Below are 56063 nucleotides of genomic sequence, written 5' to 3' on the forward strand. Positions count from 1 at the left end.
GCCACGCTCTCGCAGCCCCGAAGACCTACGACGAACTGAAGAAGATCGCCGAGTTCTTCCAGAAGCGCGAGATCGACGGCAAGACCGTCTACGGCGCCTCGATCTATACCGAGCGCGGCTCCGAAGGCATCACCATGGGCGTAACCAACGTCCTTTACGACTGGGGCTTCCAGTACGACAACCCGAAGAAGCCTTACGACATGGAGGGCTTCGTCAACTCGGCCGACGCGGTCAAGGGTCTCGAATTCTACAAGTCGCTCTATGATTGCTGCACTCCGCCCGGCAGCTCCAACGTCTATATGGTCGAATCCGCCGACGCCTTCAAATCCGGCCAAGTCGCGATGCAGATGAACTTCGCCTTCACCTGGCCCGGCCTCTACAAGGACGAGAAGGTCGGCGGCAACAGGATCGGCTTCTTCCCCAATCCTGCTGAAAAGGCGCATTTCGCCCAGCTCGGCGGCCAGGGCATTTCTGTGGTGTCCTACTCCGACAAGCGCGACGCCGCCCTGCAATACATCAAGTGGTTCGCACAGCCCGAAGTGCAGGCCAAATGGTGGGAGCTCGGCGGGTTCTCCTGCCTGAACTCCGTCGTCAACGCGCCGGATTTTACCAAGAGCCAGCCCTATGCCCAGGCCTTCCTGGACTCGATGGCGATCGTCAAGGACTTCTGGGCCGAGCCGAGCTACGCCTCGCTGCTACAGGCCATGCAGAAGCGCGTCCATAACTACGTGGTCGCCGGCAACGGCACCGCCAAGGAAGCGCTCGACGGCCTGGTGAAGGACTGGAGCGACGTCTTCAAGGACGACGGCAAGATCTAATGCCGGACGACGCGACAGTCGGCATCCTTCTGCGCGCCATCCTGACTAGGATGGCGCCCGGATCGGCAGACGAACGGGCCGCCAGATCTTCCATATCCCAATAGACCGGGTGAAAAATTGACCATTTCCCATTCCTCCATTGTCGAGAAGGCGGCCGATGCGACAGCAAGGGCAACGCCGGTCTCGGTCGCCAGGCGCGTTCGCGGCCTCTCAGACAGGGCGATCGCCTGGCTGTTCATTGCGCCGGCCATCACCTTGCTGTTGGCGATCAACATCTTCCCGCTGCTTTGGGCGGTCTATCTGTCCTTCACCAATTACCGCGCCAACCGGCCCAATGCGCCGGTCCAGGGCATCGGCCTTGGGAACTACGAACGCGTTCTCAACGATCCCGATATCTGGCAAGCGATGCAGACCACTGCGCATTTCGTCTTCTGGACGATCGTGCTGCAGACGGTGATCGGCTTTACACTCGCATATCTCATCGACCGCAAGTTCCGCGGCCATGCCTTCTGGACGACGATTATCCTAATCCCGATGATGCTGTCGCCCGCCGTGGTCGGCAACTTCTGGCGCTTTCTCTACGAGCCGCAGATCGGCCTCTTCGCCTATGCCGTCTCGCTGGTGTCGGGCATTCCCACATCCGATGTCCAGATGCTCGGCAATGTCTCTCTGGCGCCCTGGGCGATCATCATCGTCGATACCTGGATGTGGACGCCTTATGTGATGCTGATCTGCCTCGCCGGACTGCGCTCGATCCCCGACTATATCTACGAGGCGGCCGAGGTCGATCGTGCATCGCCCTGGCGTCAGTTCTGGTCGATCACCGTGCCGATGGCCCTGCCCTTCATCATGCTCGCGGTGCTTTTCCGCGGCATCGAGAATTTCAAGATGTTCGACATGGTGACGCTGCTGACCGGCGGCGGACCGGGCTCGGTCACCGAGGTCGCCTCGATTACGCTGAAACGCGCCGCCTTCGAAAGCTGGGCGACCGGCCGGGCCTCGGCCTTCGCCATCGTCCTCTTCGTCGCGGTGTTCGGCCTCGCCAACATCTACGTCAAGGCATTGAACAAGGTGAAGCAAAGATGAGCGCCGCCAACTCCGCCCATTCGGTCGTCGAGCCGAGCCTCACCAGCAAGCGCATCGCCGGCACGATCGTCGTCCTCTATGCGCTGATCACCCTCATCCCGCTCGTCTGGATCTTCCTGACCAGCATCAAGTCGCCGCCGGATTCGATCAGCTATCCCCCGAAGATCGTCTTCACGCCGTCTCTCGAAGGCTATTGCAACCTGTTCACGACGCGCACCCGGCAGACCCCTGACTATATCGCTTCGCTGCCGGCGCCGGTCGGCGCCTGCGATGAGGTGACGCGCAAGCGCAACATGGTGATCGCCGGTCCGTCGAATTTCTTGCCGCGCTTCGTCAATTCGCTGGTGATCGCTTTCGGCTCCACCTTCCTCGCAGTCTTCCTCGGCACGCTCGCCGCCTATGGCTTCTCCCGCTTCAAGATCCCGCTCGCCGACGACCTGCTGTTCTTCATCCTGTCGACTCGAATGATGCCGCCGATCGCCGTCGCCATCCCGATCTACCTGATGTATCGCGAACTCGGCCTGTCGGATACGGCCCTGGGCATGATCCTGCTCTACACTGCCGTCAACGTCTCGCTTGCCGTCTGGCTGCTCAAAGGCTTCATCGACGAGATCCCGCGCGAATACGAGGAAGCGGCGATGATCGACGGCTATACCAGGCTGCAAGCCTTCCGCAAGGTCGTGCTGCCGCAGGCGACCACCGGCATTGCCGCAACTGCGATCTTCTGCCTGATCTTCGCCTGGAACGAATATGCCTTCGCCGCCCTTCTGACCTCGGGCGGGGCCCAGACCGCGCCGCCCTTCATCCCGACGATCATCGGCGAAGGCGGACAGGACTGGCCGGCAGTCGCCGCCGGCACGACGATCTTCCTCATCCCGATCCTCGTCTTCACCATTCTCCTGCGCAAGCAGCTGCTGCGCGGCATCACCTTCGGAGCCGTTCGCAAATGAGCCACCTGATCGAAACACGCACCCGCACCCCTGCCCGCCCGAAACGGTCATTCTTTCTGCGCCGCCGCCCGATGGAAAACATCGCAACCGTGCTGATCGGGCTCGGTTTCCTGATGCTGTTCCAGCCCTTCCTGCTGGTGCTCTACACTTATTCGCTGGTGACCCTGCTCTTGGGTACCGTGATGTTCATCATCGTTTCGAAGTTCCCGGAGTGAACCATGGCGGACATCCGTATTGAAAATCTCCGCAAGGAATTCGGCAGCTTCGTCGCCGTTCAGGATTCGAGCTTCACCGTTCATGACGGCGAGTTCCTGGCGCTGCTCGGTCCTTCCGGCTGCGGCAAGACGACGACGCTTCGCATGATCGCCGGCCTCGAGTTGCCCTCGAGCGGCAAGATCCATCTCGACGGCGAGGACGTCACCTTCAACCGCGCCAGCGCCCGCGACATCGCCTTTGTCTTCCAGCTCTTTGCACTCTACCCGCATATGAATGTGCGCAAAAACATCGGCTTCCCGCTGTTGTCGCAAGGCATGTCGAAGGCCGAGATTCGCCAGCGCGTCGAGGAGACCGCCCGTCTGCTGCAGATCGATCATATTCTCAACCGCTCGGTCTCTGGCCTTGCCGGCGGCGACCGGCAGCGCGTGGCGCTTGGCCGCGCCATCGTCCGCCGCCCGAAATGCTTCCTGATGGACGAGCCGCTCGGCACGCTTGACGCCGAGTTCCGCGAGATCATGGTCCATGAGCTCCGCGAATTGCACAACCGCATCCATGCCACCACCGTCTACGTCACCCACGACCAGCACGAGGCGATGGCCATGGCCGACAAGATCGCCGTCATGAACCACGGCGTCATCGAGCAGTTCGGCACGCCGCAGGAGATCTACGCCAAGCCGGCGACCATGTATGTCGCCGATTTCATCGGCTCGCCGCCGATGAACTTCATGCGCTTCACCTCCGGCCTAAAGAGCGGCGACAGATCCATCCAGCTCGACGGTGTCAATGTTGCCGTTCCCGAGATTCATCAGGACATGGCCGAGAGCGAACTGGCGCTCGGTGTCAGGCCGGAGCACATCCGCTTCAGCGACGCCTCGCGCCTTCGCGGCGCCGTCTACGGCAGCGAATATCTCGGCACCAACCAGGTTGTAGCAGTGGAAACCCCGGGCGGCCTGATCAAGGCCCGCGTTCCCGCCAACCGCAGCTTCCGGATCGGCGAGACCGTCGGCCTCGAATTCAACCCGGCGAACCTCGCGCTCTTCGACTGCGTCTCGGGCCGCGCGGTGCCATCCCAGCTCTATCAGGAGACCCGGCATGGCTGATGTCGTCCTCAGAAATCTCAGCAAGCGCTTCGGCGACACCCAGGCTCTTGATGAGCTCGATCTTTTTATCCGCGACGGCGAATTCGTCGTGCTGCTCGGTCCCACCGGCGCCGGCAAGACCACGACGCTCAGGCTGATCGCCGGCCTCGAAAGGCCCGACAGCGGCCGCATCGAGATCGGCGGCCGCAATGTTGCGGCCGAAGCGCCGGCCGGGCGCGACGTCGCCTTCGTCTTCCAGCAATATTCGCTCTATCCGCACATGACAGTCTACCAGAATCTCGCCTTCCCGCTGAAGGCACCGGTGCGCATGCTGAGCGCGGAGGAGATCGACCGGCGCGTGCGCGAGGTCGCGCGCATGGTCCGGATCGACCACAAGCTGGAAAACCGTTCGACAAGGCTCTCCGGCGGTGAGATGCAGCGTGTCGCGATCGGCCGGGCGCTGGTGCGCCGGCCGGCAATCTATCTGATGGACGAGCCGCTCTCCTCGCTCGACGCCAAGCTGCGCGCCGAACTGCGCCTGGAGCTGAAGCGCATCCAGAAGGAGCTCGGCTCGACGCTACTCTACGTCACCCACGACCAGGTGGAAGCCATGACCATGGCCGACCGCATCGGCATCGTCGCCGAGGGCCGGCTGATGCAGGTGGGAACGCCCCGCGAGATCTACGGCAATCCCGCCAACCTGCATGTCGCCGCCCGCCTCGGCCAGCCGCACATCAACCTTCTGCCGGCGGACCTGCTGCCCGGCGGCCGTCCGCCCTCCGGCACCAGAACAGTCGGCGCGCGCACCGAACATCTCGATATCGTCGTCGGAAAGGATGCCAATGCCGAGGTCGATTGGATCGAGCATCTCGGCGACCAGAACCATCTGCATATCAGGGCGGGCAATCACAAGCTCGTCACACTTGCGGATCCATATCTGGCGATCGCCCCGGGCGACCGGATCAGCCTGACGCTGCGCGATCCGCTTTATTTCGATGCGGCTGGACAGCGCCTGTCCTGACCGGCAAAAAAGATGATGGCATGAAAAACAAACAGACGGGTCTCAATCGATGAAACACTTCTTCAACCGCAGGGAAACCATCGTCACAGAAGCTCTGGACGGTTTGCTTCTGACGACGAACAGCGGCCGTCTCGCCCGTCTCGACAGCTTTCCCGACATCAAGGTGGTCCTGCGCGCGGATTGGGACAAGTCCAAGGTGGCGATCATCTCCGGCGGCGGCGCCGGCCATGAACCATCCCATGCCGGCTTTGTTGGTAAGGGCATGCTGACGGCGGCCGTCTCCGGCGAAATCTTCGCTTCGCCGAGCGTCGATGCGGTGCTGACGGCGATCCGCGCCGTCACTGGTCCGAAAGGCGCCCTGCTGATCGTCAAGAACTATACCGGCGACCGCCTGAATTTCGGCCTTGCCGCCGAAAAGGCGCGCGCCGAGGGCTTCGACGTCGAGATGGTCATCGTCGCCGACGACATCGCCATCCCCGGCATCAGCCAGCCCCGCGGCGTCGCCGGCACGCTGTTCATCCACAAGATCGCGGGCTATCACGCCCAAAGGGGCGAGGACCTGACGACGGTCGCGGCGCATGCCGCGGCGGCTGCCGGCGACATCGTCTCCCTCGGCATGTCGCTCTCCACCTGCAGCGTGCCCGGACAGGTGCATGAGGATCGCCTCGGCGCTGATGAAGGTGAACTGGGCCTCGGCATCCATGGCGAACCCGGCGTCGAGCGCATCGCGCTGCAGCCGGTCGCCGATATCGTCGCCACCATGGCGGCGCGCCTGACTCCAGCCTTGCGCGAGGAGGCAAACCACGCCCTCCTCATCAATAATCTCGGCGCTGTGCCGCCGCTCGAAATGACCGTCATCGCCAAGACAGTGCTGGCCTCGCCGCTTGGCCGCCACATCAAGCTGATCGTCGGCCCGGCGCCGTTGATGACCGCGCTCAACATGAACGGCTTCTCGCTGTCGTTGATCCGGCTGGATGCCGCGCGCGAAGCGGCGCTGACGGCAGCGGTCGAGCCACATGCCTGGATGCCGGCCGTCGAACGCCATGAGATTAGGATCATCCCTGCGCCGAGGACCGCCGCCGGCCTGAACGGCGCGGACACGGCTGGCGAGAACAGCCGCAACCGACGTCTGATCACGGCACTCTGCGAGCATCTGATCGCACAGGAAAGCGAACTCAACCGGCTGGACGGCCGCGTCGGCGATGGCGATACCGGCTCGACGGTAGCCGCCGGCGCCCGCAGCGTGCTGGCCCGCCTCGATGCGCTGCCGCTCGACAAACCGGCGGCAACTCTTGCCTCGCTCGGCGATATCCTCGGCACCAGCATGGGCGGATCGAGTGGCGTGCTGCTGTCGATCTTCTTCACCGCCGCGGCAAAGGCGATGGCTGATAAAGCCGATATTTCAGCGGCTCTTCTTGCCGGGCTCGACAGGATGACGTTCTATGGAGGAGCAGGGGTCGGCGACCGGACGATGGTCGATGCGCTGTCGCCTGCCCTGCAGGCGCTCGCCTCAGGCGACATCGCTGCCGCCGCAAGGGCAGCGGCATCAGGCGCGGAGTCGACAAAGACAATGACGAAGGCGAGAGCCGGACGCGCCTCCTATGTCGGCGAAAGAGATCTGGCGGGTGTCGCCGATCCCGGCGCGGTCGCGGTTGCCGGCGCTTTCGGCGTGGCGGCAAGCCTCGCCTGACCGGGTAGAGTTCGAAGCCCCTAGCGGAGAGGGCGACAGGGAGGAAGGCAGTGCAGGCGGAACCGGTGCTTGTGGCGGGACTGATCGAAGTGTGCCGCGCGACGATCGCGGAAAACGCCGATCACCTCTGCGCACTCGATCGCGTCATCGGCGATGGCGATCACGGTACCAATATGCGGCGCGGCTGCGAGGCTGTCAGCGCCGAGGGCGAAAGCCTGTCCAGCCTGCCCTTCCCCGACGCGGTGGAAAAGATCGGCCTGATGCTGGTGATGAATGTCGGCGGAGCGGCCGGCCCGCTCTACGGCACGCTGCTGATGGAGATCGGCCGCGAGCTGCGCAAGAATGAGGAGAAGGCCGACTTTTCCCCGGTGCTGAAACAGGCGATTGACGCCGTGGCAAGGCGCGGGCGGTCGCACGCCGGCGACAAGACGCTGCTCGACGTACTCTATCCCGTCCATGAGGCGCTGGCGAAGCAGTCACCGCTCAGTGACGTCGCCCGCAAGGCCGAACGGTCCGCCGACAGGACCGCCGCCATGAAGGCGATGCGCGGACGCGCCGCCTTCCTAGGCGAGCGCTCAATCGGCCATGTCGATCCCGGTGCATCGAGTTGCGCGCTGCTGACCACGGCGATCTGCCGCTATCTCGGGGAGCACCGCCCCCAATGAATGAAAGGACCGGCATGAATGGACAGACCGCAAATGTGGGCATTGTGATCGTCTCCCACTCGCCGCTTGTGGCAAGGGGCATCGCCGACATGGTGCGGCAGATGGTCGGCGACTGCGTGCCGCTCGCCTGGTCGGGCGGCAACGTTCAAGGGGAACTCGGCACCGACGCCGGCGGTATACTGAAGGCGATCGAGACCGCCTGGTCCGATGCCGGGGTCGCCGTCTTCGTCGACCTCGGCGGCGCCGAGACCAACAGCGAGATGGCGATCGAAATGCTGGGCCTTCCCCGATCGGCCCGTGTCTCCATATGCAACGCGCCACTCGTCGAAGGCGCCGTTGTCGCCGCCGCCGAAGCCTCAGGGGGCGCGTCGCTCGCCAGGGTCGTCGCCACAGCCGAGGAACTGTCCCCCTGATGACGAATCGATTGCGTATTGAGAAACAGGAGCCTGATCCTTTGCACGTGAATTGTCAGACGGAGGTGGAAGTCAAGCACGGCGTCGGGCTGCATGCCCGCCCCTCCGTCACCTTCACACGACTTGCGAAGTCGTTCCCCTGTTCGATCGAGATCGCCGTCAACGGCACAGACGTCTGGCTGAACGGCAAGAGCATCATCAAGGTCATGGGTGCGAGAATCCGTAAGGGCTCGATTCTCAGGATACGGGCGGACGGCATTCTCGCCGAAGAGGCGATCCGCGCGCTCAAGGAACTCATCGAGCGCAATTTCGATGAGGAAAAGAAGCATGGCAGAACTGCTTAGGCTGAAAGCAAAGAGCGCATCCCCGGGCATCGCATCCGGCCCGGCCTTTCTCGCCGAGGAACCGAACGCTGCTTCCGCGCCGGGAACCGCCGGCGGCTACGGCGCGCTTGAGAAGGCGATCGATGTCTCTATCGGCGAACTCGAGCGCCTCGCCGAGGGCGCCGACGTCGAAAGCCGTGATATCATCGATTTTCAGATCGAGGTGCTGCGCGATCCAACGATCGCCGAAGCAACAGGCGCGCGCATGCAAGCCGACGAGAATGTCGTCTTCGCCTGGGTCGCCACGCTCGACGCCTATATCGCCGAACTCGAATCGGCCGACGAGGAACAGATGCGGGCGCGCGCCATCGACATTCTCGACATCAAGAACCGCGTGCTCGGCGCGCTCTCCGGCGCCCCGGTCGCCGATTTCCCGCCCGGCTCGGTCTTCGTCGGCAAGGACATGGAGCCGAGCCGCTTCCTCGCTCACGACTGGTCGAAGGGCGGCGGGATCGCGCTGTTTGCAGGCAGCGCCGCCGGCCACGTCGCTTTGCTCGCCCGGGCGAAATCTGTGCCGATGGTGGTTGGCACAGGCCGTTTTTCAGCAGCGGACGGCGATCCCGTCGGCGTCGATGGCGACGCCGGCGCTGTCATCCTCGAGGCGGGCGGCATGTTGATCCCGCCACTCGCACCGCTCGGCGACACCAAGACCGAAAGCGGAGAGTTGCGCACTGCGGACGGCGTACCGATCCTCATCTCCATCAATATCAACGATCCCGCCGAGATCGATGCGCTCGATCCCGCAACGGCGGGCGTCGGGCTGATGCGCTCGGAATTTTCAGTCACCTCTATCGCCGATGCCGCCAATGAGGAACGCCAGCTGGCGATCTATCGCCGCGTGCTGGAGCAGGCGGGCCAAAAGCCAGTAACTATAAGAATGCTGGATATTGGCGGTGACAAGCCGCTGGCCGGCCTCGAAGATCCGCCGGCTCTCGAGCCGGGCCTGCGCGGCATCCGGCTGCTGCTTGCCCGGCCGGAAATCGCCCGCGTCCAGGCCCGCGCCCTGCTGCGCACCGCCGTCTTCGGCAAGCTCTCGGTGATGCTGCCGATGGTGACCTTTCCCGAAGAGGTCGACAGGATGCGCCAACTGTTCCGCGAGGAAGCCGAAAAGCTCGGCCGCCGCGCCCTGCAGCACCGGATGCCGCCGATCGGCATGATGGTGGAAGTGCCGTCGGCCGCGTTGGTGATCGACACCTTCGCATCGGCGGCCTTCTTCTCATTCGGAACCAACGACCTCACGCAATATCTCGCCGCCTCCACCCGTGACGGCAACGAGGTCGATACCGGCAAGGCGGCCCCCGCCGTGCTCCGTCTGATCGAGCAAGCGATAAAACTTGCCGGCGGCAAGCCCGTCAGCATCTGCGGCGACATGGCCGGCGATCCCCGCTATCTCCCGGGGCTGCTTGCCGCCGGCCTCCGGCATTTTTCCGTGGCGCCGGCCCGCCGTCCCGCGATAAGATCGGCGATCATCGGGCTCAACGCCGATGGCACAAGGGCAGCCGGAGAGTAGGATGGCGCGCGAAGACACCGAAGACGCCATTATTGCCTACAAGTCCATTTTGGCGCAGATCATCGACAACAGGCCTTCGGGCACGCGCCAGCGCCTGGCAACGGCACTTGGAAAACACCGAAGCTTCGTCACCCAGATCACCAGCCCGACCTATGCGACGCCGCTGCCGGCGCGCCATCTCGCGACGATCGTCCGCGTCTGTCATTTCAGCGCCAGTGAGGAGGAACGCTTCCTCGAAGCCTATCAGGCCGCCCATCCTGGCAAGCTGCCGGATCTCGGCCACTCCGAGAAATTGCGGTACCTGTCGCTGATGGTGCCGGATTTCGGCGACGACAGGAAAAACCGCCTGCTGGAAGAGGCGATCTCCGATCTGGTACAGAAGATCGTCGCGATATCGGCGCGGAATGACGAGTGACATGCTTGACGTAACGTAATGCCCTTGGCCTTGGGAGGGGCTTGATGAAGAAGTTCATGAACACTGCGGAAACCATGGTCGCCGAAAGCGTCGAAGGCTTCGTGCGCGCCCATGAGACTTTCGTGATGTTCGGGCCGGAGCGCAGATTCATCCGCCGCCGCCATCTTACATCGGGCAAGGTGGCGCTCATATCAGGTGGCGGCGCCGGCCATGAACCGATGCATATCGGCTTCGTCGGCCACGGCATGCTGGACGCCGCCTGTGTCGGCCACATTTTTACCTCGCCGACGCCGGGCCAGATCATTGCCGCCATCGAAGCAGCCGATACCGGCGCCGGCTGCCTGCTCGTGGTTAAGAATTACGACGGCGATCTGATGAATTTCGAAATGGCGATCGAGATGGCTGGCGAGCGCCACCGCCTCGACATGGTCATCGTCAGTGATGATATCGAAACGTCGAGAACAGGCGAAAGCCGAGGCCGTCGCGGCGTCGCCGGAACGGTGATCGTCGAAAAGATCCTGGGTGCTGCGGCCGAACGCGGCATGCCGCTTGACGAGCTGAAGGAGCTCGGCGAAGGGTTGAACACACGCATCCGCTCGATGGGGGTGGCGCTGAACGGCGTGACGGTGCCGCAGACCGAGCGCACGACGTTTGCGCTCGAACCCGGCGAGATGGAAATGGGCGTCGGCATCCATGGCGAGCCCGGCCATGCCAGGCAGCCCTTCGCTGCCGCCGACGCCATCATCGGCCATCTCTGCAAAACGATCGTCAGTGACATCGCCGTGATGCCGGGCGCCCGGGCGCTGCTCTTCGTCAACGGCCTCGGCGGCACGCCTCCGGCCGAACTTTACCTCGCCTATAACGGCGCCCGCCGCTTCATCGAGGAGAGCGGCATCCCGATCGAGCGCTCGCTTGTTGGAACCTACGTCACTTCCCTCGACATGCAGGGACTGTCCGTTACTCTCGCTTTGCTGACTGACGAGGAGCGCTCGCTCTGGGACGCGCCGGTGGCAACGGCGGCTTTATATTGGCCGTGACCGACAGTATTCAGATGTAAAGCGGCGCCATCTTCCGCCAGGCGCCGGCGCGATGAGCGCGGCCGTCCCAGACATGCAACTGATGGCGAATATTCTTCTCGCCCAGCAGCCGGCTGAGATAGCGGTTGTTATCGAGGAAGGGATCGGCGTCGCCGATGGTTAGCACGATGTCGATCTCGCGCAGCCTGTCGAGCCGCCAGTCCGCGCCGAGGCCGGGCAGGAAATGTGTCGGCGTGTGGAAATAGACGCTGTCGTCGTAATAGCCGTCGAACAGGTCGCCGAAGGATTCCACCTTCATCGTCAGGTCGTAGCGCCCGGAAAAGGCGACAAGCTTGCGGAAGAGATGCGGGTGGCGGAAGACGAGGCTCGCCGCCTGGAAGGCACCGAGGCTGCATCCATGTACAATGGTGCAGTCATGCGAATTCTTCGCCGCCATCAGCGGCAGCACCTCGTTGAGGATATAATCCTCCAGCGCCGCATGTCGGCGGATGCGCTCGGCCGGGTGCCGATGGAAGCCGTAGAGGCTGTCTGCCGCCAGGCCCTCGATGCAATAGAGCTGGAGATGGCCGGCCTGCAGCTTGTCTGCAAGGCTTGCGACCAGGCCGAGCTTCTCATATTCGAAAAAGCGCCCTTCCCGCGTCGGGAAAACCAGCACCTTGGCGCCGGCATGGCCGAACACCAGCATCTCCATGTCTCGTTGCAGACGCTGACTGTACCAGCGCAGATATTCGCGGTTCATGACACCCTGAAGAACTGTCCGATCTTGTCGCGGAGCACCGCCTCTTGCTCAGCACTTCCAGGGTAGTCGAAATGCCCGGCGTCCAGGATGAAGATTTCATTAAATTTCGGTATCGAATTGGCGACAGCGAACTGGCAGGGCGGCGCGACCGAAGGATCGAAAAGCGCCACCGCCGTCAGCATCGGCACCCTGATCCGTGTCGCGGCCGTCGCCGCGTCGAAGAAGCGCAGCGTCTCCAGCACGTTTGCATGTTCCGCCTGATATTCCTGCACCGATTGGGCGCTGCCGACGCTCGGCAGCTTGAGGCGCAGCGGCTGGTGCCCGAAGCTTGGAAGCGCGAGATGCCCGCGGTCGATGCGGTCGTCATAGGCGATTGCCATCGCCCCGACACCGCCGCCGAAGCTGATGCCGCTATAGCCGATATGCCCTGAAAGCCAGGGATAGAGTGCAACGAGCGTCGAGGCGGCAAGCCAGATATCCTCGACGCAGCCGCCGATGATATAGGAATCCTTCTTGTCGATATCGTGCAGCACATGCCAGGAAGGATTCTCGGAAATCGGCGGATGGGCGCTGAGCGACAGCCCGCGGCAGCAGGGAAAGATGAGCGCGGTTTCGGTCACCGGCAGGTCGAAATCCGGACGCTCGCGTCCACCGTACCCATGCCCGACGACTAGGCCGCGCCGCACCTCTCCCTCGCGCGGCAGCAGCAGCCAGCCGCCGATCCGGAACGCATGCGTGGAGAGATAGACGAGGTCGAGCACGTGCCAGTCGGAATGGGTGATCTCGCTGCGGGAAAGCTCCGGCTGCGGATCGACCGTCAGCGCCTTTTGATACCGCGTCTCCCAGAATGCGTCGAAACCATCCGGCGCCTCCGGCGGCTCAACCGCAAGCAGCTCGTCGAGCTGCATGCCGTAAGTGGGATCGAAGGCGAAAGGATGTGTCGCGGGAATGCTCATCCGGACTTTGTCGCGTGAAAGCACCGGCCATGCAAGGCTATGTGGTGGCTACTTGCCCGTTTGATCTCGCCGCAAGGCAATGCGGGTTCAAAGGCCGATGGGGCAGGCCGCACCCGCGCGGTGGCCGGACGAACCTAAAGTGAGTCTCCCGCGCCCAAGGACTTGGACGCGCTGAAAAAATTCGGCTGATCCGTCCGAGGCCGAAAGCTGCCCGCCGCCGGCAGCTATGCTGTAGGCGCAGCCGGACGGTCACCGGAAACACTCCGATCACCATTGCGATTTAATCGGATGCGATATATATAATTGCGCTAGCAACCGAGACAGGATAGCCCCATGCCCACGTCCAAATCCGCAAAACAGTCTGTACCCGCCTCTCCTGGAAGTGGCGGTGAGATCCGTAAGCTTTCGACCTTCCTGTGCTTCGCGGTCTATTCGGCCAATCTCGCCTTCGGCCGCGCCTACAAGCCGATCCTGGACGCGCTCGGCCTGACCTACACCCAGTATATCGCCATGGTGGCCCTCTCCGAGGAGGACGACCAGACGGTCAGCATGCTGGGAGAAAAACTGTTCCTCGAATCCAACACGTTGACGCCCATTCTCAAGAAGCTGGAGTCGGCCGGCTTTATCACCCGCCATCGCGATCCCACCGACGAACGGCAGGTGCGCGTCAGCCTGACGCCAGCGGGGCGCGATCTTCTCGAAACCGATCCCGGCTCCGCCCTGATCGACGCCGTCGGCCTCGGCGACGATTTCCCCGTCGTGCAGAAATCGGTGACGCGGCTGCGCGACAACCTGCTGCGGGCGCAGGCGGCATCGCAAAAATCATGATCGTGGCACATGTCGGCACCTGTTGACATGGCCGAGATCGCAATCGGCGCATTGATTGGGAACGGGAGCGTTCTTCTCGCCAGGCGAAGTTCGGAGCGCAGGACGCACCCGGATCGCTGGAGCCTGCCGGGCGGTCACGTCGAAGACGGCGAAGATGCCGAGACGGCACTGCGCCGGGAATTGCTGGAAGAAATCGGCGTGACGCCGCAGCACTGGCTGTTGGCCGGAGAGTTCGTTTCGGAAAGCCCGCCTGGGGCATCCGCCACCTTCCATGTCTATCACGTCGACCAGTGGCAGGACTCTCCGCGACTTATCGGCGATGAACACACGGCACTCAGATGGTTTACCGCCGCGGAGATAGAATGCGAAACCGAACTGGCGCCGCCTCAGCTTCGTGAAATGCTCTTAAACCTGCTCAGACCGAAATCGAACAACCAGGCATGATGACGCGGAGAAGCAGCGCCACGCCTACAGCGCACGCTGCCGAACCTCGGCAAGCGCGCCCTCCTCCATCATCTCGGCCGCCTTCGCGTAACCGCCGCCCATTCCATCGAGGAAATGCAGATGCGAATCCGGCCGCCCCGATGGCACGAGGCAGGTCATCAGCGCGTGAGACTGGCGGTGCAGCCCGAAATCGATCTCGCCGCGCGCCCGCGCTTCCGCGAGCATGGCTTCGACGCTGTCGATCTGGTCCGGTGCGCAGTCCAGCGTCAGACGCAGGCCGTCGTCGAACTTGCGGAAATCCGAATTGGAGGCGACCTCCGACCAGCGTTTCGCGCTGACTTGCTTCTCTCTTGCGATACCCGTCCCTCCGGAAAGCGGATGGGACCGGCGCGGCGCGGCATCGAAAACCGCGAGCACGCGTCTTGCCAGCGCCGCAAAGACCTCCAGGCGCGTGTGGTCGCGCGGCTCGACCAACAATGACAGGATCTCGCCGCGCCGGCTCGGGAACGGCGCCCAGTCGCAGCTCAAGCCTGTCAGGTCAGGCTTCATCGCATAGCGGCCGGGCTTGACCAGAAAGCGGCCATTCTTGACCTGCTGCTCCGCCCATTTGAGCCCTCCTCCGGCAAACATTGCATAGATCGCGCTCTCGGAAGCGGCGTAGCGCGCGATCCTGACGTCGCGCCCTTTGGCACGGATTTAGCCGACGGTGACGAGCCCGACACGCAAATCGAGATGAAGCTCGGCTTTGGCGAAGCCCGCGACGTCACGCAGGGCCGATGTCGCCGCCATGATGCCGTTTGCCGGCAAGGCGAAGGCTGCTCCGTCTCCGCGAAACACGAAGGGAAAATCGAACGAACCCCAGGCATTGCCGAGGGCGGCGATGATCGATGCGCCGGCATAATTGACGTCTTCATAGTGTCCCGATCGGATCGCCGCGGTCGAGCTGACGACATCGGTGATGCCGATCAGCCAATCGTCAGGCAAGGGCTCGTAGACATCGGGATCGAGCACCAGCGAAAACTCCTCATAGGCCCGGCGCGGCCCCGCGTGGCTGTTGATTATGGCATGTTCTCCGGATCGGCAGGTTTGGCTGTTGGCTCGGAAACGGGTCTGCCGCCGATCGGCAGACCCCCGCTTGAAGGTGACGGCGAGAGGCCGGCGCTTCCTGTTCAGATAAGCTTGGTTTCGACGTCGATATTGCCGTGGACTGCCTTGGAATAAGGGCAGATGCCGTGGGCCGCCTCTATCAGTTCCTGTGCGATCTCGCGGTCGATGTCTGCAAGGCTGACATTGAGTCGTGCACGCAGGAAGTAGGAGCCGTTATCGCCGTTGAGCGTAATCTCGGCATCGACCTCGGGACCGGCTGGCAAGGTGATCTTCCGCTGCGCGGCGGCAAGCTCGATGGCACCGATATAGCAGGCTGACCAGGCGGCCCCGAACAGGTTTTCGGCCGCCGGATGCGGCTGCGGCAGCTTGATGTCGAGCGTGCCGTCGCTGCTGCGTGCATAGCCATTGCGACCGCCGGCGATGTGGGTCTTGCCGGCGAAAAGAAGCTTCTCAGTCATTGTCGTATCCTTCGGTTAGATGGTTTCTAGCGCACCCGATTAAATCGGATGCGCGTTAATAGGCCAACCTGAATTCGATGTCAACACTATTCCGATTTAATCGGATGCGATTTATTTTGGGAAGACTTGAGCGAGCCGCGTAGGCTGGCTCGACCGGTTTATTCACGTCTTGTCCGGAAAGGAGGCCCTCTATAGGCTTGCTTCGAGGTTCGGGGTTTCACGAGGAAGGTGGAGAGTTGAGATGTCCGCCATAACCGAAGGCAATGCAGGACAATATGGCGACAGCCGCAAGCTCGCCGCCCGCGCCAGGCTCCATACGGAATATACCATCGCCGAAACGGGCTGGTTTCCATGGGTTGCCGCGCAACTGCCATTGAAACCGGCAAATCGCGTCCTCGACGTCGGCTGCGGGCCGGCGTGGTTCTGGGCGGCAACGGCGGGTCTGCTGCCGGAGAATCTGCACCTGACGCTCGCCGACCTTTCGCCAGGCATGGTCGACGAGGCAGTGGCGCGCTGCAGGGCACTGCCCTTCGGTTCCGTTCGAGGCTGCCGGGCCGATGCCGCCGCACTTCCCTTCGAAGACGGCGCCTTCCATCTCGTGATCGCCATGCATATGCTCTATCACCTGCCCGACCCCGCCGCCGGCATCGCGGAGATGGCGAGGGTGCTGAAACCGGGCGGCTTTCTCGCGGTCACCACCAACGGCATCGGCAATATGCGCGAGATCTATCGCCTGACGACCGTGTTCGGCAGCGCGCCGATCGATCCGGCCGCCGTAGCCTTTGGATATGACGCCGCCGAGCAAATGATGCGGACACAATTCGGAAACGTCGCCATGTCGCAGTATCCGGCAAGCATGCGGATCACCGAGCCCGAGGATGTCTTCCTTGCCCTGACTTCCTATCCGCCCGGCGAAGGCGCCGGCGAGCCTCAGCTCAGCGGTTTCCGCCGGGCGATCGCAGATGCCTTCAGGCAAGGCAGCGGCGCGCTCGATGTCAACAACGAGACCGGGCTGTTCCTCAGCAGGAAGACGGCCTGATTGGATCGCCGCCTTTCAGGAACGCGGCCGGGCGGGACAGAGCGGCCCTCAGACCTTCTCTTTCTTCCTGACCTTTTCCCTTGGCTCCACCGGTGCATCGGGCGTCGGGGCGAGCAGCTTGCGCAGTGATGCGATCTTGTCCTTCACCAGCGGCCGGAAGCGCGTCGCGCGATAGGGCATGTCGGCCGCACCGTAGCCTTCCGGCCCGTCATCATTGCCGCGATGGATTTCCGCGAGCTTCACGCCGATGAAGGTGCCGTCGACATAATGGGTATATTCGCCCACCCAACGGATCGTATAGATCTCGCCCTTGCGTATCAGCTGGTCGATGCTGACATGCTTGAAGGTGTCGTTGATGCAGACCACCTTCTGGCCGACATGAAATTCATAGCTCATGGATCAAACTCTCAAACGGCAATCCGTCGCCGATCTATAGCGCGCCCGGCGGCGGGGATGAACCCTTTTCTGCCGGCGGACTTCATGCCGCGTGATTGTGCCACTGCGCCACAATGTGACAAGCTCAGTCGCAATAGACCTTGCCGCTCTTGCGTGAGCGCAGATCGAAGTGGAAGTGGTTCCAGTGTTCCGGGTTGCTGCCCGGCCCGAGCACCGTGTTGAAGTAGCGGCAGCTATCCGTGCGCACCGCCTTCAGCAGCCGGCCCTCGCGCAGCGAAAACAGGCCCTTCTTGCGCACGTCGATCTCGTGGCCGTTCTTCAGCACGAACTTGCCGACGTCGATGGCGTTGCCACGGGCGTGTTCCGACATCGGATTGTATCGCTGCCGGCTGTTATTCATGCGCCGGCACGAATAGCCGCCGAGCGGCTGGATCGTTCTGATGCCGCTCCAGTAGCGGTAGCGGGCCGACGGCGCCAGCTCGTTTTTCACCCATTTGGCGAAGGCGAGCGTCACCTGGCAGTTCAGCGTCACAGCCGGCTTCACGCCGATATTGCCGGAAAGCCCCTTCAGCGATACCGGATAAGGCACCTGGCAGGCCGGCCCTTGCGAGATCGGCGGCTTTTCGTCGAAGAGCACGCCCATGCGTTTCAGTTCACGGCGGCAGGCAAGCTCGGAAGCCGGCATGACGCTCGGATCGACAGGTGCAGCCGGCTCGCTCATCATCGGATTGTTCGGCCGCAGCATCGCGACTTCCTCGGCCTCGTCCTCTTCGGGAACGCGGGATGGCGCAGTGACCGGGCTGCCGTCGCTCCAGGTGGGCGTCCGGCTCATTTCAGCCTGCGCCGCCGGCTGTGGCACTGCCTGCGGTGCGGGCTGGCCCATCGTTTGGTTGAGCTGCATCGGATTGTCGGTGCCAATGCCATCGACGACAGGCTCGGTAGCGTTACCCTCGGCAATTTGCTGTTGCTGCTCCTGCGCCAGCCCTACGACGGGTTCGGCGCCGAGCTCATCATCCATGTTGACGCCGCCGGACGGGATCGCAAGGTTTTGCGTGCCGCCCCAGTTGCCGTTCGACTGGCCGGCCGCCATCGCCTCGTCGCTGTCGATCATCGGCAGTTTTCGCCCCTGTGCCCGCGGCGCGCGAGCTGCATGGCCGGTACCGGCGAGGTTGGGCGTATCAAGATAATCGACCGAACCTTGTGTGTTGCCGACCGGGGCGCTGGAAACCGGATAGGACGCTTGGCTTTCCACCGGCGCCATGCGCACCGCCGGCGCCATGCGCGCGGCACCCCGTGACGGCGAAATCGAACTGACCCTGGTGCCGCTGTCGACATTGGCCGGCGGCACCAGCCCGTCGCTGATCGAGCAGGTCGTCAGCGCCACTGACAGCAGCACGGGCAGGAAGGCTCGCCGAGGAAAGGAAACAAACGCCATACTCTTATCGCTTCCGTGGGCCGGCCGCAGAGTGACCGAAAAAACTCGGTCCAATTTTAATTAAAAACGGTGAATGAAAACTTACCGACGCAATCTTGACGCGACGGAAATGAAAAAGGCGGCTTTCGCCGCCTTCCAACCGCTGCCGAACTCACGCTGCCCGTGTGTAACGGGCGTCCCGCTGCTGCTCCGTTCCGCGCAAGCGGAAATTCGCAAGCAGCGTCTTCAGCTGGGTGCTCTCGTCGGCGAGCGTGCGGCTTGCCGCCGTCGTCTCCTCGACCATCGCCGCGTTCTGCTGCGTCATCTGGTCCATGTGGTTGACGGAGCTGTTGATCTCGTTGAGCCCGGTCGACTGCTCGCGCGCCGCCGTCGCGATCGAGGCGACGTGATCGTTGACCTGATTGACCAAGGCCTCGATTTCCAACAGCGCATCGCCTGTCGAGCGCACCAGCGCCACCCCGCCCTCGACTTCGGTCGCCGACCGGCGGATCAGTTCCTTGATCTCCTTGGCGGCGTTGGCCGAGCGCTGCGCAAGCTCGCGCACTTCCTGGGCAACGACAGCGAAGCCGCGACCCGCCTCGCCGGCCCGCGCCGCTTCCACGCCGGCGTTGAGCGCCAGAAGGTTGGTCTGGAAGGCGATCTCGTCGATGACCGAGATGATCTGGTTGATGCGACTTGAGGATTCCTCGATCCGGCCCATCGCCGTCACTGCATTGCGGACGATCTCGCCGGAGCGTCCGGCGCTCGCCTTGGTCTCGGCCACCATCTCGCGCGCCTCGTTCGCCCGCTCCGATGCCGTCTTGACCGTCGCGGTGATCTCGTCGAGGGCTGCGGCCGTCTCTTCGAGTGCGGCCGCCTGCTGTTCCGTGCGCTTCGACAGATTGCCCGTCGCTTCGCTAATATCGGAGGCGCTGTCGTTGACGACGCGGCTCGATTCGGCGATCGCGTGGATGACGCCGTTCAGCGCATCGACCGCCGCGTTGAAATCGTTTCTCAGCTTGGCGTAATCGTCGCCGATTTCGCCGATCGCAACCGTCAGATCGCCGCTCGCAAGCCTTTCGAGGCCGACGCCGAGCGCCTGCATCGCATGGGTCTGGCGGTCGGAAGCAGAGCGCAGGCTCGCCTCGTTGCCGCGGCGCTCTTCTTCGATCTGCCGCTGCCTCTCGTCTTCCCGGTCCCGCAGCGCGCTACGCTCGTCGACGGAGTCGCGCAGCACCATTAACACCTTGGCCATCTGGCCCACTTCATCGCGATACTCGCTGCCAACGATTTCTACCGACGCTTCTTCGGCTGCGATCTCATTCATCGCTTTCTTCAGCCGCGCGATCGGCGCGGTCACACTGCGCACGATGGCAAAGGCGATGGCGATCGTCGCCGCAGCGCCGATCAGGCAAGCCATCGCGGCCCAGAACACATTGTGACGATAGAGAGCCGCCAAGTCGTCGCCATAGACCCCGGTGCCGACGATCCAGCCCCAGGGCTCGAAACCGGCGACGTAGGAATATTTCAGCACCGGCTCCTCGGCGCCCGGCTTCGGCCAGTAATAATCGACGAAGCCTTTGCCGTCCTTCTTCACCTTATTGACGAACTCGACGAACAGGAACTTGCCGGTCGGGTCCTTCATCTGGGAGATATCGGTACCGTTCAGCGCCGGCTTGATCGGGTGCATCACCATCTTGGGATGCATGTCGTTGATCCAGAAATAGCCGTCGGCGCCGTAGCGCATGGCGCCGATCACATCCTTCGCCGCCGTCTGCGCCTGCTCGCGGGTCATCGTGCCCGCCTGCTCCATCTTGTAGTATTTGTCGAAGATGCCGAGCGCTGTCGCATCCAGCTGCGCCAGCCCTGCCTTTCGCTCCTCTTCCAGCTCGGAATAGGAATAGTTCAGAAAGAAGACCATCGTCGCTGCGAGCACGACAAGCGTGAAGGCGACGAGGCAATAAAGACGAGTGGAAATCTTGACGTTGCGCATGAGGTTCCCGGCGATTCTTATGAGAGATCTGTTTCATTCTGCACCACCGGAATTACTGGAGCGTAAAGCTTATTTAGGGTTGACTTAAATAGCGTCCGGAGAGGTTTTGGTTGTAAAATTCAAACCGTTGAATGAGGTTGGGATTTGGGTCGGCATCACCCGTTATTTTCCACAAATGGTGTTATCCAGAATGTGACCTCGAACTTTTCTGTCGACCCTGGGAAAACCGCTGACACGGCTCGCGATCATGCACTAGGGTGATCTCGATGAATCGCCGGCCCCATGACCAACATCAGATGGAGAACCCTTGATGACCGATGCCGCCAAGCCGAGAGGCGAACTGACGCTGCGCACGCTCGCCATGCCCGGCGATGCCAATCCCGCCGGCGATATTTTCGGCGGCTGGGTTATGGCGCAGATGGACCTCGCATCCGGCATCCGCGCCGCCGAGCGCGCCAAGGGTCGCGTTGTCACCGCCGCCGTCAAGGAGATGGCCTTCGAACTGCCGGTCAAGATCGGCGACACGCTGTCGGTCTATACCGATATCGAGCGCGTCGGGCGCACCTCGATCACGCTCATCGTCGAAGCCTGGGCGCATCGCGCCCGCTACGCCAAGATGGAAAAGGTCACCGCCGGCACCTTCATCATGGTGGCGCTCGACGAAGAGGGCAAGCCGAAGGCCGTCCCCGCCGAGTGACACGCTGAAACGCGAGGAATAGGGATGGAAACGGTCAGCTCGCCTGAAGTCTTCCTTCACATCAAGGTGGTGATGGGCATGGTCATCAGCCTATCGCTCGCGAGGCTCCTGACCGGCGTTGCCGGCATCGTCCAGCATCCCGCCAAGGCGAAGGTTTATCCAATCCACCTCGGCTGGGCGCTGTCCCTGTTCCTGTTCATCATTCATATCTGGTGGTGGGAATATCGCCTGCAGGCGGTCCCCGCTATCGGCTTCGGCATCTATCTCTTTCTGATCTGCTTCTGCGGCCTGTTCTTCCTGCTCTGCGCCCTGCTCTTTCCGGCATCACTCGACGAATACGGCGGCTACGAGGAATACTTCATTTCCCGTCGCAGATGGTTCTTCGGCATCCTCGGCCTGATCTATGCCGTCGATATTCTCGACACGGCGATCAAGGGACCGGAGCGCATCCTCTCGCTCGGCTGGGAATATCCCGCCCGCAACATCGTCTACATCCTCCTCTGCGCCATCGCCGCCTGGACTCCCAGCCGCCGCTTCCACACCGTTTTCGTCCTCGCCAACCTGGCCTACCAGATAAGCTTCATCTTCCGGCTTTATGATGTGTTGGAGTGAGGCCCGGTCCCGCGCAGCGGGAGCGATCGATCCAGTGAATCGATCGCAGGGCCGAACGCCCTGAGCCATAGCGAAGGGCCAGAGCGGTCGGGCGCAGCCTGAGCAATCGATCAAGTGAATCGATTGCAGCGACGAACGCCTGAGCGCTAGCGAAGGGCCGGGCGGCGGCTTGCTCCCTCGGCGAGGCACAACCTCTCCTCCGTCATTCCTGTGCTTGTCACAGGAATCCAGTGCGCCCAAGTCCTTGGGCGCGAAAGAACTGCTTTGCTGCCACGGCGCGGACGCGCCGTGGATGGTTTCCTGAAGCACAGGAATGAGGGAGGGAGACGTGAGTGCTCACCACTCAAACCTTCAAAAACTGCGAGCCCCTATCAAATCCCAGCCCCGGAAAGATCTTCCCCGTCAAATCATCCACGCCGACATCGAACTGCCGGTACAACATTGCCGCCGCCACCTCGCGCACGTCAGCGGTCGGCATCAGGTCGCGGTCCTCGAGCAGCTGGCCATCGCCGATGCCCGGCCACTTCCCAAGGATGCGGCCGCCATTGATCGCGCCGCCTGCCAGCAGCGCGCAGCCGCCGGTGCCGTGATCGGTGCCACCGGAGCCGTTCTGGCGGACAGTGCGGCCGAATTCTGTCATGGCAAGCACCACCGTCTTTCCCCAGATCTCCGGCCCGAGCGTCGTCTTCAGCGTGTTGATCGCCTGCGCCAGCTCCTGCGCCGGCCGCTTGAACTGGCCGGCCTGGCCGATATGCGTGTCCCAGCCCGATATCGAGAAGCTGGCGATGCGGTAATCACCCTTCAGCATGTTGGCGGCGAGTGCCGCCACATTGGCCACCTTTTCGCCGCGCTGGCCGTCCGGCTCAGTCATCATCGAGGCGGTGTCGGCCCGCGTCGCCTCGGCAAGTGCTGCGGCAAACGGCGGATCGCCGGCATAAAGCCGCGCCAGGAACTGCATCTCGTCACGCGCCGGCGCCAGGTTGGAATCCGACGCCCAGACGTCGACTTCGTTCGGCCCGGAGAGGATCAGTTCCGTCGAGGTGTTGACGTCGATCGCCTTGCGCGCATCCGAGCGCGGAATGACGGCAAGCGCCCGGTTCAGCCAACCGGTCCTTTCCTCGGCGACATGCTCGCCGCCAGTTTCCAGCATGTCCTGCCCGTCGAAATGGCTGCGCTGGTCACGATAGGGTGTGGAGACGGCGTGCACGAAGGCAAGCTCCTTGCTCTTCCACAGCGGCAGCAGATCCGCGGCGGCCGGGTTAAGCCCGAAATGCCCGTCGAGATCGAGAAGCCCGGTCTCGGGCGTCAGCGCCAGCGTCGGCCGGAGCGCCGCAAAGCCGGCATCGCCATAGGGCTGCACCAGATCCAACCCGTCCATCGCGCCGCGCAGCACGATGGTGACGAAGCGGTTATCACCCGGCATCGCCGCGAAGGTGACGGGTGTGAAGACGGGCGCGGCGGCAAGACAGCAGGCAGAGGTCAGAAACCCGCGGCGGGAAAGCGAAATTCTGTTCGTCGACAGCGTCATGGGCGGGGCCTCTTGAGCAGGTTCCGGAAAAGTGTCCAGCGGTTTTCCGGTCGGAACCTGCGACAAAACAAATGAGCTAAGCGGAGGAAGCGTTGGCTTGCCAACGAACGTCTGCTTAGCGGCGGTTGAATTCGGGCGATGCCAGCACCAGGGTCAGCCCGCTGATCTTATTCGGCGCCTGCGACACCACGCGGATCGTCTCGTCGCGGGCCGCATCGGCAAGCGTCGATTTCAGGAATTCGCGCGGATCTTCGTCACGGCCGAACTGCGCTGCGGCCCGCCTTGCCCAAGCCAGCCGCTCGGCGAGCTGGCTGCCGGTGATCCAGGCGGAAAAACCTTCCTCGAATCCGGCCGGACTCGGCGGCAGCCAGGTTGGCTGGCCCATGCGCTTCAGCGCCCCCTGCCCCAGCGCCCGCGCCGTCCGGAAGGCCCTGAGCCGCTTTTCCCGCGCCTCGCCGGCCGGATCCGTCGTCACCGGCGCTCCGGCCATGCCGGGCGTATTCGCCGCCATGTCGCCCTCATCGGTGCCCTGCTGATTGGCGGCCAGGAAGCTGCCGACGACGCCGTTGACCGGCCCGGCATTCAGCGCCCTGAGGCCGGCAACGACATAATCGAAGGGCTGGCGCGCCTTGGCGCCTTCGTTCTGCCAGGCGGCGGGATGGTCGAGCATGGCGGTGTAGACGGCAGTGAGGTCGCCATCCGTCTTCTTCCAGGCTGCCGCCATGTCGGAGACCATGCCCTCGTCGGGCTGATCGGAAACGAAGTGAACCGCAAGTTTGCGGCTGATATGCGCGGCCGTCTTCGGATGAACGGCGAGGTCATCGAGCATGTCGAGATAATCGTCGCGCGAGCGTTTGCGCCCGCCATAGCTGACGCCGAGCACCTCATGGGCGCCGGGCTCGGAAATATTCGGCCGGAAGGCGATGTCCATCTCCTTGCGGTCGATCGTGAGCCCCGTCAGCACCTTGGCCGCAGCGGTGACGTCCGCCTGGGTATAGCCGCTGCCGGCGCCGAGCGTGTGCAGTTCCAGAAGTTCGCGGCCGAGATTTTCGTTCAGTCCCTTGTTGCGCTTCATGCCGCCGGCCGATTCCGGCCCGAGCGAATCCGCCTGGTCGAGATAGATCAGCATGGCGGGATGCGCTGTGGCGCTGCGCAGCAAATCGCCGAACCTGCCCGATATGAACGGCCGGATAGCCTCTGCCTCATAGAGCGGCACGATAAGGCGCATCGGCAGGCTTTTGTTGGCGCTGGTGGAGAAATGGTCGGTCCAGAAGGTCGAAAGCCGCTCGTAGAAGCCATAGGGCGACAGCACGGCCTGCATCAGCCGCAGGTTCGCGTCGTGCTGGAATTGTTGCTGGGCCTGCCGCTGCACGCCCTTGCGCATCTCGCGCCGCCCTGGGTCTTCTTCCGTCGTCTTCGCCTGCTGGCGGATCTGCTTCAGCTGCTCCTGCAGGCTGAGGATTGCGCGGTGACGCATGTCGGGGCCGCCAAGCGGAAAATCCGGCGTTGCCGCCGCCCCTATGGATAGCTGGCCGATCAGCTCATCCTTGCTTTGCGGCGGCGCCTCGCCCGGCCGGAATCCATAACCGAACCGGATCGCCGCCATCGTCGGAAAAGAGAGGCTCATGGCCGGTCACCTCCTGATCAATGGATCGTGATAGGCTGCCAGCCGATTGCGACGGCAATCTGTAGGAATTGCGGCGATATCTAGACATGGACGATTTGTAATCTATTGAAAAAACTACAATTTAGGCCCGAAAGGTGAAGGATGCTCGATTGCGATGAGCGCAAAGCCGATGGCGTGGTTCCCGGTCAGGTCCAGGAAGATGGCCGTGCCCTTGTGCTTGAGCTGGCCATACAGGCAAAGGTTATGAAAATGTTGGAGGCAAACAGCATGACGACGGGCCATACAGCGGCGGGAGAAAATGGCATGGGTATTTCGGCTGTGGAGGAAACGGTCGATCCGGCAGGATACCGGCGCGCTGCCCTAGCATGCCGCCATTCGACGGCCAGGGAGCGGACCGATCGTCTCAGGCGGTGGGCGGTGATGCAGGATAACCGCAGACCCAACTCTCGGCACAAGACCGCATCGCGAGACAATCGCAAAAGCCTGTATCAATTATGGCGAGATTTGCTACTTGATGTTGAAAGATATTCTATGCGCCGGACCAGCGGCTCGATGTTTTAGGGAGCATATGGCGTACACCACCGAGATGCCGCAGCCGGTTACTTTGCCTCCTCGCTATTTCTGGCGACGCCTCGAAGCTTTCACCATCGATTTCATCATCTTCCAGGCAGTTATCCTGATAATCGTCTCGCATATTTCAGCTGCATTCCACCTGGATTTCCGTTTCCCTGGCTGGACATCCACGTGGTGCGGCGTGACAGTCCCAGATCAGCTCGCGCAGCGAATTGACGCAGGATGGCCATTGAGAGGAAACGAATCCCGTGAGACCTCTATCTGCGAAGTAACGCAAATCGCTTTAGGAAAGCAGAGATACCTGCAAACAGGTGCTGCGGAAGATACAGAGCATTGGGTCTGGAGTGGCATGCCGACCTTTCCTCTTGACGCACACAACAATCCGGTGACCACACCGTTGCCCGCCTATCCCATCCTAATGTCAGGCGTCGCAAACACTGTACTAGTAGCGGGGGCGTTCGCTTACTTTTCCGCGAATGGCCGCCGCACTCTCGGAAAGTCGCTCGCGGGCCTGAAGGTCCAGTCTGTCGATGGGCAAAATCCCGGCATCGGCATCACGTTCAAACGCGAGTTCCTGAAATTCAGTCCTAGCCTCTTTTTCAGCGTTACCGTCTTTGTGCTTTCGCTGTTTCCACTTCTTCCCACGGAAGACTTCGACACGTTGCTGCGCATGATGCGCGACGGATATACCATCCCCGACGATGGCGGGACGGGATACTATGTCATGCTGACAGTTGCGGCCATGGCCTGGTGGCTCCTGCCGTTCGTCGCCTGGCAAGGACAGGTCTTCTACGATCGCATCTGCGCCTGCAAAGTCGTGTCGCCCTTGGAGGCGAGCCGCCCCGTTGAAGCAGACCCCAGGCAAAACAGGCCGCGAATCTATCGCAGGCTGGCGCCTATTCGCGGTAGCCGCCGCCGGAGGCGAAGGGCTTACCTTCGAGCACCACATTGAGCAGCGCATAGGAGGCCGCGCCTTTGGCGCAGCCTCCTCGAAAATAAGTCAGGCGCTGTGCATCGCGCGCTGCGGCGCTTCACCCTCATCCGTGCCGAAGCGCACATCCTTCTTCTCGTAACCGAGCAGGGCGACTACGAGCGCTGCGACAGCCGCGACGATCGGCAGCGCATAAGCGTAATCGCCACCCCAGCGGGCGGCGGGCGACGCCTCACCTTTCTTTCCTCACTTCTGTGCTCGTCACAGGAATGAAGGAGAATGGGGTAGGCCGCGCCTAATATCTCAAACAACCTTCCCTCGGCACGCCCACGCCACAGACGCGAACGACCGGGGCCCATCCGGCTCCCCAGCCTCATAAGCCGCTCTCACCGCGGTATCGACCGCCTCCCGCTTGCCTGCCTCCAGCTCGGAGACATACTTGCCGAGCGGCCCCTCGCCGGCGGCGATCGGCTGCCAGTAGTCGTCGAAGGAAAGATAATCCATCCGGATCAAGAGCGAGGTTTCCTCGACGTCGATGAGGCCCTGCGCGACGAAGCTTTCTCTCATTTCGCCCGGCCGCATCATCGGCTGGAAGCAATATTTGCGGCGCAGCGGCAGCGCGTTCTCGTCGAGCATGACGACCGTGTCCCACATCATCCGCATACCGGACATGCCGCCATAGTGATCCCAGACGGTGGCCGCGACCACGCCGCCGGGGCGCACGACGCGGGCCATCTCGGCCACCGCCTTGCCCGCTTCCGGCACGAAATGCAGCACGAGCAGGGACATCGCTCTGTCGAAGCGGTTATCTTCGAACGGCAGCGCGCAGGCATCGGCTTGCCGAATGGCAATGCGCGGATCGGTATTGCGCCGCATTGCCGCCTCGACGAAAACCGGCGAATAGTCAATGGCGGCGATTTCTTGCAGGCTTGGTTTTTCAGCCAGCGCAAATGTCAGGCTGCCGGTGCCGCAGCCGACGTCGAGCACACGATCCCCATCCGCCAACCCGGCGAAATCGATCAGCATCGGCGCCAGCTTCTTGCTCCAGCGCCCCATCAGCCGCTCATAACCATCCGCACTTTCGACATTGAAACTCGATGGCATCGAAACCTCCCTCTTCAAGAACGATGGTCGATCGCTGCAGAGCTGAGCGATCCGTCGCCTTGCGCGAGGCGGATCCGGCTCTCCGTCGTCCCCGGTTCAAGCCGGGGCAGCGGAGAGTGTATCAGGTGGCCGCCTTGCCGAGAACGCTCCAATCGAAGCCGCGGCCCAATCGGCACAGCTGTGCCAGCGACATCGGGAAAATCCCGCGCAGGCGGCGATATCGGCGTCGTAGCCGGTGCGATCGAACCATTCGAACATCAGCGCCAAGCTCTGCTGCCGCTCGCGGCGATCGGCAATTCCTGGTAGCGTATCGGTCGATCGAGCGCCTCGGACAGGATCTTCGCCTGCTGCTCGCCAGACAATTCGTCGCCGGCAATATCGAAACGCTTGTTGAACACCTGTTCGCGTCGCTCGGCCAAGGCCGCGACGAAGGCCCCGATATCCTTGATGGTGATCTGTTACCTTGCCGTCGAGGCATTCGATCAAGGTGGCGCTGGCTTCATTGAGGCCGGCGACTTCCCGTCAGTGCGAGAGCACTGGCAATCAGTGCATGCTTCCTCCGGCAAGCTCCTGCTTGCATCGGCGGCCGGACGCCGCGCTTCACCTCGCGCGGTCACATGATGGCATTGCTGCCATCGAAGTCCCTGCGCAAAGCCTGCGCCCGCGAGAGCGCGCCGGCAATCCTGTCGTCGGTGAAGGGCTTGGGAATGACGTCCAGCGCGCCTTCGATACCGTTTCCGACATTCTCCGGGCTGCCGGTCACGAAGATGACGTCGACGCCATAGCGGTCGATCAGCCGGCGGGCGAGCTGGGCGCCGCTCTGGCCGTCGGCAAGGCTGAGATCGACAAGCGCGATGTCGCTTCTCGGGGCATAGGCAAGAGCCTGCTCCACCGTCGAGACCGGCCCGACCGTCTGGTGCCCGGCGTCCTGGGCGATGCGTTCAAGCTCCAGGGCGATAAACCCCTCATCTTCCACGATCATGACTTTCATGAAACATCCTCCTCCCGTTCTCGCCGGCAGGCGCACCGTCGGCCACGGAGATAACGCGGACTCACGCTCGAAGGTTTCCGTTTCCGAAGAGATGCGCCGGGAAAATGGTAACCAATTTCGCAAGACCGCACGCAGCGAGGGGGCGGCGGGCCTTCGCTGCGTCGTCACTGAACCTTATCGAAGAACCGCCTGACGGCGGGGTCGTTGCGGCACCGCGAGAGCGGCAATTGCCGGACGGAGTGAATGCGCGTGATCCCTTCCTCGCCGTCCGTATCGACGTTCATGCAGGCGCAGGCATAACCGTGCGTACCATAGGTGTAGACAAATTCGCCGGCGGTCAGGTCCGGGATCTTGTCCATTCCCTCGGCCGCCTTGTAGCCGCTACCGTTATCCATGATGGTCCAGCCGCCGCCGGCATCCATGAGCAACCATTTGGCCATCGAAGGATTGTCCAGCCAGCCGCAGCGACGCTCGGCATGCGCCGCGGCGGGCGCGAGAAACACCATTAAGGCAAGCGCATGCAATCTGGTCATCGGCCCCTCCGCGTCGCCTGCCACTATGCATGGTCTGTGGCCGGCAAGGCAACAGAGCTTATTCCACATGCCTCCGCCTGGCCCGGCTAGGGCCTCCGACAGGTGCCAGCCACCCCTCCCTCGTCCTCGAGGCTTCATCCTTCAGATTTCACGCCTTGGAATGCGTGCTGACCGTAGGCATGGCTCACGGCTTCTCGTTGGCGCTCTCGGCCCGGAACGCCGCCTCGCCAGCGTCGGAAACTTCGACCCATTTCTTGTCCGGCGCCGCATCCGGAACGTAGCTGTCGTGCCAGTTCCACCATTTGTAAGTCGGCGTCTGCGGATAGCCCTCGGGTGAATCCTCCCAGACCTCCTGCCGGCCAAGCGGCGTAATGTCGAGATAGTTCCAGGTGCCACCCATCTGTTCGTCGCCGCGGTTATTGACGAAATAGGTGCGGAAGATGCGTTCGCCGTCGCGGTAGAAAACATTGGTGCCGTGCCATTCGTCGACGCCGAAATCCTTGTCGAAACTGTCGGTGATGGTCACCCATGGCATGTTCCATCCCATCCGCGCCTTCAGCCGCGCGATCTCGACTTGCGGCGCGCGCGAGGCGAAGACCAGGCTCGTGTCGCGGGCGTTGAGATGGGCGACATGAGCGACCTGGTCGGCCACCATCGAGCAGCCGCGGCAGGCATGATCGGGCCAGCCGAAAACGCCGGGCTCGTAAAAGGCGCGGTAGACGATCAACTGATGCCTGCCCTCGAACAGGTCGCGCAAGTTGACCTTGCCCTCAGGCCCTTCAAAAACGTAATTCTTCTCGACGGCCATCCACGGCATGCGCCGACGTTCGGCGGCGAGCGCATCACGGGCACGGGTCTGAGCCTTCTCCTTCACCAGCAGTTGCTTGCGGGCCGCCTCCCACGCATCCGGCGATACGACCGGGGGTTTCTGTATGGACTGTCCGCCCGTTCCATTCTTGGCTGTTGCAGTCATCGCTTCGATCTCCTCATTGGGGCGAATTTCCGTGCTTCTCCATCGAACCGCGGCTCTTCGCGCATTGGTCGGACATAGTTTCGCAGCGGAATTCGAACAGTGGGAGTAACAAGTGTGACCGTATTTTCGCCGCGTACGTTGCAGCAACGGCCCCGCGCTGAGTTCGGGCAATATCCCTCGGGGACGAAAGGTGACCCCGAGCCAAATGGAAGAGTTGCCAAAATCCTCGGACTGACAGAAGCTTGGTGTGGGCCAGTGTGGACGGATTGTGCGATATGACGACAGAATCCACTTACGGGGAGCCGGCCAGGCACGGCAGCGCCAGGATCTGCCGCGGCTGCTGGGACCAGATGCATATGCCGATCCCCATTGGCGGCCCGCTCGCCTTGCCCTTCCGCGCCTTCGGCATCACCCGCAGCAAGATGAACCCTGACATCTGCACGATCTGCGAACGATCCTTCCAATATGTCAAAAAGCAGCGCCAGATCACCGTCGACGCCACCATCCTGTTTGCCGATATCAGGGGCTTTACCGATCTCTCGGAGCGGATCGAGGCGGTGCGCTTAACCGAAATCGTCAGCCTCTTCCAGGATCGCTGCGCCCAGGCGATCTGGGCGCATGACGGCATCGTCAACAAGCAGATGGGCGACGGCCTGATGGCAATTTTCAATTTCCCGATCACCAGGAAGGATCACGCCGCCGCAGCGATCCTGGCGGCGCAGGCGATCCAGCGAAACTGCGCCGCGGCGCTGAATAGCCTGGCGCCCGACGCCGCGCCCGGCCGCCCCCTCGGTGTCGGCGTCGGCATTCATTCCGGCGAGGTTCAGATCGGCGAATTCTCCAGCTTCCGCAGCGATTTCACTGCCATCGGCGGCGTCGTCAATCAGGCCGCGAGACTTGAATCCCAGGCGGCGGCCGGCGAGATCCTCCTCTCCGCCGAAACGGCGGCAATGGCCGCCGCGCTCATTGCCGGAGCGGAGGAGCGCACGCTGACGCTCAAAGGCATCGAGCAGCCAGTGCGTGCGCACGTGCTGGTCAAGCGCTGAGCGATCTGCCTCGGCCGACCGCGCAGCGATCTTTGATGCTGACCACGTCCAAGGGAAGTGCTCGGCGAGGCTGCCAAGCGTCCACTTCCTTAGTACTTCATGTACCGCAATTCCGGAAAATCATAATAACGCAGCCGTTTATCATGGCAGCGATAGTCGTTCTTTCTCAGGTACAATATCATGTCGTGTTGCAACCCCAGCCCGATGTAGGGCCAGTCCGGATTGCTTCGTTCCGTCGTGCGCGTGTGATATGCTATGTCACTTCCTTTACACCGCAGGATTTTCAACGGAACTTGTGGTCCCATTCTCATCATCCGCGATCGGCACCCCGGCCTCCAGCGCCGCGAGGATAAATGCCTGCCGTACGGTTTCAGCTGGCATGCGGCCCGCTAGCCAGGCGCGGCAGAAATCGATCGCTCTCTGCTGATGCACGCCGCCATTGACCGGCCAGTCGGAGACCAGTGCAAAAAGTGCATCCTGCGGTGAGCGGAGAACCAGCCGTTCGCCGGTATCAAGATCGATCGAAATCGGTTTCTTCCAGAAGGCGGAATGGTCGTTAATGGCAGTGGCACCTGAGGCTGGGTCGACAGGACAGTAACTGCCAAGGGCCGTTTCCAGTTCCGGTACGACACGCGACCGTGAACGGCAGGTCCTCGGCGCACTCTTTGGCAAGGGCCGGCCTACAAAGCCTGTCATGCCAGCCGGACGCCACAAGGAGCCGCTGGTTGTCGCCCTGACTCGGGAACTGACCAAAAGGGCCGATATACCCCTTGCTCATGCGAGCGGCAGAACCGTCATCGATAGCCAATGCCCGAATTCGGTTCGGTTCGACCTCCTTCGTCACCACGACGGTCAGCCGGGCAGCTTACAACCCTTGCTCATGCAGGCGGACTGCAGGGCGGAAACCTTGCCTTTTGATGCGGCAATTTCGCCTTCCTTGTCTCCTCCGGCAACGCTGCCGATCGGGACGCCGACGAGAAAGACGCCGAAGGCATTGCCATTCGCCGCGCTGATCTGCTGCTTCGCCAAATCGTCCAGCTTGGCCCGCTCCTGCTTGAGTTCGGCGGCGAGAGCTTCGCAGCTGAGGTTCGTATGAGCCACCAGCCGCCTGACCAACATTCCGCGCCAACATTGTTCACCAATCCGAACGATTCATTCGTTTCCCTTTTGTACTCTTTCCCTCTTCCATTTCGCGCTGACTCTCTCCATATTCCCGCCATGGCCAAATCTCCGAAGAAATCCCCCGCCCCGAATGGCTTCGAGGAAGCCCCGCAATCGTCCTTTGAAGGCGCCCCGCTTTCAGGCTCCGTTGCCGACTGGGTGAAGCAGCTCGAGGCGGATGCGGAAGCATCGGGCGTCGAGAGCCAGCGTGATATCGCCTCCAAGGCGGGCAAGCATCGCAAGGCGGTGGAAAACGCGGCGCGCAAGCATCCCGAAGCCGTCAGCGTCAACAAGAAGGCGACGGTGGGCAAGACCGCGCGTGGCGTCTCCATCGGCGGCTCCAGCGATCCGAAGACGCGTGCCGCCGCCGGGCTCAACCCGGTCGCCGGCCTTGATATCTCGCTGGAGGATGCCGGCAATATCTCGCCCGGCGGCGTCACCGCCACGGTCGAGGCGCTGTCGAAGCTGATCGAGAGCGGCAATCCGCTGCACAAGAACGGCAAGATCTGGACGCCGCACCGCCCTGCCCGTCCCGACAAGTCCGAAGGCGGCATCCGCATCCTGATGAAATCGGATTATGAGCCGGCCGGCGACCAGCCGACGGCGATCCGCGATCTCGTCGAGGGGCTGGAGAATGGCGACCGCAGCCAGGTGCTGCTCGGCGTCACCGGCTCCGGCAAGACCTTCACCATGGCCAAGGTGATCGAGGCGACGCAGCGCCCGGCCGTCATTCTGGCGCCGAACAAGACCCTGGCTGCCCAGCTCTATTCCGAATTCAAGAACTTCTTCCCCAACAATGCGGTGGAATATTTCGTTTCCTACTACGACTATTACCAGCCGGAAGCCTATGTGCCGCGCTCCGACACCTATATCGAGAAGGAAAGCTCGATCAACGAGCAGATCGACCGCATGCGCCACTCGGCGACGCGCTCGCTGCTCGAGCGCGACGACTGCATCATCGTCGCCTCGGTTTCCTGCATCTACGGTATCGGCTCGGTCGAGACCTATACGGCGATGACCTTCCAGATGTCGGTCGGCGACCGGCTGGACCAGCGTCAATTGCTGGCCGACCTCGTTGCCCAGCAATACAAGCGCCGCGACATGGATTTCACCCGCGGTTCCTTCCGCGTGCGCGGCGACACGATCGAGCTCTTCCCCGCCCACCTTGAGGATGCCGCCTGGCGCATCTCGATGTTCGGCGACGAGATCGACGCCATCACCGAATTCGATCCCTTGACCGGCCAGAAGGTCGGCGATCTCAAATCGGTGAAGATCTACGCCAATTCGCACTATGTCACCCCGCGCCCGACGCTGAACGGCGCCATCAAGTCGATCAAGGAGGAGCTCAGGCTTCGCCTCGCCGAGCTGGAAAAGGCCGGCCGCCTGCTGGAGGCCCAGCGCCTGGAACAGCGCACCCGCTACGATATCGAGATGCTCGAAGCGACCGGCTCCTGCCAGGGCATCGAGAACTATTCGCGTTATCTGACCGGCCGCGACCCCGGCGATCCGCCGCCGACCCTGTTCGAATACATTCCCGACAATGCCCTCGTCTTCATCGACGAAAGCCATGTCACCGTTCCGCAGATCGGCGGCATGTACCGCGGCGACTTCCGCCGCAAGGCGACGCTGGCCGAATACGGCTTCCGCCTGCCCTCCTGCATGGACAACCGGCCGCTGCGCTTCGAGGAATGGGACGCCATGCGCCCCGACACCATCGCCGTCTCGGCCACCCCCGGCGCCTGGGAGATGGAACAATCCGGCGGCGTCTTCGCCGAACAGGTGATCCGGCCCACCGGCCTGATCGACCCGCCGGTCGAGGTCCGCTCGGCCCGCACCCAGGTCGACGACGTGCTCGGCGAGATCCGCGAGACCGCGGCCAAGGGTTACCGCACCCTCTGCACCGTTTTGACCAAGCGCATGGCCGAGGACCTGACCGAATATCTGCATGAACAGGGCGTGCGGGTGCGCTATATGCACTCCGACATCGACACGCTGGAGCGCATCGAGATCATCCGCGACCTCCGCCTCGGCGCCTTCGACGTGCTCGTCGGCATCAACCTTTTGCGCGAGGGCCTCGACATTCCGGAATGCGGCTTCGTCGCCATTCTCGACGCCGACAAGGAAGGTTTTTTGCGCTCGGAGACGTCGCTGATCCAGACCATTGGTCGTGCAGCGCGTAACGTCGACGGCAAGGTCATCCTCTATGCCGACCAGGTCACCGGCTCGATGCAGCGGGCGATGGACGAGACCGCCCGCCGGCGCGAAAAGCAGATGGCCTACAACCTCGAAAACGGCATCACCCCGGAATCGGTCAAGGCCAAGATCTCCGACATCCTCGACAGCGTCTACGAACGCGATCACGTCCGCGCCGACATCTCCGGCGTCTCGGGCAAAGGCTTCGCCGACGGCGGCAACCTGGTCGGCAACAACCTGCAGACCCATCTCAATGCGCTCGAAAAAAGCATGCGCGACGCCGCCGCCGACCTCGACTTCGAAAAAGCCGCCCGCCTGCGCGACGAAATCAAACGCCTCAAGGCCGCCGAGCTTGCGGTCATGGACGACCCGATGGCGCGCGAAGAATCGAAGGCAATGGAAGGCATCAAGCGGAACGCCAAGGCCACCCGCGAGTCCCTTCTCCCCGCCGGGGGGCCGGAGGACGGATCGAGACAAGCGGCTCGACCCCGGACGGTGCCCGGCAGGGCGGATGAGGGAGCCACATCCTCCTACTTCTCGCGCCCCTCCCTCGACGACATTGGCCCAGGCACCGACACGACCACGCCCCTCTTCCGCAAACCCGATCTCGATGAAATGGGCCGCGACCCCACCACCCCCGCCGGCAAGAGCCTCTTCCGCAAGAACGACCTCGACGAGATGACAGTCGGCCGCACCGAAAAACCGGTGATCGGCCGCGTGCCGGAGAAGCCGGATGCCTCAAAGAGTACGAAGCGCTTCTCGCCGCTGCTGGAGGGACAGCCGGAACGCGATGACGGCGTGCGACCGGTGGTGCGTGGCCGCGTCGGCGCCGGGAGCTATGAGGAGCCGGGCGAGCAGAAGCGCAAGGGCCGGACGAGGGGGAAGACCGGGCGGCCGGGGCGCTAGCGCAGGTTGGATTTCCGCTACGGGAATATGGACGCGCGTCTAAGGTATCGCCCCTGGCTCGCTACGAGTCCCTGCTGGGGTTTCGCGGCACCAACCGTGAACGCAAAGGACCCTGCTAAATTAGCCAGGCTTACGAACAAACCGGTCCCCACCCATGCCCGAATTCCGCATCGATCCCTTCCCCTCGCCCGCCGAACTCAGCACGCTCTGGTACGCCGCCTGGAACACACCGGAAGCACCTGACTTCTCCCGCATCCTGCCTCGCAGCCTCGCCCATATCGGCGCCTATCACGACGACAGGCTCGTCGGCTTCGTCAACGTCGCCTGGGACGGCGGCGTTCATGCCTTCCTTCTCGACACCTGCGTTCACCCCGAGATGCGCCGGCAGGGCATCGCGACGCAGCTGGTCAGGGAAGCCACGCGGATTGCCCGCGAGCGCGGCGCCGAATGGCTGCATGTCGATTTCCAGCCGCATCTGACCTCCTTCTATCGCGCCTGCGGTTTCCGGCCGACCGAGGCCGGCCTCATCAAGCTGGCCTAGCCTCCTCCTCACCCAAACCCCATCCTCTCCTCGCCCCTCGCCAGCGCAAAATAAATTCGCTCCACCCGACAGGCTGCACTCCTCGCGCTCGCTTCATACCCCGCCGCCGGCCAGCCGCGCCGGGGGCTGCCATCGGCGGCGATCAGCCAATACCAGCGCTCACTCGAATCCATCAGGTCGATCTTGAAGATCCGTCCCATGCAGACGTCGCCGTCAAAGCCGATGAAATCGTCGCCGGGCTTTTCCTTCCAGGCGTGGCGCCATTTCCCCTTCGGCTTCTCGCCGCTGGTGATCAACTCCCAGCTCTTCCAGCCGTTAAAGTCCGATTGCGCGGTCAGAGAGCCGTCATAGGGCTTGTGGTCGATCTGCAGGCAGCCTTCCAGAAACTCCGCAACAGAATGACAGAGGGTTGTCCACGCCTCGTCACTGTGCCGGGTCAGCTTGAAGGCAAGCTCGTCGGAGACGTTCCTCAGGGCTGCTGCGATGGCGGAGGCAACGCCTTCCTTGCTCGCCGGCTCGCCGCGCAGGCTGATGCAGAGATAGGCGCAGAGAAATTCCGCCGTATCCCGCGCGATCGGTTCGATGACATGCAGGTTGCGGCGCTTGCCGACCTGATAGCCGCCGAAATCCCGAATGCGGCGCTGAGACTGTCTGCGAAGGGCATTGTTGAGGAACGACCGCAGGAGTGTTGCGATATCGTCTTGCATGCGTGGTCCTCTCCTCGTGAGGATGTGTTTGCCGCATGGTTTCGCGAATGGCTCCCGCCCGAGCCGGTGACATCAGAGCAATTCCGGAAGCAAGATCGCCGCGGCTTGCCGGAAGTATCCTAGATCAGCGTCGGCTCGGAATCGTCCTCGACCTCGTCGATGAGGTCGGGCCTGTCGTTCTTCGGCGAGCCGACATCCCGGCCGATTTTCCACATCACCATCAGTTCCGCCGGGAAAGGTTTCATCAGATCGTTCGGGTCCGGCTCGGGAGACAGCCAGCGCTCGTAATCATCGCGACACAGGATAACGGGCATGCGGTCGTGAATCGTAGCCATCATCTCGTTCGGCTCGCAGGTGAGGATGGCGAAGTTGCGGATCGACACGCCGTTCTCATCCTTCCAGGTCTCCCAGATGCCGGCGAGCGCGAAGGCGGAGCCGTCTTTCATCGCGATCGCATAAGGCTGCTTGTTCTTGCCGGTCCCGAAAATATCCTTCCATTCGAAGAAGCCGTTGATCGGCACCAGGCCCCGGCGCGAACGGTATGCCGCTCGGAACATGCCGTTGGAAGCGACGGTCTCACAGCGGACATTGACCAACGGCCGCCCGCCGGGCTTAGCCCAGGAAGGCATCAGCCCCCAGCGGGCGGCGGCGAAGATGGGACCTGATGTATCCGGCTCGCGCACGATGTCTCTGACGATGATGGGATAATCCTGCGACGGCGCGCCGTTCCACCGGGGAAAGCGATTTCCAAGCCCGTCAATATCCCCGCCCTTCACGGCGAAGGGGAAATTGCTGATCAGCTCCTCAAGAGACGTCCTGACGAATATGCGTCCGCACATGCTGTTTCCCCCGCCGGCAGAAGTTTATGTTCCCATTATGTTCTTGGTCGGAAGGGTGTCAACGAAGCCTCAGTTGCGCCCCTTCGCGAATGCCCGCTGACCATTCAAGCTCGTATGAGCCCCGCTCGGGAAGCCGGAACAAGCCGAAGCCCACCACCAACCTGCGATGGCTACGCGGATGGCCGCCCGACGCGGCACTATGGAAGAGTTGGCTGAAAACACAATCTTCGCGAGCGTATCCAAGTCGAGAATGAAAGGCAATACTATTTAGAAAACCATAATATGGCTTTGAGTTCTCAAAATAAAAATCGCTCCCCAGTATGTCATCCTTAGTTTTTCATTAAAAATGCAATGAAAAGACACAATTTTGCATTGAAAACTTAATCGGGGGTTGGCATAGATCCCCGGGGGTTGTCATCCGCTGAGCAATAAAACAGCTCTTTCGGGGATGTCTCATATTGCCGAGTAACAACGCATCTTTTGGGGAAAGATATATATGGCATTGAATATTCTGGACACGAACGGCGCCACAATTACCAAGACCGGCGCTGAGTTCGAAGCCTACGATGTGATCCGCAACTCCGAAGCCAATCCTTCCGCCCCAGTCTCCCTCACCATTTCCGATTCGTCCGTGGTGGATCTGGCCGACGAGCTGGGCTCGGTTTCCGCAAACGTAATCGGCACAAGCGGCGACAACACGATAAGCACGGGCGCCGGCAACGATACGATTTCGGGCGGCGACGGCGCAGACACGCTGAGCGGCGGCAACGGCGACGACACGATCTACGGTGATGCGGGCAACGACAAGCTGATCGGCGGTGATGGCAACGACAGAATTACTGATGGTGGTTTTGACTTTGTGTGGGGACCTGGTGGCCCGCAACCTGAAATCATCGACATCGACGCCGGCGAGGGCAACGATACAGTAACCATTGAGCGATTCGCTCTAACGAAATCGGGAACGATCGATGGCGGTGCCGGGATCGACACCTTGCGAGCCTCGGCGCTCCGCAGCCTGACGATCGAGAACGTCGAAGTGCTTGAACTGGCCGATTTCCAGGTAAGCGGCTCGAGCGCGCAGTTCGAAAGCTTCGACAAGATCGCCAGGTCAACCGATCCCTTCTTCAATTTTGACCCCTCTTTGACCGTGACGGACAGCGCCCACCTCGATCTTTCCGACGAACTGGGGGTTCTCGACACTCTTGTCAGCGGCTTCTCCGGCATCGACGTCAAAACAGGCGACGGCAATGACGAATTGAGGGGCAGCGGCGTAAACGACATTCTCGACGGCGGTGGCGGCAACGACATCATTGATGGCAACGACGGCAACGACAGATTGACCGGCGGCGACGGCAGCGACACCATCGATGGCGGCGCCGGGGTCGACACGGCGGTCTTTTCAGGCAATTTCGCGAGTTACTCCCTTGGGTTCGAAAACGGAAGCTATGTTGTCACCAGCGTACTTGAGGGCACGGACAGACTGACGGAGGTCGAACTCGCGCGCTTTGCCGATGGCGTCTACGATTTCGCCACCCAGACTTTCACGGTCAATAGCACCGAGCCGCCTACTCCTTTGAATATCCTCGAGACGCACGGCGCCACGATTACAAAGACCGGGGCCGAGTTCGAAGCCTACGACGTCATCCGCGACTCCGAGATCAACCCTCTCGTCGCGGTCAACCTGGTCATCTCTGATTCCGGCACGGTAGACCTTTCCGACGAGCTGGGCTCAGGCTCCGCCAATATCACCGGCTCAAGCGGGAACAATGCGATCACCACAGGCGCCGGCAATGACAATATCAAGGGCGGTGACGGCAATGACACGCTGAACGGCGAGGTCGGAAACGATCAGCTTCATGGCGGCGATGGCCATGACACGCTGAATGGCGGTGACGGCAATGACCAGCTCTGGGGCGACATCGGAAATGACATTATGAGAGGCGGCGCGGGTAACGATACGATCTCGGATGGTGAGCTTTTTGGTCTTGCCTCTGAAGTGGTTGATATCGATGCGGGCGACGGTAGCGATGCCATAACTCTTGAGACATTCGCCCCAATGAATTCCGGAACGATCGATGGCGGCGCCGGGATCGATACGTTGCAGATAAGCTCGCTCCAGGGCCTGACGATCAAGAACGTCGAGATTCTTGAAACCGCCGGATGGTCGGTCGCCGGTTCGAGCGCGCAGCTCGAAAGCTTCGACAAGATCGTCTGGTCAACCGATCCATTCGGCGACTTTCGGGCAGCGGTGGCTCTGACGGACAGCGCTCATCTCGATCTCTCCGACGAACTGGGAAATCTCGGAGCTTTCATCGATGGCCACGCCTCCGGCATTGACGTCAAGGCAGGTAGCGGCGACGACGAGTTTACTGGCACCGACGGCAACGACATTTTCGACGGCAGCGGCGGCAACGATGTTCTCAATGGCAATGCCGGCGATGACAAATTGACCGGCGGCGCCAGCGACGATGCCATCGATGGCGGCGCCGGCACCGACACCGCGATATTCTCAGGCAATTTCGCCAATTATTCCCTCGCGCTCGACAATGGCAATCACGTCGTGACAAGCGCCGCGGAAGGGACGGATACGCTGAAAGGCATCGAATTTGCGCGGTTTGCCGATGGCGTTTATGATTTCGCCACGGAAGTCTTCACGCCCAAGAGCAACGCCACGCCGACCAGTATCCAGCTCTCGAAAACCGCGCTGTCCGAGGACACACCGATCTGGACGACGGTCGGCCTGCTCAGCGCCAAGGACGCCGATGGCGACGCCCTCACCTACACGCTCATCGACGGCGCCGGCGATCACTTCCGCCTGAAGGGCAACCGCATCGTCACCTCGAAGGCGCTGGACTACGAGACGGCCAAGTCGCACACGATCAAGGTGGCGGTCTCCGACGGTAAGGTCACCGTCGAGAAGGACATCACCATCAACGTGCTCGACGTCAACGAGGCCCCGGTCAACCAAGCGCCGATCAAGCTCTCCTTCTCGCGCAGCTCGATCTCCGAGAATGTCGCGATCGGCACCTCGGTCGGCCTGCTCTCCGCCGTCGATCCGGAAGGCGGCGTGGTCAAGTGGCGGCTGACCGATAATGCCGACGGCATCTTCAAGCTCGTCGGCAACAAGATCCAGACCAAGGCGGCGATCGACTACGAAAGCACCCACAGCCTGACCTTCACCGCCGAGGCCTATGACGCCGCCGGCAACGTCACCAGCCACGACTTCACGCTGGCCGTGAAGGACGTCTTCGAGCCGTCAAGCCTGCTGCACGACGCCTTGATCTAGCCCGCGCCGCTACCGATCAAGGGCGCACCCTGCGCCCTTGGACGCGGACCAACCTCCGAACGGCTCGATCAAATCAGCCGCGCCGACTGAATGCGTCGGCGCGCCCCGCTTAAACCAGCACCGCTCCAGTGCTGGCAGCTTCCAACTTACGGCGGCCGAATCTCCGAATGCGGCGGCCACCGTCCCGTCATCCGCTCTTTCAGAGAGCAACACATCTTTTGGAAAGTTTGAATATGGCCTTGAATGTTCTGAATACGAACGGCGCACCGATTACCAAAACCGGTGCCGAGTTCGAAGCTTACGACGTGATCCGCTACTCCGAAGCTAATCCTCTGGCCGCTGTCACCCTCCAAATTTCGGGTTCGGGCGCCTCAGACCTTGCCGATGAGCTGGGATCGGTTTCCGCAGCGGTGACAGGCTCAAGCAGCGCCAATGTCATCACAACCGGCGCAGGCAACGACACCATACTGGCTGGCGGCGGGGCAGACACGCTGAACGGCGGAATCGGCAACGATTTGATCAATGGCGAAACCGGCAATGACACGCTGAATGGTGGGGACGGAAATGACCGGCTGTTCGGCGGCCTCGGCAATGACGTCATCAAAGGGGGCGCGGGCGACGACACAATTGTTGATGGCGATTTTTTTTCGGACGTTCCTGAGACTTTCAATATCGATGGCGGTATTGGCAATGACACCGTGGCTGTATCGAAGGGTATGTTCACTACGGTATCCGGAACAGTCGACGGCGGCGCCGGCACCGACAAACTGCAAGCCGCCGATATCACGGGCCTGACGATCAAGAACTTCGAAATCCTCGAGACCGGGCCACAAACTGTGCTCGCATCGGCCGCACAGCTCGAAAGCTTCGACAAGATCGTCAGTCAGTATCAAGGCATGGACATCACCGTGAGCTTGACAGATGGCTCCCATGTTGACCTCTCCGACGAACTGGCAAGCGGCACAGTGCACATCTATGGCAGAGTCTCGGGCATCGACGTCACGACCGGGAGCAGCGAAGACCGCTTGTACGGAACGGACGGCAACGATATTTTCAACGCAGGCGTGGGAAATGATGTCTTAGACGGCAAGGACGGAAATGACTTGCTGATCGGTGGTGAGGGCAACGACTATATCTACGGTAGGGCCGGAAATGACGTCATCCGAGGCGGAACGGGCGACGATATAATCGTCGATGGCGATGTCTTTTCCATCGAAGGATCCGGAGTCTTCGATATTGATGCAGGCGACGGCAATGATAGCATCGACTTAGAGACCTACGCTGTCGCATTTTCCGGAATAATCGACGGGGGCGCCGGCACCGACAAGCTGCAGACTTCCAAGCTGACCGGCCTGACGGTCAAGAATGTCGAAATTCTTGAAACCGCGGGGTCGATGGTTTCCGGGTCGGCCGCGCAGTTCGAGAGCTTCGAAAAAATTGTTTATAACGAGGGCGAGAGCAACCTCCTCGCCCAGCTGACGTTGACCGACAGCGCGCATCTCGATCTTTCCGAAGAACTTGCAAACCGTGGGGCGGAGATCAAAGGCACCGCCTTCGGCATCGACGTCAGGACCGGCGGCGGCAATGACCGGTTGACCGGCGCTGGTGGTAACGACATTCTCGACGGCGGCGCGGGCAATGACCAGATTTTCGGCGGCGCTGGAAATGACATCATCAGGGCTGGCGCGGGCGATGACAAGATCACCGACGGCGACAATGTGTCCACCGCTCCTGAAATCTTCGACATTGACGCCGGCGATGGCAATGATGCCATCAACCTGCAGACACACTCTTCCGCGCTTTCCGGAACGATCGATGGCGGCGCCGGCACGGATACGCTGCGTGTGATCGAGCCGACTTTAGGCCCTGGAGAGGAGTTCATCGGGCTTGCCGGATTCACGATCAAAAACGTCGAAATTCTTGAAACAGCAGGAGCCCAGGTTTTCGCTTCGGCCGCCCAATTCGATAGCTTCGACAAGATCGTCATATATGACAAGCTGGGCTATGAGAGCGACGTACTCTCCTTGGTATTGACGGACAGCGCCCATGTCGACCTCTCCGACGAGCTGGCAAACCACCACGTCGATATTTTCGGCAGCGCCTTCGGCATGGACGTCAAGACCGGCGCCGGCGACGACTATTTCTTCGGGACTGACGGCAACGACAGGTTCGAAGGCGGCGCGGGCAACGACGTGCTGTTTGGCGGCGCCGGCATCGACACGGCGGTCTTCTCCAGCAATTTCGCCAACTACTCCTTCTCGACGAACAATGGCGATCACATTCTGACGAGCGCCAAGGAAGGGACGGATACGCTAAATAACGTCGAGTTCGCACGTTTTGCCGATGGCGTCTACGATTTCACCAAGGGAAGGTTCACGGCCGATCACAACGCCGCACCGACCAATATTCAGCTCTCGAAAACCGCCCTTTCCGAGAGCACCCCGATCTGGACGACGGTCGGCCTGCTCAGCGCCAAGGACGCCGATGGCGACGCCCTCACCTACACGCTCATCGACGGCGCCGGCGACCACTTCCGGCTGAAGGGCAACCGCATCGTCACCTCGAAGGCGCTGGACTACGAGACGGCCAAGTCGCACACGATCAAGGTGGCGGTCTCCGACGGTAAGGTCACCGTCGAGAAGGACATCACCATCAACGTGCTCGACGTCAACGAGGCCCCGGTCAACCAAGCGCCGATCAAGCTCTCCTTCTCGCGCAGCTCGATCTCCGAGAATGTCGCGATCGGCACCTCGGTCGGCCTGCTCTCCGCCGTCGATCCGGAAGGCGGCGTGGTCAAGTGGCGGCTGACCGATAATGCCGACGGCATCTTCAAGCTCGTCGGCAACAAGATCCAGACCAAGGCGGCGATCGACTACGAAAGCACCCACAGCCTGACCTTCACCGCCGAGGCCTATGACGCCGCCGGCAACGCCACCAGCCACGACTTCACGCTGGCCGTAAAGGACGTCTTCGAGCTGTCGTCTCCGAACCTCGCACATGAGGCGCTGGTCTAGCACGACAGTTGCCGCCAACCAGAGATGCGTCGTAGGCGGCTGTCAACACCGGTGGGGTTAGCAGTCTTGCGAGCCCCACCGGTGAGACTCTTCCGGCGGTCGTCGCGGGCACCGCCCGGAAACGGCCGGGCCGGCGGCCATGCTGTACCCTCCGAAAATGCCGCTCCACGTTGACGCTCGTTTCGGCTATGATTCTCCACCCATCCGAGGAGAGCCTGCATGCGTCTGTCCACATTCATCCTCGCCCTTGCCGTCTCGGCCTTCGCGGCCCTGCCCGCCGCGGCGGAGACCTACAAGACGCCGAAAGCGCTGCTCAAGGCGCTTTACAGCTACGACACCGATAGAAGCGACGCCGAGGCGCCCTCGCCCTATTCGATCTTCTTTTCCGACCACCTGAACAGGCTTCTCCAGGCAGATCTCGACAACACGCCGGAGGGTGATGTCGGCGCGGTCGATTTCGATCCTGTCATTGCAGGCCAGGACGGCGAAGCGAGCAACGTCCGGATCGGCCAGCCGATCCTACTGGACGACAAGGCCGAAGTGGAAGTGCAGTTCAAAAACGGCGAGGAAGTCACGCTGTTCTACACTTTGGTGCGCGAGCACGGCGGCTGGAAGGTCGACGACATCGCCAATCAGAAAGGCGATGCTCCCTGGAGCCTGACCGCGCTGTTGGGGGATGCGCAGTAGGCGGCGGCAAACCCAAGCGCGCTGCCCTCTTCTGCTCGTCAGAGAAGCGTGCCCGGCATGTCGGCAACGAGACAGCGCATGCACCGAGCGCGAGTAAAGAGCAATGCAGGGTTGCTGCGCATCGCCTCGTTCCGTTTCGGCACGCCGATCCCGCTATGGCACAGCCGTGCAAGCATCTGCCAACTTTTCGTCAAGTATCTGAATCTTCGGCATTTCCTGTCACGATAAGCGGCATGCCACAATAATGGCGCTTGCCTTTTGACCGAAATGATGGCACGAATCCACCTACTCGGGCATTAGCATGCCGGTGACTGGACTGATGTGGCAATCCCTTCCGTTACGGAAGGAGACGCGGGAATACCCGCCTGCGTAGACGTTCTTTCCCCGTACGTGACTTCTCCGACTGACCCTTCGTCCCATCGATTCGGGGCGAAAGCTAAAGCCGTCCGCTTCCCCTCGGGGGCGCGGATACTAGACAGACTAAGGGAAAAGGACGATCCCAATGGCCACCAAAGGCACCGTAAAATTCTTCAACCAGGACAAGGGTTTTGGTTTCATCACGCCGGACGGCGGCGCAAAGGACGTTTTCGTCCACATCTCCGCGCTGCAGGCTTCTGGCATCCAGTCGCTGCGCGAAGGCCAGCAGGTTACCTTCGACACCGAGCCGGACCGCATGGGCAAGGGCCCGAAGGCCGTCAACATCTCGGCTTCGTAAGTCAGATTTCCGCTTTCTGCGGCATGAACGGCGCTCCGCAAGGGGCGCCGTTTTCGTTTACGCTTGCGAATTTGTCGATCGCACCGGCAAGTGTTATATGCGCCCTTTATGATAACCCGCCGGCGCGCGGCAGGAACGGCGCCCTGCCACGGCAGCCTGCGACCAAAGGAACAAGAAACGTCGATGACGCAGAAAAGGCCGATTTTTGCGGTCGCCCCGATGATCGACTGGACGGATCGGCATTGCCGCTATTTCCACCGCCAGATCAGCCGCCAGGCGCTGCTCTATACCGAGATGGTGGTCGCCGATGCGATCATCCACGGCCCGCGCGAGCGGCTGCTCGGCCATGACGTGGCCGAACATCCGCTGGCGCTGCAGCTCGGCGGATCGGATCCGGACAAGCTTGCCGAGACGGTGAAGATCGCCGAACCCTATGGCTATGACGAGATCAACCTTAATGTCGGCTGCCCCTCCGACCGCGTGCAATCGGGCACCTTCGGCGCCTGCCTGATGCTGACGCCGGAGACGGTGGCCGCATGCGTCGCGGCGATGAAGGCCGTCGCGACCGCGCCGGTGACGGTGAAATGCCGCATCGGCGTCGACGAGCAGGAGCCGGAAGTGGCCCTACCCGCGCTTATTTCTCGTGTTCTCGATGCCGGCGCCGATGCGATCTGGATCCACGCGCGCAAGGCCTGGCTGAAGGGCCTCAGCCCGAAGGAGAACCGCGAGATCCCGCCGCTCGACTACGAGATCGTCTACCGGATGAAACAGCGCTGGCCCGAGGTTTTCATCGGCATCAACGGCGGCATCCGCACGCTCGACGAGGCCGCGAGCCACCTCACCCATGTCGACGGCGTCATGCTCGGCCGGGCGGCCTACCAGAATGCGGCTGTGCTTGCCGACGTCGACCACCGCTTCTTCGGCGCGCCGGCGGCCGAACCCGACTGGCAGGCGCTGTGCGGGCGGATGATGGCCTATGCCGAGCGCCATATCGCCGGCGGCGGCCGGCTGCAGCACGTCGCCCGCCACATGGTCGGCCTTTTCACCGGCCTGCCCGGCGCCCGGCGCTACCGCCAGATCCTCTCCACCGACGCGGCAAAAAGCGGCGCCGGACCGGAGGTGCTGGCGGCAGCCTTCGCGGCCGTGGATTTTTCCGGAGCGGAGCAGGAAGCGGTCAGCGCCTGACGTAACGTTATGCCTTCGTCGCTACCCACGGCTTAAGACCGCGCAATCGGCAGCAAGATCTTCTTCTCGATCCGGCCGGCCACCGAGAACACCAGGATTTCCGTTTCTTTGCCGATCCGGCTGCCATCCATCAGTCTGACAATATCGTCGACGCCGCCGACCGGGCTGGCGTCAATGGCGAGGATATAATCGCCCTCCTGCAGCCCGCCCTTTGCCGCCGGCCCGTCCGGCTCGACACGCCGGATGCGAACAGAGGTCGTTAGCACCGTTCCCGCCGCTAGCGCGACCCGGCGCGGCAGCACGATCGTGTCGCCGGCAATTCCGATGAAAGCACGCCGCACCTGGCCGTAGCGGAGGATTTCCGAGACGACGAAATTGGCCGTATTCGAGGCCACGGCAAAGGCAATGCTCTGCGCGCCCTGAATCACGGCGGTGTTGACGCCGATGACCTCGCCACCCGAAGACACCAGCGGCCCGCCGGAGTTGCCGGGATTGAGCGCGGCGTCGGTCTGGATGACATCTTCCATCAGCCGGCCGCTTGCCGCCCGCATCGAGCGGCCGAGCGCCGAGACGATGCCGGCAGTGACGGTCCATTCGAAGCCCAGCGGGTTTCCGATCGCAATCGCGATATGACCCCTGCGCAGGCGCTGGGAGTCCCCGAGCTTCGCCCAGGTCCCGGTGCTCGCATTGGCCCGAACAAGGGCGATATCGGTATCGACATCGCGGCCGAGCACACGCCCCTCGGTGATGAATCCGTCCGGCGTCGTGATGCGAACGAGCTTGGCGTCGTCGACGACATGGCTGTTGGTGACGATCAGGCCATCGGGCGAGACGGCAAAGCCCGACCCGTGCCCCTGCCGGCCTCCCACCCGCTCGATCCGGCTTACCGCCGGCCCGACCATGTCGACGGCGGCTGCGATCGATTGCGAATAGGCATCGATCAGCGCCCCGTCATCCTGCGGGGCGATGTCCTTATCCATGTAACCCATGATCTGATCCTCTGGCGGCAGCAACGGCCGTCCCGCCGCCGGCAAAGCAATCGCGATTGCGATCGTTCGCCATGGCGCTGTTTGAGAGAAATAGATGGTTGGGCGTCGATCCGCGTTCAAGTGAGCGCGAGCGCAGCCTGCAATCCCGGCACAACAGGAGAGAACGCGACCCTAGGCGAACAGATATATCGAACTACCGCGACAGATATATTGAACGATTGGAGATAACGTGGCTCATTGCTGACATCACCGGATCTCAGCCGCTTGCCGCGACCGAGATGCCGGGGGTCAAACGAATGTTCGCAGCACGATGCAGTCAGGCAAGGCGCGCCATGTCCTGTCGCCGCAACCGGAAGGATAGGCGCCTAGTACGATATATACCTATTAAAACTTCGTCATATCAATGGAATAGAACTAGGTGTTCAACAAGCGCATCATTCTATCTTGAGTCGATATTGATCTGCGCAGACGCGGTTCTCCGGCCACCGGCGTAACGGTTGCTCGTGGGCCTTGCCGATCCCGTCTGCAACGGTCTGTTTTAGTCCAATCCGATCAATCAAGGAGTCATGACATGAGCACAGTCACCACCAAGGACGGCGTCGAGATTTTTTACAAGGATTGGGGGCCGAAGACCGCCCAGCCGATCATGTTCCACCACGGCTGGCCGCTGAGCGCCGACGACTGGGACGCCCAGATGTTGTTCTTCCTCGAGAAGGGCTACCGCGTCGTCGCCCATGATCGGCGCGGCCACGGCCGCTCCACTCAGGTCGGCGACGGCCACGACATGGATCATTACGCCGCCGATGCCGCAGCTGTCGTCGAGCATCTCGATCTCAGGAACACCGTTCATGTCGGCCACTCCACCGGCGGCGGCGAAGCGACCCATTATGTCGCTCGCCACGGCCAGCCGCAGGGCCGCGTTGCCAAGCTCGTCATCATCGGCGCCGTGCCGCCGCTCATGGTCAAGACAGATGCCAATCCCGGCGGTCTGCCGATCGACGTTTTCGACGGCCTGCGCCAGCAGCTCGCCGCCAATCGCTCGCAGTTCTACCATGATCTGCCGGCCGGCCCGTTTTACGGCTTCAACCGGCCGGACGCGAAAGTGTCGGAACCAATCATCAACAATTGGTGGCGCCAGGGCATGATGGGCGGCGCCAAGGCGCATTATGAAGGGATCAAGGTGTTCTCGGAAACCGACTTCACCGAGGATCTGAAGATCATCATCGTGCCGACCCTCGTCATGCATGGCGACGACGACCAGATCGTGCCGATCGCCGCCTCCGCGCTGCTCTCGTCCAAGCTGCTGCAGAACGCCACGCTCAAGGTCTACGAGAAACTCCCGCACGGCATGTGCACCACCCATGCGGATATCATAAACCCCGACATCCTCGCCTTCCTCAAGGGCTGATGCCCAGGCCGCCGGGCGCTGAAGAGGCGCCCGACGGCCATGCCGTTTTCTGGTAAAACGGCTTTGGCATGAAACCGTTTTCGCCAATTTGCGTTTAGCGGCCATGAAAAGAGAACGCGAACCCTCATCAAAGGCTTATCGGCAGGATCGTTTCGAAAATACCGAGCGAGCCGCCAAGGAAACCATCGAGGCGGAGCAGCGGGCTCGTCGGGAAAAGACCAAGCGGCTGAAAGAACTGCGCTTGTCGCAGCAAGGCGGCAAGGACCCGGCAACCAGGTAGATCTGCGCCGATGCCGTCAGTCCGCCCATCTCCATGCCCTCGCCCGCGTCTTTGCGCGCCTCGATTTCAACGCCGCGCGTTTTTTTGGACGCGCATAGGGCGCTGCAACATCTTGAAGCGTTGCATTGGTTTTTTATTTCAGACGTTCGCCCATCTTGCGGAGCAAGGTCTGCGAAATTATCTTTTCTCGCAATAGCGATTCACGGCATCGAAAAAGGGCAAACTGCGATGTCAGACAAGCTGTTCAGCACGCGTGACGAACCGCTCGCTTCGGAGGACCTAGCTGTTTGCAGGCGTGTCCACGAAGCCCTTTGCAGCGGGCTCGATATCGACAGGTCAAGTGAGGAAGCCGATCGTCTCGGCGCCCTCATCATCGAGCTTTACCGGCAGGGTGTGCATGACGAGACCCAGCTTCGCCTGCTTGCCGGCGGCAAGCGAGGCTGATCGCGAAGGTCATCCCAGGCCCGTGATCAGAGGCCGGTGGTTTCGGCGTTCGTTGGCGCCGACGTTTCAGTCGGATCGATGGCCGGCGCGGATTCGGTCGTTCCCGATACCTCTTCCACGCTGCCGGTGTCGGCTTCCGACGTTTCCGCGGTCACGGCAGGATCTGTCGTCTCGCTACCCTCGACTGCATCGCTAGTCTCGGTTACAGTTCCCTCTGCAGGGGTTTCCGCCGCCGGGGCCTGCGCCGCCATGGTCTCCCGCATCTGGTCAATCGTGCCAACGGCCGCTCCGACGCCGAGTGCGTCCTTTGCCCAGCTCAAGGTTTCCGGAGTGACCGTGCCCGTCTTGGTCGCGGCAGCAAGCGCTGCCGTGAGCGCCGCATCACCCAGGAGCGGATCGTCGGCTGGCGGAGCAACGCCGTTGGCCATCTCATACTGCGCATAGGCTGTTGCGAATGCCGCGATTCCAGCCATGCGCGGATCCGCGGTCTTCATGAGGGCATGGAAATTGCGCTTAAGGGAATTGAGACCGGCAAGCTGTGCCGCCTGTTTCTTTGCCGGTTTTTCCGCAGGCGCTTTCGCAGAAGTCGTCTTCTTGCCGGCGCCCTTCGCAGTCACACCCTGCTTGGTCGTATTTGTTTTGCCCGTCTTGCCGGTGGACTTGTTGGCACCGCGGCCGTTTTCAGCCTTTCCTCCCGATTTGGTGCTTCCGTTTCCGCTGCCGCTGCCATGGCTGCTGCTGCCGCCGCCATGGCCGCCGCCGCTGTTTCCGCTACCACTCCCGCCGCCGCCTCCGTTGCCGCCGCCTCCACCGTTGCCTCCACCGCCGCCGTTGCCGCCACCGCCGCCGTTGCCGCCGTTGCCGCCACCCTTGGCGAAGGCAGGCGAAAGATCGGTAAATACGATGCTGAGCGGCGTAAGCGCCAGGGTTGTGGAGAGACAGAGAAGGCCGATGATTCTGGAGAGCTGCATGATAGTCTTTCTGACATGAGAGTGACGCCGTTACATGCCAGGTATTGAAGCAGCACCGCTATAAGAACTGGTTTAGTATCTACTTGCAATTTGAACTTCTTGCCGAATTTCGGCACGATCATCTTCTGCTGATATTCGCCCAGAACCGGAGAATGCGTCATGCATCTCCCTGGTCAGGTCTCGGCCAGCATCCGACTGCGTTAGCGAAGACGCACATAGATCCGCGTCCCGCGTCCCAAATTGAAACTTATTTCCTTAATCCGCGTTATCCCCCGATACATCCGTGACTCATGGTGAGTGACATGAACAGATTCGCCATCATTGCCCTGTCGATAGCGACGGCTTTCTCCGGAACGCCTGTTTCGGCAGGCCCGGCCTTCGTGCCGAGCCCAGTTCAATCGGCCGCCCAGCCGGTGCCGGGCGATACCGATGCCCGGATCATGACCGTCGGCTGCAGCAGGTTCTCGATCGTCTGCTCGCGCTATGGCGACAGGCGCAGACATTACAGCGATCGCCGTTACTACCGTGACCGTCACTACTATCGCGACCGAGACTACTACCGCGATGACCGGTACGGATGGGACCGCCGCTATGACCGCAGATGGCGGCGCCACCACGACAACACCGGCGCCATCATCGGCGGCCTGGCGGCAGGCGCCATTATCGGCGGCATCATCGCTTCGCAGCCGCGTGCCTACAGTTCGCGCGGCTACGGCTCGCACGCCGAATATTGCTATAGCCGCTACCGGTCCTATCGCGCGTATGACAATACCTATCAGCCAAATTACGGTCCGCGCCGTCAGTGCCGCTGATCGGGTATGACAATCCCAACAGCCAGCCCCGCATCAAGATGCGGGGCTTTTTGCTGTCACACGCCCAAGAAAAATACCTGCAAAAGACGGACGGAGCACGGCTTTTCCGTCCCGGCTCCGTCCGTCCCGTCAGCCCAGCCTTCGGGTTGGCTGAGCACGCGGTCAATAAGCGGCGGCCGGCTTCGGCTTCTTTTCCGTCCATTGCGGCGGCGCGCCATATTTGGCGGCGACGGCGCCGACCAGCCCAGGCTCACGGCCGAAGGCATCGCAGGCGACGTATTTCGGCTTGCCGCCGAGCCAGGATTTCATCCGCTGGCGCGAGGGAAGCGAGAGGTCCAATCCCTTCGGCTCCTTGCCTGCGATTAACATGCGGGAAAATTCGCTGCCGAACTTGGAAGCCAGGCCGTAGGCATCGCCCACCTCGGAAACGCGCGGATTGTTCTGCAGCGAGTTTGCCCCGCGCGCCCAGACCATCGCCGCCCGCTGCGCGCCCGATTTGTCGACCGCCTCGGCTTCCACCGCCAGCCCGCCGAGTCCGACAGGCAGGCGCGGCACGCCGACCGGCAGCGCAAAGCCCGTGCCGACGGTCACGACCGTGGAAACCCCCGCCATCGTCTTGTTGGTCGGCACAATGTCGGTGACCATCGAGCGGATCGTCAGGTCCGCGCTCTCGCCTGCCGCCACCATCTGGTACCTGTCGCTCAGGGAAATGCAGAGCGCCCGGTCGAGCGCGTTCGAGACCATCGCCCGGTCGGCCGGCGATTTGATCCGGCTTGCCGCAGCGAAGCCGAAGCGCGTCGGCTCGATGGCGACCGTCTTTATCGGGGCGAGATTGAGGCCATCGACATAGACGCGCGATTTCGAAAGCTTGCCCTTCGGCGCACCGAGATTGGAATAGGTGGAGAGCGTCCCACTCTCCTTGAGCGGTACCGAGCTGCACCCGGCCGCGGCCGCGGCCAGCGCCAGCGGCAATGCCAGAGACACCAATTTCGAAGCCTTTGAAAAGGATGAAATAAAGGGATTGCTGCGCACTCTGCATGGCCTCCGTCGCCGATAATGTGCGGGGAAATTGGCGGCGAAGAATTGCCGCAGCATTACATTGTTTCCGGCAGCATCGGCTTCCGGAAACAACCGGCGTCATCTGAATTGTATCGCCACCTCGGTGCCGGCAGCAGCGCTCGCGATGCGGACCTCGCCGCCATGGTTCAAAGCTATCTGCTTGACGAGGCTGAGGCCGAGGCCTGCCCCCGTGCTCTTCGGAGTAACCCGGTAGAAGGGCTCGAACACCAGTTCCCGGTGCTCGGCCGGAATGCCCGGCCCTACGTCGGTGACGCTGATCCGCCCGCCGCCTATATCCGAGACTGAGACCGTGATCATGCCTCTACCGCCGCCATGGTCGATGGCGTTGCGCACCAGATTGCTGACGGCCCGCGGCAGCGCCGAAGGGCTGCCCTTGCGCTTCAGACTCTCGACCTCACTCTGAAACGAGATCTGGTAGCCGGCGCCGATCGCCAGCGGCGCAAGATCGGCCACCACACCGCGCGCGATCTCGACGAGATCGACGGTCTCCTGGAGATCGCTCGCCTGGTCGTTGCGCTCGAAATCGAGCAACTGTTCGGCCGTCTCCGCCAGGCGCGCGACATCGTCGAGCAATCGCCTGCGGTCCTGCCCCTCCGCCGTTCCGTCGATCCTGGTCTGCATGATCGCGATTGGCGTCCTCAGCTCATGCGCCGCGTCCATCAGGAAGTGCTGCCGCTTGCGGAACTCGATTTCCAGCCGGCCGAGCGCCTCGTTGAAGGCAACCACCAGCGGCGCGACCTCCCTCGGAATGCCGTCCAGCGGCAGGCGCGCATCGTAGCGGCGCGGCTCGATCTCCGAGGCTTTGCGGGCAACCTCGCTGACGCTGGCAAGGCCCCTCCGGATGATCCTGGGAACGGTGAAGAAAACCGCGGGCAAGGCAATGGCGAGCAGCGGACCGTAAATCGCATAGGCGTTGCTCATCAGCGTGAAAATTGGCCAGCCCTTGTCCGCGACACCGCCGAAAAGCACACGCAGCTCACCGATGCCGGTTTCCACGCTTTCCACCGAGGCGATCTCGTTTGTGCCGGCCGATCCCCTGATATCGGCTCCTTCAAACAAATAGGTCAGACGTACAAGCTCGGCGTAAACAGGGGGAATGGTCCCGTACGACACGAAGGAGCCGTTCGGCGTCGCCGCGACATACCAGAGCCCGTCATATTGCTGCTTGAGCGCATCAAGCTCCGGCGTATTCCTTATTTCGAGCCGTCCCTCGGCATCGAGCGAGACGGCTGGAGCCAGGACCGCGGTGATATGATCCTCCAGCGCGACATTCGGAGAGAGGATCGACGCGCCATAGAAGCAGAGCCCGATGATCACCGCCGTCACCACGCCGACGAAGACCAGGCTGAGCTGCCAACTGAGCCGCCACCAGAGCGACGGATTGGTGTTCCCTGCCCCGCCCATCATTCTTCCTTCAGGAGATAGCCGACGCCGCGGATATTATGGATCGAGACCTCCGCACCGGCATCGGCAAGCCGCTTGCGCAGCCGCGATATATGGGCGTCGAGTGCGTTCGACTGGATCTCTTCTTCATAGTTGTAGACGGCCGCCTCCAGCGTCGAGCGCAGCACGGTCTTTTCCTTGCGCCTGGCGAGCGCGGCGAGCACCAGAAGCTCGCGCCGCGGCAGATCGAGCGGCGTCTCGCCGACGGTGACGCTCAAATGCAGGGGATCGATCACCATCCTCCCGGCGATGATCTTCAGTTCGGAAAGGTTCGGCGGCCGCCGCAGCACGGCCCGCAGCCGCGCCATCAGTTCCTCCACAAGGAACGGCTTGCCGAGATAGTCGTCGGCGCCGAGATCGAGCCCTTCCACTCGCTCCTTCGGCGCGTTCAGCGCCGTCAGCACGATGATCGGCGTATCCTTGCCGGTGCGCCTCAGCTCCGGAATGAAGCGCAGCCCCTCGCCGTCGGGCAGGCGCCGGTCGAGCAGAATCGCGTCATAGGGGTTCTGCCGCGTCAGCTCCACGGCATCGGCAAGATGCACCGTGTGATCGGTCACGATCCCATGCTTGCCGAGCGCCGCAGTCAGCGCTTCAGCCAGCTCCTTCTCATCCTCAATCAGCAGAATCCGCATCGCCCAACCAACCCTTGCGCCCCTGTCTCTGCCGCGAGGGTTGCAGCAACATTGCGGAACTTGAAAGGCAGCCGGTCATGCTGCTGCAATTGTTGCTACCGAGGATCAGGCAGCACAATGCAGGACCTCAAGATGATCCGTCTCAAATCCGTCCTCCGCCTCCTCGAAACCTACCTGCTCTCCGCCTTCATCCTCGCCAGCCTGCTGGCCGGGCCGCTGATTATATTGTTCGTGAGGTAGATACGAAGCTCGGCCAAAGGAAACGACAATGACAATTGAAGATTGACCGTAATTGGCTTTTTCCGGCCAGCGAAGATGGAAGGCGTGCCGTGCAGCCCCCTCCAATATCGCTCCTTGCCTACGCCCCCCCAGCCGCCAACTTCTCCCGCACCTCCAGAAACGCCGCCGTCAGCCGCGCCAGCACTGGCGAGGTGACCGTCCCGTTCGCTCCTGCCACCGGATCGACGATATGGATCTGCCGGAGATCCTCCATGAATTCGTCCCAGAGCGGCTGCCCGCCCTCTTCGAGAAGCTGCGCGCGAATGCTGAGATCCTCCGTCACCGGCAGGTGACGCCTGCCCCAGGCGCCGATCATGGCGAAGACGGGCACGAGCTGGATTGCCGGCTCCGTCAGGCTGTAGATCGCCTTCTGGCTGTGGCTCGGATCGTCCCGCTTGCTGATGAAGCCGAGCGAAAGCAGCCGCTTCAGCCGCGCCGCCAGAATATTGGAAGCGATTCCCTCCTCCGAATTGTTGAGCAGGTCGCGGAAATGCCGGCGGTTGCCGAACATGATGTCGCGGATGATGATCAGGCTCCACCGGTCACCCAGCACTTCCATTGTCAGGTTGATCGGGCAGCCAGACCGCAATTCGATATCCACAAAGTATCTCCTGTAAAAACCAGTTGCATTATAGGATCACTTATGGGAGAAAACAACTAGTTTCATATTGCAATCATATGGAGGACAGCATGGCCAAGGTGCGCGTTGCAGGGTTTTCCGTTTCCGTGGACGGTTTCGGCGCCGGCCCGGAGCAGAGCCTGAATGACCCCCTGGGAAAGCGGGGGCCGGAAATGTTCCAATGGTTCTTCCATACCCGCACCTTCCGCGCCATGATGGGCAAGGACGACGGCTCTGAAGGCATAGACCAGGATTATGCCGCCCGCGCCATGGCCGGTTTCGGCGCCTTCATCCTCGGCCGCAACATGTTCGGCCCGATCCGCGGCGAGTGGCCGGACGATGCCTGGAAAGGCTGGTGGGGTCCGAACCCGCCTTACCATGCGCCGACTTACATCCTCACCCATTACCCGCGCGAGCCGATCGTCATGGAGGGCGGCACGACCTTCCACTTCATCACCGGGGGCATCGAGGAAGCGCTCGACAAGGCGACGGCCGCCGCGGGCGACAAGGACGTCAAGATCGGCGGCGGCGTCAGCACTGTCCGGCAATATCTGCAGGCCGGCCTGATCGATGAACTGCACTTCGCCGTCGCCCCGTCAT

52 protein-coding genes and 6 pseudogenes (2 of these 58 running past the window's edge) are annotated in these 56063 nt (G+C 62.2%); 32 read left to right on the forward strand and 26 right to left on the reverse strand.

What is annotated here, in order from left to right; genetic code table 11:
* From A7X77_RS08090 to dhaK, 13 genes are all read left to right on the forward strand, one after another.
* Positions 1–818, forward strand: the 3' portion of a protein-coding gene (locus tag A7X77_RS08090) for an ABC transporter substrate-binding protein (RefSeq protein WP_064682444.1). Its footprint begins 508 nt before the window's first position; the window shows 818 of its 1326 coding nt (coding positions 509–1326); its start codon lies beyond the left edge, outside the window; its stop codon occupies positions 816–818.
* A gap of 117 nt (positions 819–935) precedes the next feature.
* Positions 936–1904 carry a carbohydrate ABC transporter permease gene (locus A7X77_RS08095; protein WP_064682445.1) on the forward strand — a complete coding sequence of 323 codons (969 nt, stop codon included), beginning with the start codon at positions 936–938 and terminating at the stop codon, positions 1902–1904.
* Positions 1901–2854: a carbohydrate ABC transporter permease gene (locus A7X77_RS08100; protein WP_064682446.1), complete on the forward strand. Its 954-nt coding sequence runs from the start codon at positions 1901–1903 to the stop codon at positions 2852–2854. The genes A7X77_RS08095 and A7X77_RS08100 overlap by 4 nt, the downstream gene beginning before the upstream one ends.
* Positions 2851–3069: a hypothetical protein gene (locus tag A7X77_RS08105; RefSeq protein WP_064682447.1), complete on the forward strand. Its 219-nt coding sequence runs from the start codon at positions 2851–2853 to the stop codon at positions 3067–3069. The genes A7X77_RS08100 and A7X77_RS08105 overlap by 4 nt, the downstream gene beginning before the upstream one ends.
* Before the next feature lie 3 nt (positions 3070–3072).
* Positions 3073–4170: an ABC transporter ATP-binding protein gene (locus A7X77_RS08110; RefSeq protein WP_064682448.1), complete on the forward strand. Its 1098-nt coding sequence runs from the start codon at positions 3073–3075 to the stop codon at positions 4168–4170.
* Positions 4163–5170: an ABC transporter ATP-binding protein gene (locus A7X77_RS08115; RefSeq protein ID WP_064682449.1), complete on the forward strand. Its 1008-nt coding sequence runs from the start codon at positions 4163–4165 to the stop codon at positions 5168–5170. The genes A7X77_RS08110 and A7X77_RS08115 overlap by 8 nt, the downstream gene beginning before the upstream one ends.
* 49 nt (positions 5171–5219) lie before the next feature.
* Positions 5220–6860, forward strand: a complete 1641-nt coding sequence (locus A7X77_RS08120; RefSeq protein ID WP_064682450.1) for a dihydroxyacetone kinase subunit DhaK — start codon at positions 5220–5222, stop codon at positions 6858–6860.
* A 50-nt stretch (positions 6861–6910) separates the two neighbouring features.
* Positions 6911–7525, forward strand: coding sequence for a dihydroxyacetone kinase subunit DhaL (dhaL, locus tag A7X77_RS08125; RefSeq protein ID WP_064682451.1), 615 nt, complete (start codon positions 6911–6913; stop codon positions 7523–7525).
* A 14-nt stretch (positions 7526–7539) separates the two neighbouring features.
* A complete protein-coding gene (gene dhaM, locus A7X77_RS08130; protein WP_064682739.1) occupies positions 7540–7938 on the forward strand; it encodes a dihydroxyacetone kinase phosphoryl donor subunit DhaM in 399 nt (132 codons plus the stop codon).
* Positions 7938–8282 carry an HPr family phosphocarrier protein gene (locus tag A7X77_RS08135; protein ID WP_064682452.1) on the forward strand — a complete coding sequence of 115 codons (345 nt, stop codon included), beginning with the start codon at positions 7938–7940 and terminating at the stop codon, positions 8280–8282. Before dhaM ends, A7X77_RS08135 begins: the two co-directional genes overlap by 1 nt.
* Positions 8266–9831, forward strand: coding sequence for a putative PEP-binding protein (locus A7X77_RS08140; RefSeq protein ID WP_064682453.1), 1566 nt, complete (start codon positions 8266–8268; stop codon positions 9829–9831). The genes A7X77_RS08135 and A7X77_RS08140 overlap by 17 nt, the downstream gene beginning before the upstream one ends.
* A gap of 1 nt (position 9832) precedes the next feature.
* Positions 9833–10246 (forward strand): hypothetical protein, encoded by a 414-nt coding sequence (locus tag A7X77_RS08145; RefSeq protein WP_064682454.1) that lies wholly within the window; start codon positions 9833–9835, stop codon positions 10244–10246.
* Between the two features lie 44 nt (positions 10247–10290).
* Entirely contained in the window at positions 10291–11283 is a 993-nt protein-coding gene (gene dhaK, locus A7X77_RS08150; protein WP_064682455.1) for a dihydroxyacetone kinase subunit DhaK, read from the forward strand.
* Positions 11284–11293: 10 nt separating this feature from the next.
* Here dhaK and A7X77_RS08155 read toward each other — a convergent pair whose 3' ends face one another.
* On the reverse strand, positions 11294–12022 hold the full coding sequence (locus A7X77_RS08155; protein ID WP_064682456.1) for an esterase family protein: 729 nt from the start codon (positions 12020–12022) through the stop codon (positions 11294–11296).
* Positions 12019–12978, reverse strand: coding sequence for an acetylxylan esterase (locus A7X77_RS08160; protein WP_064682457.1), 960 nt, complete (start codon positions 12976–12978; stop codon positions 12019–12021). Before A7X77_RS08160 ends, A7X77_RS08155 begins: the two co-directional genes overlap by 4 nt.
* Positions 12979–13311: 333 nt before the next feature.
* On the opposite strand from A7X77_RS08160, the gene A7X77_RS08165 reads away from it, so the two are divergent.
* Together A7X77_RS08165 and A7X77_RS08170 are read left to right on the forward strand one after the other, a co-directional pair.
* Positions 13312–13806 carry a MarR family winged helix-turn-helix transcriptional regulator gene (locus tag A7X77_RS08165; protein ID WP_064682458.1) on the forward strand — a complete coding sequence of 165 codons (495 nt, stop codon included), beginning with the start codon at positions 13312–13314 and terminating at the stop codon, positions 13804–13806.
* 27 nt (positions 13807–13833) lie between these two features.
* The gene (locus A7X77_RS08170) at positions 13834–14250 is read left to right on the forward strand and encodes an NUDIX hydrolase (RefSeq protein ID WP_064682459.1); all 417 of its coding nucleotides are present in this window, start codon (positions 13834–13836) and stop codon (positions 14248–14250) included.
* A gap of 24 nt (positions 14251–14274) precedes the next feature.
* On the opposite strand, the pseudogene A7X77_RS08175 reads toward A7X77_RS08170, so the two are convergent.
* Both A7X77_RS08175 and A7X77_RS08180 read right to left on the reverse strand, forming a co-directional pair.
* A pseudogene (locus tag A7X77_RS08175) lies at positions 14275–15312 on the reverse strand (DUF3095 family protein).
* Positions 15313–15419: 107 nt separating this feature from the next.
* Complete coding sequence (locus tag A7X77_RS08180) at positions 15420–15815, reverse strand: Ohr family peroxiredoxin (RefSeq protein ID WP_064682460.1); 396 nt, start codon at positions 15813–15815, stop codon at positions 15420–15422.
* Between the two features lie 241 nt (positions 15816–16056).
* On the opposite strand from A7X77_RS08180, the gene A7X77_RS08185 reads away from it, so the two are divergent.
* Positions 16057–16854 carry a class I SAM-dependent methyltransferase gene (locus tag A7X77_RS08185; RefSeq protein ID WP_064682461.1) on the forward strand — a complete coding sequence of 266 codons (798 nt, stop codon included), beginning with the start codon at positions 16057–16059 and terminating at the stop codon, positions 16852–16854.
* A 48-nt stretch (positions 16855–16902) separates the two neighbouring features.
* Here A7X77_RS08185 and A7X77_RS08190 read toward each other — a convergent pair whose 3' ends face one another.
* From A7X77_RS08190 to A7X77_RS08200, 3 genes are all read right to left on the reverse strand, one after another.
* A complete protein-coding gene (locus A7X77_RS08190; RefSeq protein WP_064682462.1) occupies positions 16903–17250 on the reverse strand; it encodes a hypothetical protein in 348 nt (115 codons plus the stop codon).
* Between the two features lie 124 nt (positions 17251–17374).
* Entirely contained in the window at positions 17375–18685 is a 1311-nt protein-coding gene (locus A7X77_RS08195; RefSeq protein WP_064682463.1) for an extensin-like domain-containing protein, read from the reverse strand.
* Between the two features lie 151 nt (positions 18686–18836).
* Positions 18837–20657: a methyl-accepting chemotaxis protein gene (locus tag A7X77_RS08200; RefSeq protein ID WP_064682464.1), complete on the reverse strand. Its 1821-nt coding sequence runs from the start codon at positions 20655–20657 to the stop codon at positions 18837–18839.
* 310 nt (positions 20658–20967) lie between these two features.
* Here A7X77_RS08200 and A7X77_RS08205 point away from each other — a divergent pair, with 310 nt between their 5' ends.
* Both A7X77_RS08205 and A7X77_RS08210 read left to right on the forward strand, forming a co-directional pair.
* The gene (locus A7X77_RS08205) at positions 20968–21354 is read left to right on the forward strand and encodes an acyl-CoA thioesterase (protein ID WP_064682465.1); all 387 of its coding nucleotides are present in this window, start codon (positions 20968–20970) and stop codon (positions 21352–21354) included.
* Positions 21355–21378: 24 nt separating this feature from the next.
* On the forward strand, positions 21379–21966 hold the full coding sequence (locus tag A7X77_RS08210; RefSeq protein ID WP_064682466.1) for a hypothetical protein: 588 nt from the start codon (positions 21379–21381) through the stop codon (positions 21964–21966).
* 343 nt (positions 21967–22309) lie between these two features.
* On the opposite strand, the gene A7X77_RS08215 is transcribed toward A7X77_RS08210, so the two are convergent.
* From A7X77_RS08215 to A7X77_RS33825, 3 genes and pseudogenes are all read right to left on the reverse strand, one after another.
* Complete coding sequence (locus A7X77_RS08215) at positions 22310–23494, reverse strand: DUF1501 domain-containing protein (protein ID WP_064682467.1); 1185 nt, start codon at positions 23492–23494, stop codon at positions 22310–22312.
* A gap of 115 nt (positions 23495–23609) precedes the next feature.
* Positions 23610–25121, reverse strand: coding sequence for a DUF1800 domain-containing protein (locus tag A7X77_RS08220; protein ID WP_064682468.1), 1512 nt, complete (start codon positions 25119–25121; stop codon positions 23610–23612).
* A gap of 162 nt (positions 25122–25283) precedes the next feature.
* Positions 25284–25426: pseudogene (locus A7X77_RS33825) on the reverse strand (DMT family protein); the annotation flags it as partial.
* A gap of 263 nt (positions 25427–25689) precedes the next feature.
* On the opposite strand from A7X77_RS33825, the gene A7X77_RS08230 reads away from it, so the two are divergent.
* Positions 25690–26646 carry an RDD family protein gene (locus A7X77_RS08230; protein ID WP_064682470.1) on the forward strand — a complete coding sequence of 319 codons (957 nt, stop codon included), beginning with the start codon at positions 25690–25692 and terminating at the stop codon, positions 26644–26646.
* A gap of 48 nt (positions 26647–26694) precedes the next feature.
* Here A7X77_RS08230 and A7X77_RS34265 read toward each other — a convergent pair.
* From A7X77_RS34265 to A7X77_RS08260, 6 genes and pseudogenes are all read right to left on the reverse strand, one after another.
* A pseudogene (locus A7X77_RS34265) lies at positions 26695–26859 on the reverse strand (MFS transporter); the annotation flags it as partial.
* A gap of 69 nt (positions 26860–26928) precedes the next feature.
* Positions 26929–27729, reverse strand: a complete 801-nt coding sequence (locus A7X77_RS08240) for a class I SAM-dependent methyltransferase (protein WP_064682472.1) — start codon at positions 27727–27729, stop codon at positions 26929–26931.
* Between the two features lie 121 nt (positions 27730–27850).
* Positions 27851–28187: pseudogene (locus A7X77_RS08245) on the reverse strand (NmrA family NAD(P)-binding protein); the annotation flags it as partial.
* 155 nt (positions 28188–28342) lie between these two features.
* Positions 28343–28720: a response regulator gene (locus A7X77_RS08250; RefSeq protein ID WP_064682473.1), complete on the reverse strand. Its 378-nt coding sequence runs from the start codon at positions 28718–28720 to the stop codon at positions 28343–28345.
* 164 nt (positions 28721–28884) lie between these two features.
* Positions 28885–29253 carry a DUF4087 domain-containing protein gene (locus A7X77_RS08255; protein WP_064682474.1) on the reverse strand — a complete coding sequence of 123 codons (369 nt, stop codon included), beginning with the start codon at positions 29251–29253 and terminating at the stop codon, positions 28885–28887.
* Positions 29254–29437: 184 nt separating this feature from the next.
* The gene (locus A7X77_RS08260; RefSeq protein ID WP_064682475.1) at positions 29438–30226 is read right to left on the reverse strand and encodes a DUF899 domain-containing protein; all 789 of its coding nucleotides are present in this window, start codon (positions 30224–30226) and stop codon (positions 29438–29440) included.
* A 275-nt stretch (positions 30227–30501) separates the two neighbouring features.
* On the opposite strand from A7X77_RS08260, the gene A7X77_RS08265 reads away from it, so the two are divergent.
* Entirely contained in the window at positions 30502–31272 is a 771-nt protein-coding gene (locus A7X77_RS08265; protein ID WP_064682476.1) for an adenylate/guanylate cyclase domain-containing protein, read from the forward strand.
* 267 nt (positions 31273–31539) lie between these two features.
* Here A7X77_RS08265 and A7X77_RS08270 read toward each other — a convergent pair whose 3' ends face one another.
* Positions 31540–31944, reverse strand: coding sequence for a DUF982 domain-containing protein (locus tag A7X77_RS08270; RefSeq protein ID WP_245293718.1), 405 nt, complete (start codon positions 31942–31944; stop codon positions 31540–31542).
* Positions 31945–32124: 180 nt separating this feature from the next.
* A pseudogene (locus A7X77_RS08275) lies at positions 32125–32376 on the reverse strand (hypothetical protein); the annotation flags it as partial.
* Between the two features lie 114 nt (positions 32377–32490).
* On the opposite strand from A7X77_RS08275, the gene uvrB reads away from it, so the two are divergent.
* Positions 32491–35532, forward strand: coding sequence for an excinuclease ABC subunit UvrB (uvrB, locus tag A7X77_RS08280; protein ID WP_064682478.1), 3042 nt, complete (start codon positions 32491–32493; stop codon positions 35530–35532).
* Positions 35533–35686: 154 nt separating this feature from the next.
* Positions 35687–36073: a GNAT family N-acetyltransferase gene (locus A7X77_RS08285; protein ID WP_064682479.1), complete on the forward strand. Its 387-nt coding sequence runs from the start codon at positions 35687–35689 to the stop codon at positions 36071–36073.
* An 8-nt stretch (positions 36074–36081) separates the two neighbouring features.
* On the opposite strand, the gene A7X77_RS32060 is transcribed toward A7X77_RS08285, so the two are convergent.
* On the reverse strand, positions 36082–36780 hold the full coding sequence (locus tag A7X77_RS32060; protein ID WP_156668092.1) for a hypothetical protein: 699 nt from the start codon (positions 36778–36780) through the stop codon (positions 36082–36084).
* A 119-nt stretch (positions 36781–36899) separates the two neighbouring features.
* Positions 36900–37619, reverse strand: a complete 720-nt coding sequence (locus A7X77_RS08295) for an SOS response-associated peptidase (protein ID WP_064682480.1) — start codon at positions 37617–37619, stop codon at positions 36900–36902.
* A gap of 496 nt (positions 37620–38115) precedes the next feature.
* On the opposite strand from A7X77_RS08295, the gene A7X77_RS08300 reads away from it, so the two are divergent.
* The 5 genes from A7X77_RS08300 to dusA all read left to right on the forward strand — a co-directional run bounded on the left by A7X77_RS08300 (position 38116) and on the right by dusA (position 46506).
* Entirely contained in the window at positions 38116–40905 is a 2790-nt protein-coding gene (locus A7X77_RS08300; RefSeq protein ID WP_064682481.1) for a metal-binding protein, read from the forward strand.
* 233 nt (positions 40906–41138) lie between these two features.
* Positions 41139–43919: a metal-binding protein gene (locus A7X77_RS08305; protein WP_064682482.1), complete on the forward strand. Its 2781-nt coding sequence runs from the start codon at positions 41139–41141 to the stop codon at positions 43917–43919.
* A 219-nt stretch (positions 43920–44138) separates the two neighbouring features.
* Positions 44139–44606, forward strand: coding sequence for a DUF3828 domain-containing protein (locus A7X77_RS08310; RefSeq protein WP_064682483.1), 468 nt, complete (start codon positions 44139–44141; stop codon positions 44604–44606).
* A 502-nt stretch (positions 44607–45108) separates the two neighbouring features.
* On the forward strand, positions 45109–45321 hold the full coding sequence (locus tag A7X77_RS08315) for a cold-shock protein (protein WP_003540801.1): 213 nt from the start codon (positions 45109–45111) through the stop codon (positions 45319–45321).
* Between the two features lie 183 nt (positions 45322–45504).
* Entirely contained in the window at positions 45505–46506 is a 1002-nt protein-coding gene (gene dusA / locus A7X77_RS08320) for a tRNA dihydrouridine(20/20a) synthase DusA (protein ID WP_064682484.1), read from the forward strand.
* Positions 46507–46538: 32 nt separating this feature from the next.
* On the opposite strand, the gene A7X77_RS08325 is transcribed toward dusA, so the two are convergent.
* Positions 46539–47495, reverse strand: coding sequence for a S1C family serine protease (locus A7X77_RS08325; protein ID WP_064682485.1), 957 nt, complete (start codon positions 47493–47495; stop codon positions 46539–46541).
* A gap of 571 nt (positions 47496–48066) precedes the next feature.
* Here A7X77_RS08325 and A7X77_RS08330 point away from each other — a divergent pair.
* Both A7X77_RS08330 and A7X77_RS08335 read left to right on the forward strand, forming a co-directional pair.
* On the forward strand, positions 48067–48903 hold the full coding sequence (locus A7X77_RS08330; protein WP_064682486.1) for an alpha/beta fold hydrolase: 837 nt from the start codon (positions 48067–48069) through the stop codon (positions 48901–48903).
* A 508-nt stretch (positions 48904–49411) separates the two neighbouring features.
* On the forward strand, positions 49412–49627 hold the full coding sequence (locus A7X77_RS08335) for a hypothetical protein (protein ID WP_010031346.1): 216 nt from the start codon (positions 49412–49414) through the stop codon (positions 49625–49627).
* Between the two features lie 26 nt (positions 49628–49653).
* Here the strand turns inward: A7X77_RS08335 and A7X77_RS32990 are convergent, their stop codons facing one another.
* Positions 49654–50598 carry a hypothetical protein gene (locus A7X77_RS32990; protein ID WP_064682487.1) on the reverse strand — a complete coding sequence of 315 codons (945 nt, stop codon included), beginning with the start codon at positions 50596–50598 and terminating at the stop codon, positions 49654–49656.
* A gap of 302 nt (positions 50599–50900) precedes the next feature.
* Between A7X77_RS32990 and A7X77_RS08345 the strand changes: the two genes are divergently transcribed.
* The gene (locus A7X77_RS08345) at positions 50901–51410 is read left to right on the forward strand and encodes a BA14K family protein (RefSeq protein ID WP_064682488.1); all 510 of its coding nucleotides are present in this window, start codon (positions 50901–50903) and stop codon (positions 51408–51410) included.
* A 162-nt stretch (positions 51411–51572) separates the two neighbouring features.
* Here the strand turns inward: A7X77_RS08345 and A7X77_RS08350 are convergent, their stop codons facing one another.
* From A7X77_RS08350 to A7X77_RS08360, 3 genes are read right to left on the reverse strand one after another with little or no spacing between them, the layout of a single operon-like run.
* Complete coding sequence (locus A7X77_RS08350) at positions 51573–52505, reverse strand: DUF3313 domain-containing protein (RefSeq protein WP_245293719.1); 933 nt, start codon at positions 52503–52505, stop codon at positions 51573–51575.
* 42 nt (positions 52506–52547) lie between these two features.
* Positions 52548–53897: a sensor histidine kinase gene (locus tag A7X77_RS08355; protein WP_432431337.1), complete on the reverse strand. Its 1350-nt coding sequence runs from the start codon at positions 53895–53897 to the stop codon at positions 52548–52550.
* On the reverse strand, positions 53894–54565 hold the full coding sequence (locus A7X77_RS08360) for a response regulator transcription factor (RefSeq protein ID WP_064682491.1): 672 nt from the start codon (positions 54563–54565) through the stop codon (positions 53894–53896). Before A7X77_RS08360 ends, A7X77_RS08355 begins: the two co-directional genes overlap by 4 nt.
* 117 nt (positions 54566–54682) lie before the next feature.
* Between A7X77_RS08360 and A7X77_RS34200 the strand changes: the two genes are divergently transcribed.
* Complete coding sequence (locus A7X77_RS34200; protein WP_280950324.1) at positions 54683–54805, forward strand: hypothetical protein; 123 nt, start codon at positions 54683–54685, stop codon at positions 54803–54805.
* A gap of 118 nt (positions 54806–54923) precedes the next feature.
* On the opposite strand, the gene A7X77_RS08370 is transcribed toward A7X77_RS34200, so the two are convergent.
* On the reverse strand, positions 54924–55445 hold the full coding sequence (locus A7X77_RS08370) for a winged helix-turn-helix transcriptional regulator (RefSeq protein ID WP_064682493.1): 522 nt from the start codon (positions 55443–55445) through the stop codon (positions 54924–54926).
* A gap of 89 nt (positions 55446–55534) precedes the next feature.
* On the opposite strand from A7X77_RS08370, the pseudogene A7X77_RS08375 reads away from it, so the two are divergent.
* Positions 55535–56063, forward strand: a pseudogene (locus A7X77_RS08375) (dihydrofolate reductase family protein); it runs 112 nt beyond the window's last position.

Source organism: Rhizobium bangladeshense, assembly GCF_001662075.1.
GTDB classification, from domain to species: Bacteria; Pseudomonadota; Alphaproteobacteria; order Rhizobiales; family Rhizobiaceae; genus Rhizobium; species Rhizobium bangladeshense_B.

What these genes read in the sequence shown, in the direction of transcription:
- A7X77_RS08100 (WP_064682446.1), top strand. Translation starts at nt 1,901, where the DNA reads ATGAGCGCCGCCAACTCCGCCCATTCGGTCGTCGAGCCGAGCCTCACC.
- A7X77_RS08105 (WP_064682447.1), top strand. Translation starts at nt 2,851, where the DNA reads ATGAGCCACCTGATCGAAACACGCACCCGCACCCCTGCCCGCCCGAAA.
- A7X77_RS08110 (WP_064682448.1), top strand. Translation starts at nt 3,073, where the DNA reads ATGGCGGACATCCGTATTGAAAATCTCCGCAAGGAATTCGGCAGCTTC.
- A7X77_RS08115 (WP_064682449.1), top strand. Translation starts at nt 4,163, where the DNA reads ATGGCTGATGTCGTCCTCAGAAATCTCAGCAAGCGCTTCGGCGACACC.
- A7X77_RS08120 (WP_064682450.1), top strand. Translation starts at nt 5,220, where the DNA reads ATGAAACACTTCTTCAACCGCAGGGAAACCATCGTCACAGAAGCTCTG.
- dhaM (WP_064682739.1), top strand. Translation starts at nt 7,540, where the DNA reads ATGAATGGACAGACCGCAAATGTGGGCATTGTGATCGTCTCCCACTCG.
- A7X77_RS08135 (WP_064682452.1), top strand. Translation starts at nt 7,938, where the DNA reads ATGACGAATCGATTGCGTATTGAGAAACAGGAGCCTGATCCTTTGCAC.
- A7X77_RS08140 (WP_064682453.1), top strand. Translation starts at nt 8,266, where the DNA reads ATGGCAGAACTGCTTAGGCTGAAAGCAAAGAGCGCATCCCCGGGCATC.
- A7X77_RS08145 (WP_064682454.1), top strand. Translation starts at nt 9,833, where the DNA reads ATGGCGCGCGAAGACACCGAAGACGCCATTATTGCCTACAAGTCCATT.
- dhaK (WP_064682455.1), top strand. Translation starts at nt 10,291, where the DNA reads ATGAAGAAGTTCATGAACACTGCGGAAACCATGGTCGCCGAAAGCGTC.
- A7X77_RS08155 (WP_064682456.1), bottom strand. Translation starts at nt 12,022, where the DNA reads ATGAACCGCGAATATCTGCGCTGGTACAGTCAGCGTCTGCAACGAGAC.
- A7X77_RS08160 (WP_064682457.1), bottom strand. Translation starts at nt 12,978, where the DNA reads ATGAGCATTCCCGCGACACATCCTTTCGCCTTCGATCCCACTTACGGC.
- A7X77_RS08165 (WP_064682458.1), top strand. Translation starts at nt 13,312, where the DNA reads ATGCCCACGTCCAAATCCGCAAAACAGTCTGTACCCGCCTCTCCTGGA.
- A7X77_RS08170 (WP_064682459.1), top strand. Translation starts at nt 13,834, where the DNA reads ATGGCCGAGATCGCAATCGGCGCATTGATTGGGAACGGGAGCGTTCTT.
- A7X77_RS08180 (WP_064682460.1), bottom strand. Translation starts at nt 15,815, where the DNA reads ATGACTGAGAAGCTTCTTTTCGCCGGCAAGACCCACATCGCCGGCGGT.
- A7X77_RS08185 (WP_064682461.1), top strand. Translation starts at nt 16,057, where the DNA reads ATGTCCGCCATAACCGAAGGCAATGCAGGACAATATGGCGACAGCCGC.
- A7X77_RS08190 (WP_064682462.1), bottom strand. Translation starts at nt 17,250, where the DNA reads ATGAGCTATGAATTTCATGTCGGCCAGAAGGTGGTCTGCATCAACGAC.
- A7X77_RS08195 (WP_064682463.1), bottom strand. Translation starts at nt 18,685, where the DNA reads ATGGCGTTTGTTTCCTTTCCTCGGCGAGCCTTCCTGCCCGTGCTGCTG.
- A7X77_RS08200 (WP_064682464.1), bottom strand. Translation starts at nt 20,657, where the DNA reads ATGCGCAACGTCAAGATTTCCACTCGTCTTTATTGCCTCGTCGCCTTC.
- A7X77_RS08205 (WP_064682465.1), top strand. Translation starts at nt 20,968, where the DNA reads ATGACCGATGCCGCCAAGCCGAGAGGCGAACTGACGCTGCGCACGCTC.
- A7X77_RS08210 (WP_064682466.1), top strand. Translation starts at nt 21,379, where the DNA reads ATGGAAACGGTCAGCTCGCCTGAAGTCTTCCTTCACATCAAGGTGGTG.
- A7X77_RS08215 (WP_064682467.1), bottom strand. Translation starts at nt 23,494, where the DNA reads ATGACGCTGTCGACGAACAGAATTTCGCTTTCCCGCCGCGGGTTTCTG.
- A7X77_RS08220 (WP_064682468.1), bottom strand. Translation starts at nt 25,121, where the DNA reads ATGAGCCTCTCTTTTCCGACGATGGCGGCGATCCGGTTCGGTTATGGA.
- A7X77_RS08230 (WP_064682470.1), top strand. Translation starts at nt 25,690, where the DNA reads ATGGCGTACACCACCGAGATGCCGCAGCCGGTTACTTTGCCTCCTCGC.
- A7X77_RS08240 (WP_064682472.1), bottom strand. Translation starts at nt 27,729, where the DNA reads ATGCCATCGAGTTTCAATGTCGAAAGTGCGGATGGTTATGAGCGGCTG.
- A7X77_RS08250 (WP_064682473.1), bottom strand. Translation starts at nt 28,720, where the DNA reads ATGAAAGTCATGATCGTGGAAGATGAGGGGTTTATCGCCCTGGAGCTT.
- A7X77_RS08255 (WP_064682474.1), bottom strand. Translation starts at nt 29,253, where the DNA reads ATGACCAGATTGCATGCGCTTGCCTTAATGGTGTTTCTCGCGCCCGCC.
- A7X77_RS08260 (WP_064682475.1), bottom strand. Translation starts at nt 30,226, where the DNA reads ATGACTGCAACAGCCAAGAATGGAACGGGCGGACAGTCCATACAGAAA.
- A7X77_RS08265 (WP_064682476.1), top strand. Translation starts at nt 30,502, where the DNA reads ATGACGACAGAATCCACTTACGGGGAGCCGGCCAGGCACGGCAGCGCC.
- uvrB (WP_064682478.1), top strand. Translation starts at nt 32,491, where the DNA reads ATGGCCAAATCTCCGAAGAAATCCCCCGCCCCGAATGGCTTCGAGGAA.
- A7X77_RS08285 (WP_064682479.1), top strand. Translation starts at nt 35,687, where the DNA reads ATGCCCGAATTCCGCATCGATCCCTTCCCCTCGCCCGCCGAACTCAGC.
- A7X77_RS32060 (WP_156668092.1), bottom strand. Translation starts at nt 36,780, where the DNA reads ATGCAAGACGATATCGCAACACTCCTGCGGTCGTTCCTCAACAATGCC.
- A7X77_RS08295 (WP_064682480.1), bottom strand. Translation starts at nt 37,619, where the DNA reads ATGTGCGGACGCATATTCGTCAGGACGTCTCTTGAGGAGCTGATCAGC.
- A7X77_RS08300 (WP_064682481.1), top strand. Translation starts at nt 38,116, where the DNA reads ATGGCATTGAATATTCTGGACACGAACGGCGCCACAATTACCAAGACC.
- A7X77_RS08305 (WP_064682482.1), top strand. Translation starts at nt 41,139, where the DNA reads ATGGCCTTGAATGTTCTGAATACGAACGGCGCACCGATTACCAAAACC.
- A7X77_RS08310 (WP_064682483.1), top strand. Translation starts at nt 44,139, where the DNA reads ATGCGTCTGTCCACATTCATCCTCGCCCTTGCCGTCTCGGCCTTCGCG.
- A7X77_RS08315 (WP_003540801.1), top strand. Translation starts at nt 45,109, where the DNA reads ATGGCCACCAAAGGCACCGTAAAATTCTTCAACCAGGACAAGGGTTTT.
- dusA (WP_064682484.1), top strand. Translation starts at nt 45,505, where the DNA reads ATGACGCAGAAAAGGCCGATTTTTGCGGTCGCCCCGATGATCGACTGG.
- A7X77_RS08325 (WP_064682485.1), bottom strand. Translation starts at nt 47,495, where the DNA reads ATGGGTTACATGGATAAGGACATCGCCCCGCAGGATGACGGGGCGCTG.
- A7X77_RS08330 (WP_064682486.1), top strand. Translation starts at nt 48,067, where the DNA reads ATGAGCACAGTCACCACCAAGGACGGCGTCGAGATTTTTTACAAGGAT.
- A7X77_RS08335 (WP_010031346.1), top strand. Translation starts at nt 49,412, where the DNA reads ATGTCAGACAAGCTGTTCAGCACGCGTGACGAACCGCTCGCTTCGGAG.
- A7X77_RS32990 (WP_064682487.1), bottom strand. Translation starts at nt 50,598, where the DNA reads ATGCAGCTCTCCAGAATCATCGGCCTTCTCTGTCTCTCCACAACCCTG.
- A7X77_RS08345 (WP_064682488.1), top strand. Translation starts at nt 50,901, where the DNA reads ATGAACAGATTCGCCATCATTGCCCTGTCGATAGCGACGGCTTTCTCC.
- A7X77_RS08350 (WP_245293719.1), bottom strand. Translation starts at nt 52,505, where the DNA reads ATGCTGCGGCAATTCTTCGCCGCCAATTTCCCCGCACATTATCGGCGA.
- A7X77_RS08355 (WP_432431337.1), bottom strand. Translation starts at nt 53,897, where the DNA reads ATGATGGGCGGGGCAGGGAACACCAATCCGTCGCTCTGGTGGCGGCTC.
- A7X77_RS08360 (WP_064682491.1), bottom strand. Translation starts at nt 54,565, where the DNA reads ATGCGGATTCTGCTGATTGAGGATGAGAAGGAGCTGGCTGAAGCGCTG.
- A7X77_RS34200 (WP_280950324.1), top strand. Translation starts at nt 54,683, where the DNA reads ATGCAGGACCTCAAGATGATCCGTCTCAAATCCGTCCTCCGCCTCCTC.